54 protein-coding genes (2 of these 54 only partly in view) are annotated in these 56607 nt (G+C 72.3%); 31 read left to right on the top strand and 23 right to left on the bottom strand.

Annotated features, from left to right (window positions below):
- The 5 genes from ACWDY5_RS08400 to ACWDY5_RS08380 form a co-directional block, all read right to left on the bottom strand.
- Positions 1–1914, bottom strand: the 5' portion of a protein-coding gene (locus tag ACWDY5_RS08400; RefSeq protein ID WP_449721713.1) for a HelD family protein. The gene continues 327 nt to the left of window position 1, outside the view; the window shows 1914 of its 2241 coding nt (coding positions 1–1914); its start codon is at positions 1912–1914; its stop codon lies beyond the left edge, outside the window.
- Positions 1915–2094: 180 nt separating this feature from the next.
- The gene (locus ACWDY5_RS08395; RefSeq protein WP_449721595.1) at positions 2095–3984 is read right to left on the bottom strand and encodes a M48 family metalloprotease; all 1890 of its coding nucleotides are present in this window, start codon (positions 3982–3984) and stop codon (positions 2095–2097) included.
- Complete coding sequence (locus ACWDY5_RS08390) at positions 3981–4619, bottom strand: RNA polymerase sigma factor (RefSeq protein ID WP_449721594.1); 639 nt, start codon at positions 4617–4619, stop codon at positions 3981–3983. The genes ACWDY5_RS08395 and ACWDY5_RS08390 overlap by 4 nt, the downstream gene beginning before the upstream one ends.
- A 131-nt stretch (positions 4620–4750) precedes the next feature.
- Complete coding sequence (locus ACWDY5_RS08385; protein ID WP_449721593.1) at positions 4751–5491, bottom strand: SDR family NAD(P)-dependent oxidoreductase; 741 nt, start codon at positions 5489–5491, stop codon at positions 4751–4753.
- A gap of 63 nt (positions 5492–5554) precedes the next feature.
- Entirely contained in the window at positions 5555–6538 is a 984-nt protein-coding gene (locus tag ACWDY5_RS08380) for a sigma-70 family RNA polymerase sigma factor (protein WP_449721592.1), read from the bottom strand.
- A 177-nt stretch (positions 6539–6715) separates the two neighbouring features.
- On the opposite strand from ACWDY5_RS08380, the gene ACWDY5_RS08375 reads away from it, so the two are divergent.
- Positions 6716–7117 carry a DoxX family protein gene (locus tag ACWDY5_RS08375; protein WP_449721591.1) on the top strand — a complete coding sequence of 134 codons (402 nt, stop codon included), beginning with the start codon at positions 6716–6718 and terminating at the stop codon, positions 7115–7117.
- Between the two features lie 62 nt (positions 7118–7179).
- Positions 7180–7581 carry a VOC family protein gene (locus ACWDY5_RS08370; RefSeq protein ID WP_252482828.1) on the top strand — a complete coding sequence of 134 codons (402 nt, stop codon included), beginning with the start codon at positions 7180–7182 and terminating at the stop codon, positions 7579–7581.
- Between the two features lie 201 nt (positions 7582–7782).
- Here the strand turns inward: ACWDY5_RS08370 and ACWDY5_RS08365 are convergent, their stop codons facing one another.
- Positions 7783–9066, bottom strand: a complete 1284-nt coding sequence (locus ACWDY5_RS08365) for a nitric oxide synthase oxygenase (RefSeq protein WP_449721590.1) — start codon at positions 9064–9066, stop codon at positions 7783–7785.
- Between the two features lie 131 nt (positions 9067–9197).
- Here ACWDY5_RS08365 and ACWDY5_RS08360 point away from each other — a divergent pair, with 131 nt between their 5' ends.
- On the top strand, positions 9198–10883 hold the full coding sequence (locus tag ACWDY5_RS08360) for a hypothetical protein (RefSeq protein ID WP_449721589.1): 1686 nt from the start codon (positions 9198–9200) through the stop codon (positions 10881–10883).
- 480 nt (positions 10884–11363) lie between these two features.
- Here ACWDY5_RS08360 and ACWDY5_RS08355 read toward each other — a convergent pair whose 3' ends face one another.
- The 6 genes from ACWDY5_RS08355 to ACWDY5_RS08330 form a co-directional block, all read right to left on the bottom strand.
- Entirely contained in the window at positions 11364–12962 is a 1599-nt protein-coding gene (locus ACWDY5_RS08355; protein ID WP_449721588.1) for an MFS transporter, read from the bottom strand.
- 74 nt (positions 12963–13036) lie between these two features.
- Complete coding sequence (locus ACWDY5_RS08350) at positions 13037–14215, bottom strand: alpha/beta hydrolase (RefSeq protein WP_449721587.1); 1179 nt, start codon at positions 14213–14215, stop codon at positions 13037–13039.
- A 43-nt stretch (positions 14216–14258) separates the two neighbouring features.
- Entirely contained in the window at positions 14259–14645 is a 387-nt protein-coding gene (locus tag ACWDY5_RS08345; RefSeq protein WP_449721586.1) for an RlpA-like double-psi beta-barrel domain-containing protein, read from the bottom strand.
- A 61-nt stretch (positions 14646–14706) separates the two neighbouring features.
- Positions 14707–15615, bottom strand: a complete 909-nt coding sequence (locus ACWDY5_RS08340; RefSeq protein WP_449721585.1) for a LysR family transcriptional regulator — start codon at positions 15613–15615, stop codon at positions 14707–14709.
- Between the two features lie 24 nt (positions 15616–15639).
- The gene (locus ACWDY5_RS08335; RefSeq protein WP_449721584.1) at positions 15640–16554 is read right to left on the bottom strand and encodes a hypothetical protein; all 915 of its coding nucleotides are present in this window, start codon (positions 16552–16554) and stop codon (positions 15640–15642) included.
- A gap of 88 nt (positions 16555–16642) precedes the next feature.
- Entirely contained in the window at positions 16643–17311 is a 669-nt protein-coding gene (locus ACWDY5_RS08330; RefSeq protein WP_449721583.1) for a biliverdin-producing heme oxygenase, read from the bottom strand.
- A 255-nt stretch (positions 17312–17566) separates the two neighbouring features.
- On the opposite strand from ACWDY5_RS08330, the gene ACWDY5_RS08325 reads away from it, so the two are divergent.
- The gene (locus ACWDY5_RS08325) at positions 17567–18160 is read left to right on the top strand and encodes a dihydrofolate reductase family protein (RefSeq protein WP_449721582.1); all 594 of its coding nucleotides are present in this window, start codon (positions 17567–17569) and stop codon (positions 18158–18160) included.
- A 1-nt stretch (position 18161) separates the two neighbouring features.
- On the opposite strand, the gene ACWDY5_RS08320 is transcribed toward ACWDY5_RS08325, so the two are convergent.
- Complete coding sequence (locus ACWDY5_RS08320; protein ID WP_449721581.1) at positions 18162–18794, bottom strand: TetR/AcrR family transcriptional regulator; 633 nt, start codon at positions 18792–18794, stop codon at positions 18162–18164.
- A 148-nt stretch (positions 18795–18942) separates the two neighbouring features.
- On the opposite strand from ACWDY5_RS08320, the gene thrS reads away from it, so the two are divergent.
- The 6 genes from thrS to ACWDY5_RS08290 all read left to right on the top strand — a co-directional run bounded on the left by thrS (position 18943) and on the right by ACWDY5_RS08290 (position 26877).
- Positions 18943–20964 carry a threonine--tRNA ligase gene (gene thrS / locus ACWDY5_RS08315; protein WP_449721712.1) on the top strand — a complete coding sequence of 674 codons (2022 nt, stop codon included), beginning with the start codon at positions 18943–18945 and terminating at the stop codon, positions 20962–20964.
- A 44-nt stretch (positions 20965–21008) separates the two neighbouring features.
- Positions 21009–23501, top strand: coding sequence for a PEP/pyruvate-binding domain-containing protein (locus tag ACWDY5_RS08310; protein WP_449721580.1), 2493 nt, complete (start codon positions 21009–21011; stop codon positions 23499–23501).
- 174 nt (positions 23502–23675) lie between these two features.
- Positions 23676–24227: an HIT family protein gene (locus ACWDY5_RS08305; RefSeq protein ID WP_449721579.1), complete on the top strand. Its 552-nt coding sequence runs from the start codon at positions 23676–23678 to the stop codon at positions 24225–24227.
- Between the two features lie 93 nt (positions 24228–24320).
- Positions 24321–24929: a phosphatidylinositol phosphate synthase gene (gene pgsA, locus ACWDY5_RS08300; RefSeq protein ID WP_449721578.1), complete on the top strand. Its 609-nt coding sequence runs from the start codon at positions 24321–24323 to the stop codon at positions 24927–24929.
- Positions 24926–25777, top strand: a complete 852-nt coding sequence (locus ACWDY5_RS08295) for a phosphatidylinositol mannoside acyltransferase (RefSeq protein WP_449721577.1) — start codon at positions 24926–24928, stop codon at positions 25775–25777. The genes pgsA and ACWDY5_RS08295 overlap by 4 nt, the downstream gene beginning before the upstream one ends.
- Entirely contained in the window at positions 25774–26877 is a 1104-nt protein-coding gene (locus tag ACWDY5_RS08290) for a glycosyltransferase family 4 protein (RefSeq protein WP_449721576.1), read from the top strand. The genes ACWDY5_RS08295 and ACWDY5_RS08290 overlap by 4 nt, the downstream gene beginning before the upstream one ends.
- A gap of 257 nt (positions 26878–27134) precedes the next feature.
- Here the strand turns inward: ACWDY5_RS08290 and ACWDY5_RS08285 are convergent, their stop codons facing one another.
- Positions 27135–29219, bottom strand: a complete 2085-nt coding sequence (locus tag ACWDY5_RS08285) for an elongation factor G-like protein EF-G2 (protein ID WP_449721575.1) — start codon at positions 29217–29219, stop codon at positions 27135–27137.
- A 130-nt stretch (positions 29220–29349) separates the two neighbouring features.
- On the opposite strand from ACWDY5_RS08285, the gene ACWDY5_RS08280 reads away from it, so the two are divergent.
- Both ACWDY5_RS08280 and pdxS read left to right on the top strand, forming a co-directional pair.
- The gene (locus ACWDY5_RS08280) at positions 29350–29865 is read left to right on the top strand and encodes a hypothetical protein (RefSeq protein WP_449721574.1); all 516 of its coding nucleotides are present in this window, start codon (positions 29350–29352) and stop codon (positions 29863–29865) included.
- 148 nt (positions 29866–30013) lie between these two features.
- A complete protein-coding gene (pdxS, locus tag ACWDY5_RS08275; RefSeq protein WP_449721573.1) occupies positions 30014–30913 on the top strand; it encodes a pyridoxal 5'-phosphate synthase lyase subunit PdxS in 900 nt (299 codons plus the stop codon).
- Positions 30914–30962: 49 nt separating this feature from the next.
- On the opposite strand, the gene ACWDY5_RS08270 is transcribed toward pdxS, so the two are convergent.
- On the bottom strand, positions 30963–31529 hold the full coding sequence (locus ACWDY5_RS08270; protein WP_283660188.1) for a helix-turn-helix domain-containing protein: 567 nt from the start codon (positions 31527–31529) through the stop codon (positions 30963–30965).
- 114 nt (positions 31530–31643) lie between these two features.
- Here ACWDY5_RS08270 and ACWDY5_RS08265 point away from each other — a divergent pair, with 114 nt between their 5' ends.
- Entirely contained in the window at positions 31644–32288 is a 645-nt protein-coding gene (locus ACWDY5_RS08265) for an AzlC family ABC transporter permease (RefSeq protein ID WP_449721572.1), read from the top strand.
- The gene (locus ACWDY5_RS08260; protein ID WP_449721571.1) at positions 32285–32593 is read left to right on the top strand and encodes an AzlD domain-containing protein; all 309 of its coding nucleotides are present in this window, start codon (positions 32285–32287) and stop codon (positions 32591–32593) included. The genes ACWDY5_RS08265 and ACWDY5_RS08260 overlap by 4 nt, the downstream gene beginning before the upstream one ends.
- On the opposite strand, the gene ACWDY5_RS08255 is transcribed toward ACWDY5_RS08260, so the two are convergent.
- The 3 genes from ACWDY5_RS08255 to ACWDY5_RS08245 form a co-directional block, all read right to left on the bottom strand.
- Positions 32590–33351, bottom strand: coding sequence for a DUF4190 domain-containing protein (locus ACWDY5_RS08255; protein ID WP_449721570.1), 762 nt, complete (start codon positions 33349–33351; stop codon positions 32590–32592). The genes ACWDY5_RS08260 and ACWDY5_RS08255 overlap by 4 nt on opposite strands.
- Positions 33352–33400: 49 nt before the next feature.
- Positions 33401–33865 carry a DUF4190 domain-containing protein gene (locus ACWDY5_RS08250; protein ID WP_449721569.1) on the bottom strand — a complete coding sequence of 155 codons (465 nt, stop codon included), beginning with the start codon at positions 33863–33865 and terminating at the stop codon, positions 33401–33403.
- A 70-nt stretch (positions 33866–33935) separates the two neighbouring features.
- Positions 33936–34409, bottom strand: coding sequence for an Lrp/AsnC family transcriptional regulator (locus ACWDY5_RS08245; RefSeq protein WP_449721568.1), 474 nt, complete (start codon positions 34407–34409; stop codon positions 33936–33938).
- A gap of 75 nt (positions 34410–34484) precedes the next feature.
- Between ACWDY5_RS08245 and ACWDY5_RS08240 the strand changes: the two genes are divergently transcribed.
- The 7 genes from ACWDY5_RS08240 to ACWDY5_RS08210 all read left to right on the top strand — a co-directional run bounded on the left by ACWDY5_RS08240 (position 34485) and on the right by ACWDY5_RS08210 (position 40726).
- Complete coding sequence (locus ACWDY5_RS08240) at positions 34485–35678, top strand: trans-sulfuration enzyme family protein (protein WP_449721567.1); 1194 nt, start codon at positions 34485–34487, stop codon at positions 35676–35678.
- A 219-nt stretch (positions 35679–35897) separates the two neighbouring features.
- The gene (locus tag ACWDY5_RS08235) at positions 35898–37262 is read left to right on the top strand and encodes an amino acid permease (protein ID WP_449721711.1); all 1365 of its coding nucleotides are present in this window, start codon (positions 35898–35900) and stop codon (positions 37260–37262) included.
- Positions 37263–37307: 45 nt separating this feature from the next.
- Positions 37308–37928 (top strand): pyridoxal 5'-phosphate synthase glutaminase subunit PdxT, encoded by a 621-nt coding sequence (gene pdxT / locus ACWDY5_RS08230; RefSeq protein ID WP_283660180.1) that lies wholly within the window; start codon positions 37308–37310, stop codon positions 37926–37928.
- Between the two features lie 47 nt (positions 37929–37975).
- On the top strand, positions 37976–38728 hold the full coding sequence (locus ACWDY5_RS08225; RefSeq protein ID WP_449721566.1) for a YebC/PmpR family DNA-binding transcriptional regulator: 753 nt from the start codon (positions 37976–37978) through the stop codon (positions 38726–38728).
- 426 nt (positions 38729–39154) lie between these two features.
- Positions 39155–39661 carry a DUF4262 domain-containing protein gene (locus tag ACWDY5_RS08220; protein ID WP_449721565.1) on the top strand — a complete coding sequence of 169 codons (507 nt, stop codon included), beginning with the start codon at positions 39155–39157 and terminating at the stop codon, positions 39659–39661.
- Between the two features lie 64 nt (positions 39662–39725).
- Positions 39726–40244: a DUF4262 domain-containing protein gene (locus tag ACWDY5_RS08215; RefSeq protein ID WP_449721564.1), complete on the top strand. Its 519-nt coding sequence runs from the start codon at positions 39726–39728 to the stop codon at positions 40242–40244.
- Positions 40241–40726, top strand: a complete 486-nt coding sequence (locus ACWDY5_RS08210; protein WP_449721563.1) for a GNAT family N-acetyltransferase — start codon at positions 40241–40243, stop codon at positions 40724–40726. The genes ACWDY5_RS08215 and ACWDY5_RS08210 overlap by 4 nt, the downstream gene beginning before the upstream one ends.
- A 308-nt stretch (positions 40727–41034) precedes the next feature.
- On the opposite strand, the gene ACWDY5_RS08205 is transcribed toward ACWDY5_RS08210, so the two are convergent.
- The 5 genes from ACWDY5_RS08205 to ACWDY5_RS08185 form a co-directional block, all read right to left on the bottom strand.
- Positions 41035–41436, bottom strand: a complete 402-nt coding sequence (locus ACWDY5_RS08205) for a pyridoxamine 5'-phosphate oxidase family protein (protein ID WP_449721562.1) — start codon at positions 41434–41436, stop codon at positions 41035–41037.
- 721 nt (positions 41437–42157) lie between these two features.
- On the bottom strand, positions 42158–43036 hold the full coding sequence (locus ACWDY5_RS08200; RefSeq protein ID WP_449721561.1) for a carbohydrate kinase family protein: 879 nt from the start codon (positions 43034–43036) through the stop codon (positions 42158–42160).
- A 119-nt stretch (positions 43037–43155) separates the two neighbouring features.
- Positions 43156–43467: a hypothetical protein gene (locus ACWDY5_RS08195; protein WP_449721560.1), complete on the bottom strand. Its 312-nt coding sequence runs from the start codon at positions 43465–43467 to the stop codon at positions 43156–43158.
- Entirely contained in the window at positions 43464–44516 is a 1053-nt protein-coding gene (locus ACWDY5_RS08190; protein ID WP_449721559.1) for a serpin family protein, read from the bottom strand. Before ACWDY5_RS08190 ends, ACWDY5_RS08195 begins: the two co-directional genes overlap by 4 nt.
- Positions 44517–44553: 37 nt before the next feature.
- Positions 44554–46179: an FAD-binding oxidoreductase gene (locus ACWDY5_RS08185; protein WP_449721558.1), complete on the bottom strand. Its 1626-nt coding sequence runs from the start codon at positions 46177–46179 to the stop codon at positions 44554–44556.
- Between the two features lie 160 nt (positions 46180–46339).
- Between ACWDY5_RS08185 and ruvC the strand changes: the two genes are divergently transcribed.
- The 10 genes from ruvC to ACWDY5_RS08135 form a co-directional block, all read left to right on the top strand.
- The gene (gene ruvC / locus ACWDY5_RS08180) at positions 46340–46930 is read left to right on the top strand and encodes a crossover junction endodeoxyribonuclease RuvC (protein ID WP_449721557.1); all 591 of its coding nucleotides are present in this window, start codon (positions 46340–46342) and stop codon (positions 46928–46930) included.
- A gap of 4 nt (positions 46931–46934) precedes the next feature.
- A complete protein-coding gene (ruvA, locus tag ACWDY5_RS08175; RefSeq protein ID WP_449721556.1) occupies positions 46935–47531 on the top strand; it encodes a Holliday junction branch migration protein RuvA in 597 nt (198 codons plus the stop codon).
- Positions 47532–47558: 27 nt separating this feature from the next.
- Positions 47559–48590: a Holliday junction branch migration DNA helicase RuvB gene (gene ruvB / locus ACWDY5_RS08170; RefSeq protein ID WP_449721710.1), complete on the top strand. Its 1032-nt coding sequence runs from the start codon at positions 47559–47561 to the stop codon at positions 48588–48590.
- 129 nt (positions 48591–48719) lie between these two features.
- Entirely contained in the window at positions 48720–49070 is a 351-nt protein-coding gene (gene yajC, locus ACWDY5_RS08165; protein ID WP_449721555.1) for a preprotein translocase subunit YajC, read from the top strand.
- Positions 49071–49240: 170 nt separating this feature from the next.
- A complete protein-coding gene (gene secD, locus ACWDY5_RS08160; RefSeq protein WP_449721554.1) occupies positions 49241–50944 on the top strand; it encodes a protein translocase subunit SecD in 1704 nt (567 codons plus the stop codon).
- Between the two features lies 1 nt (position 50945).
- Positions 50946–52208, top strand: a complete 1263-nt coding sequence (secF, locus tag ACWDY5_RS08155) for a protein translocase subunit SecF (RefSeq protein ID WP_449721553.1) — start codon at positions 50946–50948, stop codon at positions 52206–52208.
- 53 nt (positions 52209–52261) lie between these two features.
- Complete coding sequence (locus ACWDY5_RS08150) at positions 52262–52822, top strand: adenine phosphoribosyltransferase (RefSeq protein ID WP_449721709.1); 561 nt, start codon at positions 52262–52264, stop codon at positions 52820–52822.
- 192 nt (positions 52823–53014) lie between these two features.
- Positions 53015–53188, top strand: a complete 174-nt coding sequence (locus tag ACWDY5_RS08145; protein WP_449721552.1) for a hypothetical protein — start codon at positions 53015–53017, stop codon at positions 53186–53188.
- A 121-nt stretch (positions 53189–53309) separates the two neighbouring features.
- The gene (locus ACWDY5_RS08140) at positions 53310–54227 is read left to right on the top strand and encodes an FKBP-type peptidyl-prolyl cis-trans isomerase (RefSeq protein ID WP_449721551.1); all 918 of its coding nucleotides are present in this window, start codon (positions 53310–53312) and stop codon (positions 54225–54227) included.
- Between the two features lie 211 nt (positions 54228–54438).
- On the top strand, positions 54439–56607 hold the 5' portion of the coding sequence (locus ACWDY5_RS08135; protein ID WP_449721550.1) for a RelA/SpoT family protein. Its footprint extends 126 nt past the window's final position; only the first 2169 of its 2295 coding nucleotides appear in the window; its start codon is at positions 54439–54441; its stop codon lies off the right edge, out of view.

The raw sequence follows: 56607 nt of genomic DNA, 5'->3' as shown, positions 1-56607 counted from the left end.
CTCGGCCAGCTCCGCCTGCACCAGCTCGGCCAGCCGCTTGCCCAGCTCACCGCGGTCGACCTGGCGGCTCCACGGGGCGTGCCCGCTGTCCCGGACCGAGCTGGGCGGGGTGAGCCCGGCGGGCAGCTCGGCCAGCACCTCGGCGGCCACGTCCATGATCTCGCGCGGGGTGCGGTAGTTGACGGTCAGCTGGGTGAGCTTCCAGCGCTCCTTGACGTACGGCCCGAGCACTTCCTGCCAGGAGTTCGCCCCGGCCAGGTCGCCGGTCTGGGCGATGTCGCCGACCAGGGTCATCGACCGGCTGGGGCTGCGCCGCATGAGCAGCCGCCAGGCCATCGGCGAGAGCTCCTGGGCCTCGTCCACGATGACGTGCCCGAAGGTCCAGGTGCGGTCGGTGGCGGCCCGCTCGGCGGCGGTGCGGGTGTCCACCTCGTCGTAGCGGTCGGCGAGCTGTTCGGCGCTGAGCAGGTTGTAGCCCATCAGCATCTCGGGGTCGGCCGCGTCGTCGAGGTCGAGGATGTCCAGCACGCCCTGGGCGTAGGCGCGGCGCTGTTCCTGGCGCCTGCGCTCGGCGGCCTTCTCCGCGCGGTCGTCCACGCCGAGCAGCTCCATCGCCTCGTCCAGCAGCGGCACGTCCGCCGGGGTCCACGGCGCGTCCGGCTCGCGCAGCAGCAGCTTCCGCTCGGCCTCGGTGAGCTTGGGCGCGGCGCGTTCCAGGCGGTCGGGGTCGCTGAAGAGGTCGCGCAGCAGCTGTTCGGGGGTGAGCACCGGCCACAGCTGGTCCATGGCCGCGCGCACCTCTTCTTCGGCGCGCAGCTCGGCCCGGATGTCGGCCAGGTCGCCGGAGTCCAGGAACTCCCGGCCGAGCTTGCCGGCCACCTTGCTGGTCAGCCGTTCCAGCAGCTCGCGTTCGACCAGCGGGCGGGCCAGGTTGTGCAGTCGCCGGGAGCGGCGGCCGCGGCCGACGATGCCCCGGCACTCCGAGGGCTTGAGCACCAGCGGCTGCCGCTCGAACATGATCTCGATCGGCTCCTCCGGGGCTTCCTGGCGGTCCCGGACCGCGGCCTTGAGCACGTCCAGGAAACCCAGGCCGCCCTTGATCGCGGCGGCCTCGGGGGACTCCTGGCCGGTGGCGACCACGCCCGGGTACAGCTCGCCGAGGGTGGCCATCAGCACGCTGGTCTCGCCGAGGGAGGGCAGCACCTCGCCGATGTAGTGCAGGAAGGTCTGGTTGGGGCCGACGATGAGCACACCGCGGCGGGTGAGCATGTCGCGGTGGGTGTAGAGCAGGTAGGCGGCGCGGTGCAGCGCGACCGCGGTCTTGCCGGTGCCGGGCCCGCCCTGCACCACCAGCACGCCGGAGAGCTCAGCCCGGATGATCCGGTCCTGTTCGGCCTGGATGGTCTGGACGATGTCCTTCATCCGCCCGGTGCGGCTGGCGTTGAGCGCGGCCAGCAGCACGGTCTCGCCGGTGAGGCCGTCGCCGTGCCGGGACTGGCGGCCCTTGGCCTCGGCGGTGATGTCGAGGACCTCGTCGTCGATGTCGACGACCTTGCGCATCCTGGTCTTGATGTGCCGCCGCCGGTGCACATCGAGGGGGTTGGCGCCGGTGGCCAGGTAGAACGGGCGGGCCGCGGGGGCGCGCCAGTCCATCAGCAGCGGCTCGTATTCGTTGTCCTCGTCGAAGATGCCGATCAGGCCGATGTGCCTGGCCTCGCCGTTGTCGAAGTCCAGCCTGCCGAAGCACAGCCCGGCCTCCACCGCGCTGTACTGGGCGAGCTGCCGGTTGTAGTGCGCGGCCGAGACATCGCGCTCGGTGCCCGCGGACAGGTTGCCACCGGGGGCCTCTCGCAGGGTCTTGGTCAGTTCGTTCTTCGCGCGGGCGCGCAGCCCGTCCAGCCGCCCGTACAGCATGGAGACGTGCTCCTGCTCGCGATCCAGCTCCGCCGTCCGCAAATCCTCGTCGGTTGACAAGCGGGCGTCCCCTCTACTAAACTCGTGCCAGACACGTTTTCTTGTGTCAATTTCTTATGCGCTCAGGGCTAGCAAATATAGCTGGTCCTGTTGTCTCGCGCCAACGCCCAGCTCAGACTTTCAGCGACCGGTGCGTCGTGGTGTGACCGGCCGCAGGTCGCTGGGGTTGATCCGGATCGTGGGCATGACGATGGTCGGCAGCCGGTAGCTGGGCAGCCCCGGGTAGACCGGGGTGTAGATCGGGGTCCGGTTGAGGAACGGGTTGTAGGTCAGGCCCGGCGGCCGCACCGGCTTGGGCTCCTCCTTGAACACGAACAGCGCCAGCAGCACCGCGGCGCCGACGATCCCGGCGCTCCACAGGCTCAGGTTGCGGGTCCGCTTGCCGGCCGCCCTGATCTCCGGGTCGGCGATGCCCAGCCGCAGCTCCGTGGTCCCGCCGACCGGCTTGGCGGCCGGGTGGGGTGTGCGGCTGTCCACGCCGAGCGCGGCCAGGTGCAGGCGCAGCCGGGCCACCTCGCGCGGGTGGTCCATGGCCCGCTGCACCAGGTCGGTGAGCTCGAAGCCCGGGTCGCCGACGATGAGCTTGGGCGTGCCGGTCCAGGGCGCGGTCCAGCTGGCCGCGCCCGCCCCGACCAGTGCCGCGCCGAGCAGGCTGACCAGCGCCGCGCGCAGCAGGTCGGGTCCGCGCTCGGCCTCCACTCCGGCTCGCGTGGCAACCCGTTCGGCCAGGTCCTGGGTCTGACCGGCCTCCAGGAGGTCCAGGGCGGTGTCGATGCTCAGCTCCGCGGGTTCGCGCCGGGGACCGCTGAGCTCGGCCACGGCCGGGCGCAGCCAGGCGAGGTGCCGGTCCACGTGGCTGCCCGAGGCCAGCCGCACCCATTCCCGCCACGGCATCGGCTTGACGTCCTGCGCGCGCATCGCCGCGGCGACCCGGCGCGCGGCCACCCCGGGGTCCGCGCCGAGCAGGTTCAGCCCCGGCCGCGGCTCGCGGGGCGCGTTGGCGTGTGACGGCAGGGTGGCCAGGTAGTCCAGGCGCTGCGCCAGCGGCGGGTGGGTGTCCAGGATGGTGCGCGCGGTCTCCGGCGGCGCGTTGCGGTGCTGGGCCAGCACATCGCGGTAGTCGGGGTCGTTGAGCATGGCCTCGAACGCGCTGAACGGGTCGTCCGGCACCGCTCCCGCGGCGGCCAGGGGATCGAGGAAGCGGGTGCGGAAGTCGGTCCAGGCGGCCATCAGCACCAGGGTGGAGCGCAGCGCCTCGCCGGTGACCTCGGGCCCGGCGACGGCGGCGGCGGCCCGGTCGGCCTCGATCTCCTGGCGGCGCAGCACGGCGAAGGCGATCCGCGCGTAGCACCAAGCGTAGGCGCGGATGGCGAAGATGATCAGGCTGGCGTACATGCGGGCCAGCGCGTTGAGGGAGACCGCGCGGCTCATCTCCTCCTGCGCGGTGTCCAGGGCGAGCGCGCCGCGGTAGACCACCGCGCCGAACCGGTTGTGCCGGCCCGCGAAGTGGCCGAGCTCGTGGCAGAGCACGGCTTTCAGCTCTTCCAGGGGCAGCCCGGTGAGCAGCGGCAACCCGAGGTAGAGGCGGCGTTCGCCGACGAGCAGGCCGAGCATCCGGGTGTCCTCGGTGACCGCGGCGTTGGCCTCGGCGGTCAGCCGGATCTCATCCGGCACCGGCGCCCCGGCCCGCTCGGCCAGCTCCTCCACCGTCCGCCACAGCACCGGGGCCTGGGCGCGGGTGAGCAGCACCGAGCCCTGCTCGAGGTGGCCGGTGGAGCTGGTGGCCAGCACGCCGCGGATCACGCCCAGCAGCACCGGGACCCCGCCCGCGGCGACCAGCACGGGCAGGTGGTAGTTGATGCTGGTGTTGGTGGCCAGGGTCATGTTGTGCAGGCTGAGCACGACCAGGCCGAGGTAGCCGAGCACCAGGCAGGCGGCGAGCACGTAGAACCCGGCGAGCAGCCCGACGGCGAGCAGCCCGCGCACGGTCGCCAGCACCCGGGAGATCACGGCAGCCCCAGCCGCCCGGCGACCCGCGCCAGGGCCTCGGCGTCCTCCTCGACCCCGGCCCGCAGCACGCTCTCGGTGCGCCGCAAGGCTTCCGTGACCACGTCATCGGCAGGCTGGTCGGGCAGGGCGACCCGGCGGACCCGCCCGGTCAGCGCCTCCCGGTCGCGCACCCCGGTGAGCCCGAGCAGGTTGTCCAGCAGCACCTTGGCCTTGCCGATCATCGCGGTCACCGCCCCTTCGCCGGTGCCGAGCTCGGCCGCGATCTGGGCCGCGGTGCGGCCTTCCACCCAGTGCAGGTAGGCCACCACCCGTTGCTTGCGCGGCAACCGGGCCAGCCCGTCCAGGACCAGGCGGACCTGGGCGGCCTCCTCGGTGGAGCAGCGCGCGGGCAGCGCGACCACCAGTTCCAGGGGCCGGTGCCGCCGCCACCGCCGGGCCGCCGCCCACAGCCGCCGCTTGACCACCCGGTACACCCATTCCTCCGGCCCCCGGTGCGCCAGCTCGGGCCACTGCCGCATCGCCTCGGCGTAGGCCTCCTGGACCGCGTCCTCGGCGTCCTGGCGGTTGTCGGTGAGCATGAGGGCGCGCGCGAGCATGCCTGGGCAGGTCTGGGCGAAGAAGACCGGGAACTCCACCGATCCATGGGATCACGGGCGCGCGGTAAATACCGTCCGCCAGATGACGTAGGCGAGGCCGGTCAGGTCACGGTCTGATTCCGTTGCCGGGCCAGGAGAAAAGCCCCCTGGCGCGGCGACGGCCGTTCGGGCTAGGCGGTGAACCCGCCGTCGGCGTTGACGGTGGACCCGGTGACGTACTGGGCCGCCGGGGTGGCCAGGAACGCCACCACCGCGGCGATCTCCGCCGGGGTGGCGAAGCGCCCCAGCGCGGTGAAGGCGTTGATGGCCTCGACAAAACCGGGGTCGGTCGGGGCCGCGTCGGTCTGCGTCGGGCCGGGGCTGACCAGGTTCACCGTGATGCCGCGCGGACCCAGCTCCCTGGCCAGCGCCTTGGTCAGGCCGGTCATCGCGCTCTTGCTCATCGAGTACAGCGCGAAGCCGGGGAAGACGGCCCGGTCGGCCACGTTGCTGCCGATGGTGATGATCCGCCCGCCTTCGCCCAGGTGCGGGGCGGCGGCCTGGGCGGCCAGCAGCGGGCCGCGCACGTTGACCGCCAGGGTCCGGTTCACCGCTTCCGCGCTGAGCTCTGCCAGGGGCGCGAACTCGAACGCGGCGGCGTTGTTGACCAGGATGTCCAGCCCGCCGAAGGTTTCCACCGTCGCCGCCACGGCGCTGGTGACCGCCACCGGGTCGGCGCTGTCCGCCTGCACGGCCAGGCCACGCCCGCCGCGATCTTTGATCTCGTCCACGACCTTGGCCGCGGCCTCGGCGTTGGTGTTGTACGTGATGGCCACGTCCGCGCCGCGTTCGGCGAGGGCGCGGGCGATGGCGGCGCCGATGCCCCGGCTGCCGCCGGTGACCAGGGCGGTCCGGCTGGTGAGTTCGTTCATGACTCGTAGCCTGCTGGACCGGGCCGCCCTGATCTGGCGGTCATCGGACGCGGAGCTGTTGCCCTACACCGGAATCTGGGCGGGCAGTCCGAACTTCTCGAACAGCGACAGGTCGAAGAAGCTGGAGACGTGGGTGATCCCGTTGGGCCCCAAGGTGAGCACCGGCAGGTTGAACGGCTTGTAGACCTCGCCCTCGCGCATGTAGAGGCCGAAGGCGGGCTGGCCGTTGGCGCTGACCGGGATCAGCTTCATGTCGCCGGGACCCTCGGCCGGGCAGGCGGTGTCGATGAGCCTGCCGATGTTGGCCGCGCCCTGGTACCAGCCGGTGAACGGCGGCATCTCCCACACCGCGTCGGCGGTGAACAGGGACACGATCTCGTTGATGTCCTTGGCCTCGAAGGCCCGCACGTACCGCTCCAGCAGCTCCCGCTGGTCCGCCTTGAGGGGTTCGGCGACCGCGTCCTGCTTCGGGCGCACCGAGTCCAGCTGGGCGCGGGCGCGTTGCAGGGTGCTGTTCACCGCGGCCACCGAGATGTCCACCGCCTCGGCGACCTCGGCGGCCTTCCACTGCAACACATCCCGCAGGATCAGCACCGCGCGCTGCCGCGGCGGCAGGTGCTGCAGCGCGGCCACGAAGGCCAGCCGGATGCTCTCCCGGTCGGTGACGATGGTCGCCGGGTCCCCGGAGTCCAGGCCGACCGCGCTGTCCGGGATCGGTTCCAGCCACGGCACTTCCGCCTGCTCCACCAACGGGTCCTCGGCCTGCGAGCCGGGCTGGCCCAGCCCGGTCGGCAGCGGCCGCTTGGCCCGGCTCTCCAGGGCGGTCAGGCAGGTGTTGGTGGCGATCCGGTGCAGCCAGGTGCGCAGCGAGGACTGGCCCTCGAACTTCTCGTAGGCCCGCCAGGCGCGCAGGTAGGTCTCCTGCACCAGGTCCTCGGCGTCGTGCACCGAGCCGAGCATCCGGTAGCAGTGCGCGAGCAGCTCCCGCCGGTACTGGTTGGCCTGCCCGAGGAACTCGTCCTCAAGCGGCTTCTCCGTGGAGACCACGACCGTTGTTCCTCTCCCCAGTTGGTGCGCGACAAGGCGGCCCCAGTCTGCTTCATGGCCTCTGACCTGTACAGACACCCCCGTCAGAAAAAAGTTCGGCGGGCGCCGATGAGTTTGCGCAGCGGCCCCGGTCAGTACGGGTGAGACCACAGCGAGGAACGAACTGGGGAGCCAGAGATGACCACCATCGCCAGCACCGCCGCCGTCACCGCCAAGCCCGCCTCCCGCGCCGGGAACATCGCGCTCTGGGTGCTCCAGGGCCTGCTCGCCGCCTTCTTCCTGGTTGCCGCCGCGATCCCGAAGCTGGTCGGCGAGGCCACCGCGGTCGGCATCTTCGAGACCCTCGGCGGCGACTGGTTCCGCCTGTTCATCGGCATCGTCGAGCTGGCCGGGGCGATCGGCCTGGTCATCCCGCGACTGGCCGCCGCGGCCGGGCTGGGCCTGGTGCTGCTGATGGCCGGCGCGACCTACTACCAGGTGGTTGTCTTCGGCACCCCGGTCTTCGCCATCACCACGGTCACCCTCGGCGTGCTCGCCGGGGTCATCGCCTGGGCGCGCCGCCCGCGCCGTTCCGCTTGATTTGTCAGACCTTTCGCGCAGAATCCACCACGCCCACCCCGAGACATCAGGAGAATCCCGTCATGCGCATGATCTTCATCAACCTGCCGGTCAAGGACGTCGCCGCCGCCCGCGACTTCTACACCAAGCTCGGGTTCACCGCGAACGAGCAGTTCAGCGACGAGAACACGGCCTGCATGAACATCGAGGAGAACATCTCGGTGATGCTGCTGGGCGAGGCCAAGTTCAAGGAGTTCATCAACGGCGAGATCAGCGACCCGAACACCACCGAGGTGCTCAACGCGCTGTCCGCGGACAGCCGCGAGGAGGTCGAGCAGTTCGTCTCCACCGCGCTGGCCAACGGGGGTTCGGAGTGGAAGCCGTTCCAGGACCTCGGTTTCATGTACGGCGGCAGCTTCCGCGACCTGGACGGCCACGTCTGGGAGCTCGCCTACATGGACATGTCCGCCCTGCCGCAGGACTGAACCACCCGGCTGACCCGACGGCCGCCCGCACACCCCAGGTGAGCGGGCGGCCGTCGAGGTGTCAGCGCAGCGGACCCTAACCCGCCACCCGCGCCGGGGACAACGCGCGGTGATCGGGTGACCACTGTCCGTATCAGTCGATCTTCGCCATTCGGCCGCCCGCGCGGAGCCGGGCGGGGCAGTCCGGGCCGCCGAACGGGCTCAGCCGCCGACCGCGACCTTGCCGCGCAGCCAACTCCACACATCCGGAGCAGTACCCGCGGTATGCGGCCTGCTCGCGAAGTGCTCGGGGCTGCCGAGCTGCCCGCGCCGGGCGGCTTCTTCGTCCAGGGTGAACTCCGGGCGCAGGTGCTCGGTGTCGTAGTAGCGGTGGAACACCGGGGTGAGCGAGCCGGACATCGGGGGGACGATCCAGCTCCAGTCCGCGGGGCAGGTACGACCAGCCTTCTCCTCCTTGGCCACGTGCGCCAGGAAGCGCTGGGACTCGGTGTGGTGGTCGCTGATGGCGACCCCGGCGACCTGGTAGGAGTGCAGCACCGCCCGGTTGATCTCCACCAGCGCCCGGTCCCGCCACAGCGTGGCCTCCGAGCTGGTGTCCAGGCCCATCCGCTCGGCGATCTCGGGCAGCGCGTCGTAACGGCCGGTGTCGCCGAGGTTGCGCGCGCCGATCTCGGTGCCCATGTACCAGCCGTTGAACGGGGCAGCGGGGTAGCAGACGCCGCCGATGGACAGCGTCATGTTGCTGATCGCCGGGACCGCGTGCCAGCGCAGGCCCAGCTCGCCGAACCAGGGCAGGTCCGGGTGGGTCAGCGGCACCTCCTCGCGCACATCCGCCGGCAGGTCGAACAGCCGGGGCCCTTCCGCGGCGGTCTCCACCACCAGCGGCAGCAGGTCGAACGGGCCGCGCGGCAGTGGCCGCTGCCAGCCCATCCGGTCCACCTGGGCGGTGAACCCGGTGTAGCGGGGGTCGCCGAGCACGGTGCCGTCGCCGACCGGGTAGCCGGCGTAGCGCAGCAGCTGCTCGTTCCAGATCCGCGGCGCGGGGCGGCCGGGCAGGTCGGGGGCGAAGATGGTGATGGCCGGGCGGAGCCGTCCGCCGTTGTAGGCCAGGCGCAGGTGCTCGAAGCACTGCGCGGCGACCTCCTCGGCCCGGTGCACCGCGCGCAGGTCCCGGACCTTCATGCTGCGCCAGTACAGGCGGCCGATGCAGCGGGCGCTGTTGCGCCAGGCCACCCGCGCGCCGAAGGCCAGCTCCGCGCTGGTGTGCTGATAGCCGCCGGTCATCTCGATCTCCGCGCGCACCCACTGGATCCGGGTCCGCACGTCCCCGGCGTCGGGGTGCTCGGCGTGGAAGAGCTCCAGGAACTCCACGGCCTGCTCCGGGTCCACGCTGGGCGCGGCCGGGGCCGCGGGCGCCTCGGCGGCCAGCTGCGGGGGACGCGACCAGGGCGCGCCGGGACCGGGGGAACTGGCGGAGGAGAACATCGCCGCCAAACCTAGCCGCCGCCACTCACTCCTTCGGGGAGCGGGGTCGCGGAGTCGGGCAGCGGCAGTTCTGCGGCGATGAACGGTGCGTGACGGTTGCGCGCCTGGCACCGGTGTGTCATGCAGGTCCGGTGAGCGATGACACTCCGCCCGGGGGCAGCAACAACGACCTGAGCGGCTCGGTGGGCGGCGATGCCTGGCAGATCAGGGACGTGCACGGCGACATCCACCTCGGCCCCGGCCCCGCCCCCCTCCGCACCCCGCGCCAGCTGCCCGGCATTCCCGGCCACCTGGTCGGCCGGGACCGCGAACTGGCCACCCTGACCGCGTTGCGCGCCGACGGAGCCCGGGTCGCGGTGGTCTCCGGCGTGCAGGACGCCCCCGGCCTCGGCCGCTCCGCACTGGCCCTGCACTGGGCGCACCAGTCCGCCGCCGACTTCCCGGACGGCTGCCTCTACGCCGACCTGCGCGGCTCGGTCGACGCGCTGCCGGTCCGCCCGGACCACGTGGTGCACCGCTTCCTGGAGGCCTTCGGCGTCGACCGCATCCCCGCCGACCCCGACTCCCGCCTGGGCCTCTACCGCGAGCTGCTGGCCAACCGGCGCATCCTGGTGGTCCTCGACGACGCCAGGGACGCCGACCAGGTCCGCCCCCTGCTGCCCACCGGCGCCGCCGCCTTCGCCGTGGTCACCACCCGCCGCGCGCTACCCGCCCTGTACGCCACCCACGGCGCCCGCCCCCTCGTCCTCGACGTGCTCACCCCACAAGCCGCCCGCGACCTGCTGACCCCCTACCTGGGTACCGCCCGCTTAGCCACCGAACCCGTCGACGACCTCACCCTGCTCTGCGGCCGCCTCCCCGCCGCCCTGCACCTGCTCGGCCCCTACACCGCCACCATGCCGGTGGCCACCCTCACCGCGGGACTGCGGGAACGCCTCGGCCTGGCCCAGATCCCCGACCTGGCAGGCAAACTCGCCGCCGTCCAGGCCTGGCAACACGAACTGTCCACTCCGGACAGTCAACCCCGGTTTTCCTTGCCCAAGGCGCACAACCCGGCCCTGCTCCCCATCGCCGCCGCCGCGGTCGCGGTCACCACCATCGGGAACTGGACCGACACCCTCGGCACCGCCACCCTGGTCGCGGTCCTCTACCTGGCGGCCAGGTTCACCCTGATGTTCCTCGGCCTCACCTGGCTACGACACCCCAACGACCGCGCCCACCTGGGCCTCGGCCTGCTCGCCGGCAGCACCCTGGGCTCTGCCGCCGATGCCCTGACCTCCATCCACGCTCGCGGCGACATCCTGGCCTGGCTCCAGTTCCTGGCCGTGGCAGCCCTCATCGCCCTCCTCCTGCTCCGCCTGACCCCCTTCCCGAAACCCGTCCGCCCCACCCTCATCCCACCCACCCGCGGCCCCGCCTACGGCGTCCTCACCGCCCTGGCCGTCCAGTTCATCCTGCTGTTCGTCGCCATCCCCAACGGCTACTCCACCGCCAGCCTCACCACCCGCGCCGGCGCCCTGGGCGCCCTGCTCCCCTGGGCGGCCCTCGGCGCGCTGTGCCTCCTGGTCACCCTGACCAACCTCCCCAACCCCCGCCTCCGCGCCTTCACCCCCGCAGCCCTGCTCGCCCACACCGTGCCGGAACTCTTCCTGTACCTGGGCTCCATGCTGATGGGCGACAACTTCACCTACGTCGGCAGCTCAGTAGCCGTCATCGGACCCAGCCCAGTCCTGTACACCCTCCTCCAAACGGCCGCCCTGGCTGCTCTGGTTGGCTGCACCTTGGCTATGCTCAGAACACCGGCTCGATCCCGCTGAATCGGGTTTCCGCTGGTCAGCGTGCCGGTGGATTTGCTCGCGGTCACTCGAAAGGGTGGTTGGAGGGGGTTCGCGGCTCGCAAGGTCAAGACGGGAAGCAACCTTTTTGGCCGGAAAAGCGTTCCGCAGAGAAAGCGGAGGCGCGGCGGGGGAACAGCGGCCCGGCAGCCAAGCGCTCGGGCAGCCCGGGGCATGAGAACAGCCCCGGCCCGGGGTCCGGGTCCGGGAAGCCGAGGTGCAGGGTCCGGGCAAGGCCGGGCCAGGCCAGGCCGAGTCGCGGTCGCGGCCTCGGCGCGGGGAATCGCGGCCCGAGGGTGAGCGGGCAGCGCCTGGGAGCCTGGGCGAGTGGGCTGCGCTTGGGCCAGGGCGAGTGGGCGGCGGTGAGTGGGCGGCGTTGGCGGGGGGAGCGAGCGCCCGCGCGCAGCGCCCCGGCTGGCCGAAGCTCGGCCGCGGCTGCCGGGGTCGCGTGATCGCGGCGGGTCAGCTCGCGGGGCGTGAATTCTCCGCCGCCGAGGTGGCTGGTTTCTCGGCGGCTGTCGTGGCGTCCGGGCTGCGCGTGGACTCGGTGCGCGGAGCCGTCCCGGCGCTGGCGGCGGTCCCGGGGCTCGTCGCGGTTCCAGGGCTGATGGCGGCCTCGGCGCTGGTGCCGTTTGCGGAGCTGGTCGCGGTCTCGGCGCTGGAGCCATTCGTGGGGCTGGGCGCGGTCGCAGGATTGGTCGCGGTCTCGGGGCTGGTCGCGGGCGCCGGGCTGGTTGCGGGCGCGGGGCTGGTTGCGGTTTCGGCGGTGGTGGTGGCTTGGCGGCGGGCGGCTTCGCGGAGGACGTGTTCGTCGGTGCGGGCGTCGTAGCGGCGGAAGGCGGGCAGGGCGGCGGCCAGGGCGGTGACCGCGGCGGTGCAGGCCAGGCCGCCGCTGATGATGGCGGTGGGGACGCCGGTCCACTGGGCCATCAGGCCGGCTCGGGCGTTGCCGAGCATGGGGCCCGCGGAGTACGACAGGAGCTCGATGCCGGCCAGGCGGCCGCGGAGCTCGTCGGGGATGGACTGGTTCCAGATCACCGCGCGGAACAGGCCGCTGATCATGTCGGCGACGCCTGCCAGGGCCAGGCAGAGCAGGACCAGCCACAGGCTGGTGGTCAGGCCGGCCACGGCCATGGCGGCGCCCCAGCCCGCGGCGGCGATGATCACGGCCAGGCCGTGCCGGTGGACTCGCTGGGTCCAGCCGGAGGTGAGGGCGGCGAGCAGGGCGCCGACCGCGCCGGCGGAGTACATCAGGCCCAGCGCCCAGGGGGCTTGCAGGCGGTCGGCCAGGAACGGGAACAGGGCCTGGGGCATGGCCATCGCCATCGCGACGATGTCGACCAGGTAGGTGCCCGCGAGGTCGGGGCGGGTGGCGGCGTAGCGGATGCCGGTGACGATGCTGCGCAGGCCCGCGGCCTCCGCCTTCTCCGCCGGCGGGGCGGGGCGCATGCGCAGGAGCAGCAGCAGGGACAGCGAGAAGGTGAGCAGGTCCAGGAAGTAGGCCCACTGGAAACCGGCGAACTGGACCAGCAACCCGCCGAAGGCCGGGCCGGCGATCGCGCCGAAGTTCCAGCGCAGCGAGTTCAGCGCGCCGGCCGAGGCCATCATCGAATGCGGCAGGTAGCGCGGCACCAGGCCGTCCAGGCTGGGGCGTTGCAGGGCGTCGAGGGAGGCCACGCCCGCGGCGACCAGGTACAGCACCCAGGGCTGCGGGTTGGGCAGCATCGCGTTGAGCAGCAGGACGCCGGTGCACACCATCAGGCCGGCCTCGCACCACACCACCATCTTGCGGCGGTCCAGCGCGTCGGCAAGGGCGCCGCCGTAGAGGCCGCACAGGATCATCGGGACGAACTGCGCGAGGGCGACCAGGCCCACCGCGGCCGGGGAGCCGGTCAGCTCCTTCATCTGGATGGGGACCGCGACGAAGGTGACGTAGCTGCCGAACATGGTGATCGCGCCCGAGAACGTCAGATAGCGGTAGTCCCTCGACACGCGCAGCGGTGAGAAGTCCATGCGCAGTGCGGCGATGCGGGCGCGCCAGCTGGTGGTGGGTTCGGACACGAGCGGTGATGTTCGCCGGGCGGGGCGGTGCGCGCCACCCAATTACCCGGCACGGGCGGCCCTGCGGCGGGTGGTCACCAGGGCAGGGACAGGCGGGCGCGCAGGAGCAGCTCGACCGTGCGGCCGCGGGCGGGGCGGGGGAGCGCGGACAGGCGGGCGGCCAGTGCGGGCAGGCCCCGGTGGGCGCCCGCGGCGACGGCGGCGGTGGCGGTGAGCGCGGCCAGGGGGTGGGAGTCCAGGGCGCTGTGGCCGATTCCGTTGAGCGGCACCAGGACTCCGCCCGGGGCCAGGTCGGCGATCTGGGCGGCGATCACCCTCGGGGTGCGGATGTCGCGCTCGCCGGAGAGCACCGCGACCGGCCAGCTGAAGCCGGGCAGCTCGGCCGGCAGGTCGAAGGGCTCGCCGGAAAAAGCGGGAAAAGCCTTGGCGCGCTGGGCAAAGGACAGGTTGACGTCCAAGGGGAGGCCGTCCGGGGCCGGGGCGTAGCCGAGCTCGCGGAAGGCCAGCACACCGGCCAGGTCGAACTCCATGAAGTACGGCGTGTTCTCGGTGACCTCCTTGCCGCCCAAGCCGTGCAGCCACCGCCACAGCGCCTGGCCGCGGCCGGCGGCCAGGCGGTCCAGCAGGCGGCGCACCTGGGCCGGGCCGCCGTACTCGTGCACCAGCTGGATCACCGCGCCGGTCTCCTCGGCCGTGACCGTGCCCGCCTCGACGAGCTCGCGGAGCCCCCGGGCGTCGAGGTACCGGCGGCGCAGCTCGGCGCGCTGGACCCGGCTGTCGTGGGCGGTGAGCATCGGCGAGTCCAGCACCATGCCCGCCACCCGGTCCGGATGCCGGACACCGAGGCCCTGCGCCAGATAGGTGCCGTAGGAGCAGCCGTAGACGACCACCCGGTCCAGGCCGTGGTCATCCAGCACGGCGGCCAGGTCGTCCACCACCTGGGTGATGGTCAGCGCCTCGGGCGGCAGGTCGCGGCCGCGGTCGTCGGTGCGGGACAGGCCGATGCCGCGGTGTTCCACCATCAGCACGTCCAGGCCCCTGGCCGCGGCCTCGGCGCGCAGCCGTGCGTACGGCAGCACCGAGGCCAGGCCGGGACCGCCGGGCAGGACCAGGATCGGGGCGGGGGCGGCCGGGGGTGGACTCAGCCGGACGTGGTGCAGGTCGAACCGGGCCGCGCCACCGGGTGTCACCGGCCTGCGCGTGGCGCGCACGCCCGGCATCCGCCGCAGCCGCTCCGCGGTGTCCGTGGTCACCACCCCCTGCCCCGACCCTACCCAGCAGCGGGGCGGCCGCGAGTCAGTTGAGCCGTTCGACCCGCACCGCCAGCACCCCGGCCGACTGCGGGGCCAGCACGCCGAAGGCGGCCCAGGTCAGGTTGACGCAGCGGTCCGGGTGCGCTTCCGCGTTCGGGCTGAAGTCGTTGACCCGCACCTCAACCGACTTCTCCGACCCGGTCCAGGTGACCCGCAGCAGCGTGTTGTGCCCCCAGTCCCGCGCGCCGGTGGTCATGGCCAGCCGGTCGAACTTCTCCCCGTAGGCGGTCATCCGATCGGGTTGGCCTTCCACCCCGTACCAGGAGGCCTTGCACTCCATCGCAGGCGGACCGGACGGGTCGGCGGCCGCGACTCCGGGGTGCAGCGCCAGCAGGGCGACGGGGATGAGGGCGAACAGGCGGCGTGGCATGGGTTTTCCTCCGAGCTGACCGTCCACCGTGGACGGTCGCCCCAGAGTAGTCGATCTTGATTTAGCCGAGTCCCTCGGCGGTGCGGCGCAACTCGGCCAGGGTGTCGGCCACCAGTGGCCGGTGCTCGCTGCCGCGGCGGATCGCGGCGAAGACCCGCCGCACCGGGGCCGGTGCGGCCAGCGGCCGGGTCACCGCGCCGGCCAGGCGCACCCCGTACAGCGCCGTGCGCGGCACCAGCGCGACCCCGGCGCCCGCCCCGGCGAGTGCGGCGGTGGCCCGGAAGTCGGCGGAGTAGTGCGTGATCCGCGGCGTGATCCCGGCGTGCTCGCAGGCCAGCCGCACCACGTCGTAGACCGGGTTGCCGGGGGAGGGGCTGATCCAGTCCTGTCCGGCCAGCTCGGCCAGGGGGATCTCCGCGGCGCGGGCCAGCGGGTGCGCGGCGGGCAGCACCGCGTCGAAGGGCTCGGCGTAGAGGGCGACCCTGGCCACCCGCTCGTCGTCCTCGCGCGGCGCGCCCCGGTACTCCACCGCCACCGCCAGGTCGACCTCGCCGTCCATCAGCATCGGCAGGCTCTCGTGGCCCTCGGCGTCACGCACCCGCACCGCCACCCCCGGCGCGCGCTCGCGCAGCGCGGCGATGGTCGGCGCGACCAGCAGCCCGATCGCGCTGGCGAAGGCGGCCACCACGATCTCGCCGGTGCGGCCGCTGGCGTGCGCGGCCAGCGCCGCCTCGGCGCGTTCCAGCTCGGCCAGGATCGTGTTGGTGTGGCTGAGCAACAGCTTGCCCGCCGCGGTCAGCTGGACCCGCCTGCCCCGGCGTTCCAGCAGTGGCTGGCCGACCTCGGTCTCCAGCGCGGCCAGGTGCTGGGAGACCGCGGACGGCGTCACGTACAACGCGTCCGCGGCCGCCGTCACCGTGCCGTGGTCGGCCAGCGCGCGCAGCATGCGCAGGCGGCGGAGGTCCAGCACGACCTCAGCCCTGCGCGCGGTGGGTCACGCGCAGACCTTCCAGTTCGAGTCCTCCTTGACCAGCGACAGCGACTGCTTCCCGGTGGGCTGGCCCGCGGAGGTGATGTCGATCATGGCCATCCCGGTGGTCGCCATGGCCGTCACCTTGGCCACGGTGACCGTGGCGTCCGGGACGTGCTTGACCACCTTGCCCTCCGCCTTGTTCTTGTTCAGCTTCTCCACCATCGCCGCGCAGGTGAAGGGCGCGTACTCGGACACGGGGGTCTTGCCGCCGGAGCGGAGATCGTTCTGCCATGCCCCGGCGAAGCCGGTGACCACCGTGCGGGCCGCGGCCGCCTCCGGGCCGGAGTCGCCGCCGCCGGTGTCCCCGCCGCTGCCGCCGGTGGGCGCCACGCTGCCGCCCGCGCTCGGCCGCACCGACCCGGTGGTCAGCCTCGGCCGGGAGGTGGCGGTGACGGCGGCGTCGCTGGGCGGCGCGGCCACCGTGTTGGACGGGGTCGGGTCGTCGCCGGAGAAGGCGTAGATGCCGCCGATGATCCCGCCGACCACGACCACCACGGCCGCGACCGCGATGCCGGCGATCAGGCCCTTGTTCGGGCCGCTGGGCGGCGGCGCGCCGAAGCCGCCCTGCTGCTGGTAGCCGCCGAACTGCGGGTTCTGCTGGTACGGGTCCTGGCCGAAACCGCCCTGCGGCTGGCCGGGCTGGCCGGGCTGCTGGCCCCAGCCCTGCTGCTGCGGGTCGGGCTGGCCGTAGCCGGGCGGCGGCTGCTGGCCGAAGCCGGGCTGGCCGCCGGTCTGCGGGTAGCCCGGCTGCGGCTGGCCGCCGGTCTGCGGGTAGCCGCCGGGCTGCTGCGGCTGGCCCCAGCCCTGCTGACCCGGCTGCTGGCCGTGGGGGTCGGGCTGGCCGTAGGGGCCTGGCTGCTGGGGCGGGTAGGTCACCGGGTACTCCTGCGGAAAATGTGGGGGGCGGGAAAGCCACCACAGTCTGACGCAGACCGGTGATCCTTGTGGTCCGAACGGGTCAAAACTACGCGACCAGGTAGGCGGGCAGGTCGCGGCCCAGGTCGTCGAAGACCTCGATGTTGTGCCGGTAGGCCACGACCGCCTCCTCGATCACCCTGCGCTGCTCGGCCGGGTCGAAGGGCAGCAGGTCGAGCATCTCCCGGTAGCCGTCCTTGAACCGCTTCACGTTCTTGATCAACGGGAAGCTGTAGGCCGAGGCGCCTCGGTCGCCGGGCAGCTCGTAGGCGCGGACCACGCAGCGCTGGATGATCTGGCCACCGGAAAGATCGCCCAGGTACCGGGTGTAGTGGTGCGCGATGAACCCGCCCGGCCAGTCGAAGCACACCTGGCGCATCCGGGCCAGGTAGCGCAGGGTGGCCGGGCTCGGCGTGACCCGCTCCCGCCAGTCCAGGCCGAGCAGGTAGGCCAGGTCCTCGGCCAGCGCGGGCACCCGGCTCAGCTCGGGCAGCACGAACCGCCGCCCGATGGGGTCGGCGCGCATGACCTGCGCGGCCTCCTCCAGCACCGAGTAGGCGAAGTACTGCTGCGCCACCATCTCGGCGTACCCGGCGCGGCTGAGCTTGCCGCCCAGCATCGCCGCCACGTACGGGGAGTGCTGCGCCTCCGCGTGGTCGCCGCGGGTGCGCGCCCGCAGCTCGGCGGAAAACCGCGGTGGCTCAACGACTTCGGACATGATCAGCCTCCTCCTGGCCCGGCTTCGAGTGTGCTGGCCGGGCGGCCGGGGGGTCAAGGGTTTCACGACAGGTTGTCAGAATATCCTGACGAGGTGTCAGAACCCTGCCGTGCCCTTTCAGGCTAGGTTAGGCTTACCTAAGTTGACAAGGGCGCGAGTGGGTGTGCTCCAGGTCACTTCGGGTGAGTCGATGAGTTTCCGCTGGACCGGCGGTCTGTCCTGGCGTAACCACAACGAAGACGGCAGGAGCACCCCATGCGCATCGTGGTCAGCGAGTTCATCAGCCTGGACGGCGTCGTGCAGGCCCCCGGCGGCCCGCAGGAGGACACCGACGGCGGCTTCGCCCACGGCGGCTGGTCGCACCCGTTCTTCGACCCGGAGGTGGTCGGCGGCTTCTTCGACGAGGCGCTGCGCACCGCCGACGGCCTGCTCTTCGGCCGCCGCACCTGGCAGGTCATGGCCGGGGCCTGGCCGGAGCGGGCGGGCGACCCCTTCGCCGACCGGATGAACACGCTGCCCAAGCACGTCGTCTCCGGCACCCTCACCGAGGCGGACCTGACCTGGAACACCACCCTGATCCCGGCCGATGACCTGGTGGACAGGGTGCGTGCGCTGCGTGCGGCCGAGGGCGGCGACCTGGTGGTCATGGGCAGCCCGAGCCTGGTGCGCGCGCTGCTGGCCGAGGGCCTGGTGGACGAGCTGCGGCTGGTGCACATGCCGGTGCTGCTCGGCGGCGGCAAGTCGATCTTCCCGGCCGACGGCGGCAAGCGAGCCCTGGAGCTGGTGTCCACGGTCGCCGCCGCCACCGGCGCGCAGGTCAGCGTCTACCGCCCGGTCCAGGAGAGCTGAGCTAGCGGCGGGGGAGCTTGCGCGGCTTCCCGCCGGGGCCCAGCCGCGCGCCCACCCCGCGCAGCACGAACGCCACCGTCTGCTCGGTCGCCTCGGCCAGCGCGGACTCCGCCAGCCCGGCCAGGCTGCGCCCGCTGACACACGCGGTGACCAGCGGCACCAGCGCGTCCAGGTCCGCCTCCGGCAGGTAGCCCTTGGCCATCCCGGCGGCCAGCACCCGGCGCAGCGTGGCCTCCAGCTCGGTCACGTGGTCCAGCACCCGGCTGCGCCCCTGCTCCGACAGCAGCGGCCGCAGCGCGGAGCTGGGCGGCATGTGCCGGGTGGCGAAGACCCGGATGTGCAGCCGGACGTAGGTGGCCAGCTTGTCCACCGGGTTGTCCAGCTCGGCCAGCGCCGCGGTCAGCTCGCGCAGGTAGCCGCCGGTCTCGTGCTCGGCGAAGGCGAGCAGCAGCGACTCCTTGTCCGGGAAGTAGTTGTACATCGCGGTGCGGCCCACCTCGGCGGCCGCGGCCACCTCGGCCAGGGTGAGCGCGTCGTAGCCGCGTTCGCCGGCCAGCCGGGACAGCGCGGCGAAGATCCGCTCCCGGGTCTGCTCCCGGTGCTCGGCCAGCGAGGCGCCGACGATCTTCGGCATGCCTGCCAGGATATGCCCGGCACATCCGTGGCGGGGGACGGCGGATAGCATCGGGGCTCCTCGGGCGCCCGCGCCCGCAGTCGTCTCGATGTCCTAGGAGTCCGTCGTGTCCCAGTTGAGTCCCGCGCCCGCCGTGCTCGCCTCGCGTGTGACGGTGCCAGCCGGGACTACCGCAGGCGCGGCGCTGCGCGAGCTGGAGGCGCCGAACAAGGGGCCGCAGGCCGTCATCGTGGTGCGCGACCCCGAGGGCAACCTGCGCGACCTGTCCTGGGCCCCGGCCGCCGACACCGAGGTCGAGCCGGTCACCGCCGACTCCGCCGACGGGCGCAGCGTGATCCGGCACTCCGCCGCGCACGTGCTCGCCCAGGCGGTGCAGGAGCTCTTCCCCGAGGCCAAGCTGGGCATCGGCCCGCCGGTCAAGGACGGCTTCTACTACGACTTCGACGTCGCCCGCCCGTTCACCCCCGATGACCTGGCCGCGCTGGAGAAGCGCATGAAGCAGATCATCAAGGGCGCGCAGCGGTTCTCCCGCCGGGTCTTCGGCTCCCAGGAGGAGGCCAAGGCCGAGCTGGCGGGCGAGCCGTACAAGCTGGAGCTGGTGGACATCAAGTCCGATGTGGACACCAGCGAGGTGATGGAGGTCGGCGGCGGCGAGCTGACCATCTACGACAACCTCGACCCGCGCAGCGGCGACAAGGTCTGGGCCGACCTGTGCCGCGGCCCGCACGTGCCCACCACCAAGTACATCCCGGCGTTCAAGCTGATGCGCTCGGCCGCGGCCTACTGGCGCGGCAGCGAGAAGAACCCGCAGCTGCAGCGGATCTACGGCACCGCGTGGGAGACCCAGGAGGCCCAGGACGCCTACCTGGAGCTGCTGGCCGAGGCCGAGCGCCGCGACCACCGCAAGCTCGGCGTGGAGCTGGACCTGTTCAGCTTCCCCGACGAGATCGGCTCCGGCCTGGCCGTGTTCCACCCGCGCGGCGGCGTGATCCGCAAGGCGATGGAGGACTACTCGCGGCGCCGCCACGAGGAGGAGGGCTACGAGTTCGTCTACAGCCCGCACATCACCAAGGGCGGGCTGTTCGAGACCTCCGGCCACCTGGACTGGTACCGCGACGGCATGTACCCGGCGATGCACCTGGACGCCGAGTACGACGAGCAGGGCAAGCTCCGCAAGCCCGGCCAGGACTACTACCTCAAGCCGATGAACTGCCCCTTCCACGACCTGATCTTCCGGTCCCGGGGCCGCTCCTACCGCGAGCTGCCGCTGCGCATGTTCGAGTTCGGCTCGGTCTACCGCTACGAGAAGTCCGGCGTGGTGCACGGCCTGACCAGGGTGCGCGGCATGACGCAGGACGACGCGCACATCTTCTGCACCCCGGAGCAGGTGCAGGAGGAGCTGAAGTCGTTGCTGGGCTTCGTGCTCGGCCTGCTCCGCGACTACGGCCTCGACGACTTCTACCTGGAGCTGTCCACCCGCAACGAGGAGAAGTACGTCGGCTCCGACGAGGTGTGGGCACAGGCCACCGAGGCGCTGCGGGTCGCCGCCGAGGACTCCGGCCTGGAACTGGTGCCCGACCCCGGCGGCGCGGCCTTCTACGGGCCGAAGATCTCGGTGCAGGCCAAGGACGCGCTGGGCCGCACCTGGCAGATGTCCACCATCCAGGTCGACTTCAACCTGCCGGAGCGCTTCGAGCTGGAGTACACCGCCGGCGACGGCTCCCGGCAGCGGCCGGTGATGATCCACCGCGCGCTCTTCGGCAGCATCGAACGCTTCTTCGGGGTGCTCACCGAGCACTACGGCGGCGCGTTCCCGGCCTGGCTGGCCCCGGTGCAGGTGGTCGGCATCCCGATCGCCGACGAGCACGTCGAGCACCTGATGCAGGTGAAGAAGGCGTTGCGCGCCAAGGCGATCCGGGTCGAGATCGACGCCGGTGACGACCGCATGCAGAAGAAGATCCGCAACCACACCACGCAGAAGGTGCCGTTCCTGCTACTGGCCGGGGCCAAGGACGTGGAAGCGGGCGCGGTGTCCTTCCGGTTCCGGGACGGCACCCAGATCAACGGGGTGCCGGTGGACACCGCGGTCGAGCTGATCGCCACCTGGGTCGACCGGCGGGAGAACGGCAGCCCCACCGCCGAGACGGTCAGCCCGCTGCTGCCGCAGTAGGCGGTTTCGCCCCGCGCCCATGTGTTGCCTGGCAACATATGGGTATGAGCGTTGGGGTGGTGCTGCCGCTGGGGGCGGAGCAGGCTGACCTGCACACGGTCGGCGGCAAGGGCGAGTCACTGGCCACGCTGGTCAGAGCGGGCGTGCCGGTGCCGCCGGGCTTCCACGTCAGCACGGCGGCCTATCGCGGCTTCGTCGCGGGCGGCCTGGAGGAGACGATCCGGGCCGCCCTGCGCGCCGAGCCGGAGGAGGCCTCGGCGGCCATCGCCGAGGCCTTCGAGCGGGCCGCGTTCCCCGCCGCGACCGCCTCGGCGATCCTGACCGCCTACGCCGAGCTGGGCAGCCCCGCGGTGGCGGTGCGCTCCTCGGCCACCGCGGAGGACCTGCCCGGCCTGTCCTTCGCCGGGCAGCAGGACTCCTTCCTCAACGTCACCGGTGAGGAAGCCCTCCTGGACGCGGTGCGCCGCTGCTGGGCCTCGCTGTGGACCGCCCGCGCCATCGGCTACCGGGCCCGGCACGGCGTCACCGGCGAGCACGCCCTCGCGGTGGTGGTCCAGGAGCTGGTGCCCGCGGAGTCGGCCGGGGTGCTGTTCACCGCCAACCCGCTCACCGGCGCGGCCGAGGAGATCCTGATCAACGCGGCCTGGGGGCTCGGCGAGTCGGTGGTCGGCGGCCAGGTCACCCCGGACAGCTATGTGCTGCGCGGCGACAGGGTGCAGCGGCAGGTCGCGGACAAGACCGTGCGCACGGTGCGGGTCCCCGGCGGCACCAGGGACGAGCCGGTGCCCACCGACCTGCGCTGGCTGCCCGTGCTCACCGACGAGCAGGCCAGGGAGCTGGCCGCGCTGGGCAGGCGGATCCACCAGCTCTACCGCCGCCCCACCGACATCGAGTGGGCCTGGCACGACGGCCGCTTCGCCATCCTGCAAGCCCGCCCCATCACCACCGTCACGCCGGAGACCTGGAACGACTCGCTGCGCGGGGACTACCTGTGGACCAGCGCCAACCTGGGCGAGGCGGTGCCCAGCGTGATGACCCCGGCCACCTGGTCCCTGGCCCAGGCGGTGTCGCTGACCTCGATCGGCGGGCACCCGATGGCGGGCAACATCGGCGGCCGCTTCTACCTCAACCTCAGCCTCAGCCTGGGCATGGCCGACGCGGTGGGCGCGGGCCGCTTCGCCCGCCGCGCCAACGAACACCTCCTGGGCCGCATCGACGACGACCCGCCGCGCCTGCCGGAGTCCCGGCTGAAGCTGATCCGGCTGGCGCTGCGCACCGGCCGCACCGAGCTGCGCGCCGAACGCGAGCTCCGGAAACGCCTGCCCGAGCTGCTGGCCACCGGCAGGCAGCGCTGCCGCGACCTGCGCGCCCGGATCGCCGCCACCGGCACCGTCGCCGACCTCGCCGCGCTGTGGGACAGCGAGCTGGCCGGGCTGCTCGCCGACGCCCGGCTGCTCTCCGCCGCCGCCCGCACCGTCGGCGTGGACCAGTCCCGGGTGCGCGCCCGGCTGGCCCGCCTGGTCGAACCGGCCGAGGCGACCGCGCTGCTCAGCGGCGCGCACGGCGCGGGCGGCGAGCTGGCCAGCCTCGGCCCGGTGCTCGGCCTGGCCGAGCTGCGCGCCGGCCGGATCGACCGGGACACCTTCGCCGACACCTGGGGCCACCGCGGCCCCGACGAGTTCGAGGTCTCCAGCCCGCGCCCCGCCGAGGACCCGGCCTGGATCGACCGGCAGCTGGCCACCCTCGGCACCGGCGAACAGGACCCCTCCACCCTGCTCGCCCGCCAGGCCCAGACCCGGCAGGCCGCCTGGCACCGGCTGCGCACCCGCCACCCCCGCCAGGCCGCCAAGCTGGCCCCGAAGCTGGACAAGGCGGCCAAGACAGCCCGCCGCCGCGAACTGGCCCGCTCGGAGTTCGTCCGCGCCTTCTGGGTCTTCCGCGCCTTCCTGCTGCGCGCGGGCGAGCTGACCGGACACGGCGAGGACCTGTTCTTCCTGCCCGTGGCCGACACCGTGCGGGTGCTGCGCGGCGACACCGGACCCCTCGCCCCGGTCCCGGCCCGCCGCGCCGCCTACCAGCGCTACCGCACCCTGCCGCCCTACCCGACCGTCATCCGCGGCCACTTCGACCCGGAGACCTGGACCGCTGACCCCAACCGGCGCATCGACCGCTACGACGCCCGCGACACCACCACCGGCCCCGCGGCCGAGGGCCTCATCCGCGGCTTCGGCGGCGTCGCAGGCGTGGTGGAGGGCGTGGTCCGGATCCTGCGCGAGGTCGAAGACGGCGAGCGACTGCGGCCCGGCGAGATCCTGGTGACCACGGTGACCAACGTCGGCTGGACCCCGCTGTTCCCGCGCGCCGCCGCCGTGGTCACCGACGTCGGCGCCCCGCTCTCGCACGCCGCGATCGTGGCCCGCGAGCTCGGCATCCCCGCCGTGGTCGGCTGCGGCGACGCCACCACCCGGCTGCGCACCGGCGACCGGGTACGCGTGGACGGCGGCCAGGGCACGGTCACCGTGCTGCCCTCTACGTGATAGGGCCTGCGTGCGGGGCCTCGCCCGCGATAGCCGCGCCGAGGCGGCCCCTGGCGGCACGGCCGGACCACCCGAATACGCCCTGTATGAGGGCGGTCCGGCCGCACCGCCAGGGACCACCTCGATCACGACTCTCCCGGACGAGGCCCCACACGCAGGCCCTAGGATCGATTCATGGGTGAGCCGGAGCTGGACGCGCAGGAGGGCATCGGGATTCCCGACCCGTTGCAGCGGTTGTGGACCCCGCACCGGATGGCCTACATCCGCGGCGAGGGCAAACCGGCCGACGCCGAGCCGACCGGCTGCCCCTTCTGCCAGGTCACCGCCCTCGACGACCCCAACGGCCTGGTCATCGCCCGCGGCGAGCTGGTGTTCGCGGTGCTCAACCTGTACCCGTACAACCCCGGTCACCTGATGGTGCTGCCCTACCGGCACATCCCGGACTACACCGACCTGGACCCGGCCGAGACGGTCGAGTTCGCCGAGTTCACCCAGCGCGCCATGCGGGCCATCCGGCACGCCGCCGCCCCGCACGGGTTCAACATCGGCATGAACCAGGGCACCGTGGCCGGGGCCGGTATCGCCGCGCATCTGCACCAGCACGTGGTGCCGCGCTGGGGCGGGGACGCCAACTTCATGCCCGTGGTCGCGCACACCAAGGTCCTGCCGCAGCTGCTCGGCGAGACCCGCGAACTGCTCGCCGGGGCCTGGCACGAGGTCGGCTGAGCCACCCCGGTGGCCGGGCCAGGCGCGGGTTAGGCTGGCGTCACCAGGTCCTTTGCCCACGCCGGTCACCGGAAAGTCGATGCCGAACAGCCGATGCTGAACATCTTCGCCCGCGCGTCGGTCGCGCGCGTCACCGATCCGGTCGGGTCCTGGCTGCTGCGCCGCGGGCTGACCCCCAACGCGATCACCGTGCTGGGCACCACCGGCACCGTGCTCTCCGCGCTGTGGTTCCTGCCCCGCGGCGAACTGCTGCTGGGCACCGTGGTGGTCACCCTGTTCACCCTGTTCGACCTCATCGACGGCGCGATGGCCCGCGCCCAGGGCAACGGCACCCGCTTCGGCGCGGTCCTGGACGCCAGCTGCGACCGGATCGCCGACGGCGCGCTGTTCGCCGCCATCGCCTGGTGGGCCTTCGTCGAGGCCCAGGACCGGGCCCTCGGCGCGGCGGCGCTGCTGTGCCTGGTCACCGCGCAGGTCATCTCCTACGTCAAAGCCCGCGCCGAAGCCACTGGCCTCTCCGCCGACGGGGGTCTGGTGGAGCGGGCCGAACGGCTCATCCTGGCCCTGGTCGGCACCGGGCTGACCGGGCTGGACGTGCCCTACGCGCTGGACATCGCGCTGTGGCTGCTCGCCGCGCTGTCCGTGCTCACCGTCGGCCAGCGGCTGCACGCGGTGTACCGCAGCGCCAAGGCGGCCCAGTGACCGCTGTCCGCGACCGGCTGATCGACACCGGGTACGCGGCGGGCTGGCTGCTCACCCGCGCCCTGCCCGAACCCCTGGCCCTGCGCCTGTTCACCGCGATCGCGCTGCGCGCCGAACACCGCGCCACCGGCACAGGGCTGCGCCGCAACCTGGCCCGCCTGGTCACCCCGGACCGCCTCGACGACACGGTGCGCGCGGCCCTGCGCTCCTACGCCCGCTACTGGGCCGAGACCTTCCGGCTACCGGCCCAGGACCCGGCCGCGCTGCGCCGCCGGGTGCACGTCACCGGGGTCGAGCACCTGGACGCCGCCCGCGCCGCCGGTCGCGGCGTGCTCCTCGCGCTGACGCACAGCGGGAACTGGGACGTGGCCGGGATCTGGCTATGCGCGCACGCCGGCCGGTTCACCACCGTCGCCGAACGCCTGCGCCCGGAGTCGCTGTACCGCCGTTTCCTGGCCTACCGCGAGTCCCTCGGCTTCGAGATCCTGCCGCTGTCCGGCAGCGCCCCGCCCGGCCGGACGTTGCTGAAACGCTTGCGCGCCAACGGGATCGTCTGCCTGCTCGCCGACCGGGTGGTCACCGGGGCGAGCGTCCCGGTCACCCTCTTCGGCGAACCAGCCCGGTTGCCCTCGGGTCCCGCGCACCTGGCCGTGGCCACCGGGGCCGCGCTCGTCCCGGCCGCCACCTGGTTCACCGACGGCGGCTGGGGCCTGCGCTTCCACCCCGCGCTACCGGTCACCGATATCGCCCGGACCACCCAGCTTCTCGCCGACGCTTTCGCCACCGACCTGGCCGCGCACCCCGCCGACTGGCACATGCCGCACCCGGTGTGGACGGCCCCGAGGTGAGGATCGGCCTGGTCTGCCCGTACTCCTTCGACGTGCCCGGCGGCGTGCAGACCCACGTGCTCGACCTGGCCCGCGAGCTCCGCCACCGCGGCCACCAGGCCCACGTGCTCGCCCCGTCCCGCCGCACCGACCTGCCCGACTACGTCACCCCCGCCGGTGGCGCGCTCGGCATCCCCTACAACGGCTCGGTGGCCCGCCTGGCCTTCGGTCCCAGCGCGTTGCGCCGCGTCCGGCACTGGCTGCGCCGCCACGACCCAGACCTGCTGCACCTGCACGAACCGGCCGCCCCCAGCCTGTCCCTGCTCGCACTGGCCGTCACCGACCGCCCGGTGGTGGCCACCTTCCACACCAGCTCCCCGATCACCCGCACCCCCCTCGAACCGCTGCTGAGACCGTTGTTGCGCAAGATCACCACCCGGATCGCGGTGTCCGAGGCCGCCCGCGCCACCCCCGGCATGACCGAGATCCCCAACGGCGTCAACACCGCCCTGTTCGCCCACGCCAGCCCACTCCCGCTGCCCACTCCCGCGATCGGCTTCCTCGGCCGCTTCGGCGAACCCCGCAAAGGACTCCCGGTCCTGCTCGCCGCCGCCCGCGCCCTGCTGCCCAGCCACCCCGGCCTGAACCTGGTCATCGCCGGCGCGGGCGAGGCCGCCGCACTCCGCCGCGCCGCCGGCCCGGAGCTGTCCGCCCGCCTCACCCTGCTCGGCCAGGTCGACGAGCAGACCAAGGCGCGGCTGCTGCGCGGCGTGGACCTCTACTGCGCGCCCAACCTCGGCGGCGAGAGCTTCGGCATGGTCCTCACCGAGGCCATGGCCGCCGGCGCACCCGTGCTCGCCAGCGACCTGGCCGCCTTCCGCCGGGTGCTGGGCGGCGCGGGGGAGACCTTCCCGGTCGGCGATCACGTTGCCCTGGCAGGGAAACTCGCCGCCCTGCTGGCCGACCCGGCGCGCCGGGCGGAGCTGTCAGCGGCCGGCCGGCTCCGGGCCCGCCGCTACGACTGGGCCGTGGTCGCCGGGCAACTGGCGGAGGTCTACCGGTCCGCGCTCACCGCGCCACGCCTGGTCCCGGCCGGACCGCCCGCTCCCAGGCCTCGGTGATCAGCGCGCACACCCGCTCCGGCTGTTCGACCGAGTGCGGCGCCACCGGTCCTGGGCGGGCGGCGCAGCCAGTACGCCCGGTGCGCGGACAGCACGAACCCGGCCGCGATCGGCGCACCGCCGAAAACCCAGGCGAAGGCCGGCGCTGCCGGATCCGCCCCGGCCTGCCGCGCCAGCGCACCGTCTCACCCGCGTACTCCGCGACCCCCATGACCCGACGCTACCCAGCGTGGCCACACCCGGGCACGAAGCGTTGTTCAGAGCTTGGCCGCGATCGCCTCCGGCAGCGGGTCGTAGCGGGCGAAGCGGCGGGTGAAGGTCGCGGTGCCGGAGGTCAGCGAACGCAGGTCGATGGCGTAGCGCAACAGCTCCACGCACGGCACCTCGGCGCGGATCATGGTCCGGCCCGCGCCCGCGGCCTCGGTGCCCAGCACCCGGCCGCGGCGGCCGGACAGGTCGCCCAGCACGGTGCCCAGGTGGTCATCGGGCAGCAGCACCGCGACCTCGTCCACCGGTTCCAGCATGGCGATCCCGGCCGCGGCGGCCGCCTCCTTCATGGCCAGGGAGGCCGCGGTCTGGAAGGCGGCGTCGCTGGAGTCCACGCTGTGCGCCTTGCCGTCGATGAGGCTGACCCTGATGTCCACCACCGGATAGCCGGACTGCAGGCCCTTGGCCATCTGGGCGCGCACGCCCTTCTCCACGCTCGGGATGAACTGGTGCGGCACCGCGCCGCCGACCACCTTGTCCACGAACTCCAGGCCCGCGCCGCGCGGCAGCGGTTCGACCACCAGGTCGCACACCGCGTACTGGCCGTGCCCGCCGGACTGCTTCACGTGCCGCCCGTGGCCCTGGCCCGCCTTGGCGAAGGTCTCCCGCAGCGGCACCCGCACCGGCTCGGTGTCGACCTCGGCGCCTCCGGCGCGCAGCCGCTGCAGCACCACGTCGGCGTGCGCCTCGCCCATGCACCACAGCACCAGCTGGTGGGTCTCGGCGTTGCGCTCCAGCCGCAGCGTCGGGTCGCTGGCGGCCAGCTTGGCCAGGTTGCGGGCCAGCACGTCCTCATCGCTGCGGGTGCGGGCCAGCACCGCGATCGGCAGCAGCGGCTCCGGCATGTCCCACGGCCGCACCAGCAGCGGGTCCTCCGGCGCGGACACGGTGTCCCCGGTCTCGGCGGAGGTCAGCTTGGTCAGCGCGCACACGTCACCGGCCACGCAGTAGGGCACCTCGCGCAGGGTCGCGCCCAGTGGGGAGTAGACGTGCGCGACCCGCTCGTCGGTGTCGTGGTCCTCGTGGCCGCGCTCGGCCATGCCGTGCCCGGAGATGTGCACCGGCCGTTCCGGGCGCAGCGTGCCGGAGAACACCCGCACCAGCGACACCCGGCCCACGTAGGAGTCCACCGCGGTGCGCACCACCTCCGCGACCAGCGGCCCGTCCGGGTCGGCGGCCAGGCGGGGGCGGGGGATGCCGTCGGTGCCGGTGACCTCGGGCGGCTCGTGCTCGGCGGGGGAGGGGAAGGCGCGGGTGAGCATCTCCAGCAGCTCGGGCACGCCGAGACCGGTGGTCGAGCACACCGGGATAACCGGGTGGAAGGAGCCGCGCGCCACCGCGGTCTCCAGGTCCGCGATCAGCACCCCCTGGTCCAGGTCCTCGCCCTCCAGGTAGCGCTCCATCAGGGTCTCGTCCTCGCTCTCGGCGATGATCCCCTCGATCAGGATGTCCCTGGCCAGCGCGAACTCCTCGGCCATCGACTCGGGCGGGCTGCCGGTGATCAGCCCGACCAGCCCGGTCAGTGACCCACCCTCGCGAATCGGCAGGTACAGCGGCAGCACCCCGTCGCCGAAGGCCTCCCGGCAGGCCGCGGTCTCGGCGTCGATGTCGGCGCGCTGGTGGTCGCAGCGGGCGATGACCACCGCGCGCGGCATGCCCACCGCGGCGCACTCCTGCCACAGCGCGACCGTGGTCGCGTCCACCCCCTCCGCGGCGCACACCACGAACAGCGCGGCGTCGGCGGCGCGCAGCCCGGCGCGCAGCTCGCCCACGAAGTCGGCGTACCCGGGGGTGTCGATCAGGTTGACCTTGACCTCGCCGTGCATGAACGGGGCCACCGACAGCCCGACCGAGCGCTGCTGGCGCACCGCGGCCGGATCGTGGTCGCACACCGTGGTCCCCTCGGTCACCGAGCCGGTGCGGTTGATCACCCCCGCCGCGGCCAGCAGCGCCTCGGTGAGCGTGGTCTTCCCGGAGCCGGAAGGCCCGACCAGCACGACGTTGCGCACCTTGGTGGGGTCGGCTACAGCGACCTGGCCGCCGGCGTGGCCGTTGTCAGCGTGCTTGCTGCCCATCGGAGCTCCACCTCCCGAACGCGGCCGGCCTGCTCCGGCCGCGCGTTGGATGTGTCCGATCTCACACCCGATGACCTGGTGGCGTCCACCCCCGGGCCGTCGCACCATCCGGGAGTACTAATTGGCGGTGATGAGTGAGCTGCTGACCCCGCTGCCCCGCCCGCGCACCTCACGGCCCAGCCGCGGCGGCGTGCCCGCCACCGGCGCGCACCTGCTGGACTGGGACTGGGCCCGCTACCGCCTGGAAGACGCCCGCAACTACTGGATCGCCACCAGCAGCGCCGCCCGCCGCCCGCACACCCGTCCGGTGTGGGGGGTGTGGCTGCCCGCGGGGTTCTGCTTCGTCACCGGATCGGCCGCGGTGCGCAACCTGGCGGTCAGCCGGGAGATCACCGTGCACCTGGAAAGCGGCGACGAGGTGGTCATCGCCGAGGGGGAGGCCACCGTGCTCAGCGCCCAGGCCGACCTGTCCCGGCTGGCCGAGGAGCTGCACCGCAAGTACCGCTGGGCGCTGCACCTGGCCGACGGCCGCCTGGCCGGGGAGGGCGGGCAGGGCGGGCCCGCCTACCTGGTGCGGCCCAGGGTGGTCTTCGGCTGGGCCCAGAACGGGGAGAGCATGACCAGGTGGCGTTTCGGCCGCCCCTGAGACCCACCAGCGTGACGCGGGTAACTGGCCTGCTCAGATCGCGCGGAATTGGCCACTTCAGGGGGCCGCGTCCGGTCGTAGCATGAGGGTCCAAGTCATCCACCGGAGTGGGTTTTCCCACTTCAGCGCACAGTTGGGCAGGACACCAGTGACCTCCAGTGACATCCAGGCCGTCGGCACCGCGCGGGTCAAGCGCGGTATGGCCGAGATGCTCAAGGGCGGTGTGATCATGGACGTGGTCACCCCGGAGCAGGCCAAGATCGCCGAGGACGCCGGCGCCGTCGCGGTGATGGCCCTGGAGCGGGTCCCCGCCGACATCCGGGTGCAGGGCGGCGTGGCCCGGATGAGCGACCCCGACATGATCGACGGCATCATCGCCGCGGTGTCCATCCCGGTGATGGCCAAGGCCCGGATCGGCCACTTCGCCGAGGCCCAGGTGCTGCAGGCCATCGGCGTGGACTACATCGACGAGTCCGAGGTGCTGACCCCGGCCGACGAGGCCCACCACATCGACAAGTGGGACTTCACCGTGCCCTTCGTCTGTGGTGCGACCAACCTGGGCGAGGCGCTGCGCCGCATCAGCGAGGGCGCGGCCATGATCCGCTCCAAGGGCGAGGCCGGCACCGGCAACGTGGTCGAGGCGACCCGGCACATGCGCCAGATCCGCGCCGACATCAAGCGGCTGACCCTGCTCGACGAGCCGGAGCTCTTCGTCGCGGCCAAGGAGCTGCGCGCGCCGTATGAGCTGGTCAAGGAGATCGCCCAGCTGGGCAAGCTGCCGGTGGTGCTGTTCACCGCCGGCGGCATCGCCACCCCGGCGGACGCGGCGATGATGATGCAGCTGGGCGCCGAGGGCGTCTTCGTCGGCTCCGGCATCTTCAAGTCCGGCGACCCGGCCAAGCGCGCCGAGGCCATCGTCAAGGCCACCACCTTCCACGACGACCCCGACGTCATCGCCAAGGTCTCCCGCGGCCTGGGCGAGGCCATGGTCGGCATCAACATCTCCGAGCTGCCCGACTCCCAGCGCCTGGCCACCCGAGGCTGGTAGTCCCCGCACGCCGGCCGCCCGTCCCCGCGCACCGGGGGCGGGCGGGCGGTCACACGTGTTCCATGACCAGCACGAACGCCGTGCCCGGGGCCAAAGCCTCGTAGACGTGCGGGGCGTCGCCGGGAAAGGCCGCGTAGTCGCCGGGGTCCAGCTCCACCGCGGCCTCCGCGGGCCCGCAGCGCAGCCGCCCGGTGCTGACCACCGCGTGCTCGATCGAACCCGGGATGTGCGGGTCGGCCAGCCGCGCCTGCCCCGGTTCCATGGTGATCACGTAGATGTCCCGTCGCGCCCCCGGCGGGCAGGCCGAGAGCAGCGTGCCCACGAACGCCGCCTGCTCCGAGGCCACGCCAGGCCCCTCACCGGCCCGGATCACCCGCACCGGCACCCGCTGCGGCTCGACCAGGCGGGAGAACGGCACCCCCAGGGCCACGCCCAGCGCCCACAGCGTCTCCACGCTCGGGTTGCCGCTGGCCGACTCCAGCTGGGACAGCGTGGACTTGGCGATCCCGGCGCGTTTGGCCAGCTCGGTGAGGGTCAGCCCGGTGCGGTCGCGTTCCCGGCGCAGGTTGGCGGCGATGGTGGCCAGCGGGGCGCCGCCGGCGCGGGGGTCGGCCATCGTGTTCGCTCCAGCGGTCGTGATATTCGCGTTGACGAACGCACCTTAGTGTGTTCAGTATAGGCGTCGATGCGTTCGATATGGCGAACACTCGATTCCGCGTTGATCCGCGATGTGAGTGCCGCCGCCCTGACCGGCGGCGTGATGGGGATGTCCTTCGGGGCGGTCGCGGTGACCTCCGGACTGTCCGTGTGGCTCACGGTGGCCATGTCCGTGCTGGTCTTCGCCGGCGGCGCCCAGTTCACCGCGGTCGGCGTGGCCGCCGCGGGCGCGGGCCCGGTGGCCACGGTGCTGGCCGGGCTGCTGGTCAACGCCCGGCTGCTGCCCTTCGGCCTGGCCGTGGGCGGGGTGTTCGGGCGGCGCTGGCCCACCCGCCTGCTCGGCAGCTACCTGATGATCGACCAGTCGGTGGCCTTCGCGCTGGCCCAGCGCGACCCCGAACGGGCGCGCGCGGTGTACTGGGCCTCCAGCCTGGCCGCCTTCCTCACCTGGAACACCGGCACCCTGCTCGGCGCGCTGATCGGCGCCGCGGTGGGCGATCCGAAGGACTTCGGCCTGGACGCGGTGTTCCCGGCGGGCATGCTCGCGCTGATCCTGCCGCAGCTCTCGGAGAAGATCCCGCGCCGGGTGGCGTTGCTGGGCGGCGTGATCGCGGTGGGCACCGCGCCGTTCCTGCCACCCGGCCTGCCGGTGCTGCTGGGCCTGCTCGGCCTGGCCGCCGTCCTGCCCGTGCCGAAGTGGAAGCGGAGAACCGCATGACCCTGACCACCGTGCTGCTGCTGGCCGGCGGCACCTACGCCCTGCGCGCCGCGGGCCCGTTCCTGCGCGACCGCCTGGAGATCTCCGAGCGGCTGCAACGCGGACTGGCCATGGCCGCGGTCGCGCTGCTGTCCGCGCTGGTGCTCACCCAGGCCGTGCTGGACGGGCAGGTCTTCGCCGGCTGGGCCCGACCAGCCGGTGTGCTGGTCGGGGCCCTGGCCGCGTGGCGGAAGCTGCCCTTCGTGGTGGTCGTGCTGCTCGCCGCCGGCACCGCCGCCGGTCTGCGCCTGGCCGGAATCCCTTAGCGGCGCGGCATCTTCTGCGTCAGCTTGGTCTTGTTGGCCCCCGCCACCACGCACACCGCGGTCCGGTCGCCAGTACGCCAGGAGGAGGCGGTCGGGTAGAAGTAGAAGATCTCCACCTTGGCCAGCTCGGCCTCCGGCAGCATCGTGGTCATCCGCTCATCGCACTCGGCCGCGATGTCGTCGGTGATGGTCGCCTCGCCCGGATACGTCGAACCGCCCGCCATGTCCCAGCGGTCCATCACCTCGGCCTCGTGCGGGGACCCGCAGGGCTGGGCGGTGACCGAGGAGATCGACTTGCTCTCCTTGATCCCGTCGAAGCAGTCGCCCACCTTCAGGTTGAGCACGGTCAGCCGCCCCGGCTCGGTGACCTGCCCGGCCTCGTCCCGCACCGCCCTGGTGTTGATCGCGACCACGACCGCGAAGGTCAGCAGCAGCAGCCACGCGCTGCCCACCACCAGACCGGCGATGGCCAGCCCCTTGCCATTGTCCCCGCGCTGCTTGATCTGGCGCAGCGAGATGATCCCGAAGATCACCGCCAGGATGTTGGTCAGGATGATCGGCAGGATGCCCAGCACCAGGGCGGCGATGGCGAAGCCGTTGGTGTTGGCGGGCTTGGGCGGCTGCGGATAACCGGGGTTCGGGTAACCCGGGTAGCCGGGCGGCGCCTCTGGCGGAGGCGGCGGCGCCGACGGGTAGAACTGCGCCGGAGAGGGCTGAACAGGCTGGCCCTGCTGCTCCGGCTGCGGCTGATCTGTCACGGCCGGAACTTTCCACCAGTTCCGGCCGTTGAGGCAAACCGGATCCGGCTCACCGCACGAGGAACGGCGCCGAACCGAGGAACAGCAGCGGGATCAGGAACACCAGCAGGAACAGCCCCACCCACACGCAGCCGACGATCAGCCCGGCCAGCGCCATGCCGCGGCCCTCGTCACCGGTGCGCTTGATCTGGTTCAGCGCGATCGCGCCGAAGATGATCCCGAGCAGCGGCAGCACGAAGAACGGGATGATCCCGCAGACCAGCGCGGCGATGGACAGACCGTTGGTCTTGCGCTGCGCCGGGTACGGCTGCTGGTAGCCGGGGTAGCCCTGGTAACCCTGGTAGCTCTGCTGTTGCTGGTAGCCCTGCTGTCCCTGGTAGCCGTACTCGGCCGGATAGCCAGGCTGGGCCGGATAGCCGGGCTGGGCCGGGAACTTGCCCGAGTCATAGGCCTGCGGGGCGGCCGGGTAGTACTGCGCGGGGTCCGGCGTGGCCGGATCTTGTGGTGCGGACACGGCGTGGACGGTATCCTGCGCGCCGCGCCCGCACCCGCAAAACCCCGGGAACTCACCGGATCAGCCCCGCTCAGCCACCCAGCACACCCTCGGCCGGGGGCACCGCGCCCTTGCGCACGTGCTCGAAGACCAGGTGCGTCTGCAGCTGCGCGACCTCCTTGCGGGTGGTGAAGGAGTCCAGCACCAGCCGCTGCAGGTGCGTGGTGTCGGCCACCGCCACGTGCACCAGGAAGTCGTCGGGACCGGCCACGTGCGCCAGCGACACCGTCTCCGGCAGGGCCAGCGCGAAGTCGATGAACGGCTGCACGATCGCCCTGGTGTGCGGGCGCACCCGCACCGCGATCATCGCCTGCACCGGCCTGCCCAGCGCGGCCAGGTCCACCTCGGCCCGGTACCCGGTGAGCACCCCGCGCTCGCGCAGCGCCCGGTGCCGGACCAGACAGGTCGAGGGCGCCAGGTTGACCCTGGCGGCCAGATCCTTGTTCGGCAGCCGAGCGTCGTTCTGCAGCTCCTGCACGATGGCCGCGTCCACCGCATCCAGCACGGACCTCACCCCACTTCGCCGAACAGGATTCGCAATCTACCCAGCGAACCCGCCTCCCGCGCCACGATTCCGGCCATGAGCGGTATCCGCACCCGCGCCGTGCACGCCGGCCGCCAGGAGCTGACCTCCCTCGGCGTGCACGCGCTGCCGATCGACCTGTCCACCACCTACCCCCTGCCCGGCGACGAGCTCGGCGAGCAGGCCCTGCTCGAACTGGCCGCCGGCGCGCCGGCCGCCGCCTCCCCGGTCTACGGCCGCCTGGTCAACCCGACCGTCTCCCGCTTCGAGCGGGCCCTGGCCGAGCTGGAAGGCCTGCCCGACGCGGTCGCCTTCGGCAGCGGCATGGCCGCGCTGGTGGCCACCGTGCAGGCCGCCTGCCTGGTCACCGGCCGCCGCCACGTGGTCGCGCTGCGCCCCCTCTACGGCGGCTCCGACCACCTGCTCAGCAGCGGCATCCTCGGCGTCGAGGTCACCTACACCGACGCCGCCGGGGCCGCCGCGGCGATCCGGCCGGACACCGGACTGGTGATCGCCGAGACCCCGGCCAACCCCACCCTGGACCTGGTCGACCTCGACGCGCTGGTCGCCGCCGCCGGCGGGGTGCCGGTGCTGGTGGACAACACCTTCGCCACCCCGGTGCTGCAGAACCCGGCCGCGCACGGCGCCACCTACGTGCTGCACTCGGCCACCAAGTACCTCGGCGGCCACGGCGACGCCATGGGCGGCATCGTGGCCGCCCCCGCCGAGCAGGCCGCCGCGATCCGCAGCCTGCGGGTGGCCACCGGCGCGCTGCTGCACCCCATGTCGGCCTACCTGCTGCACCGCGGCCTGGCCACCCTGCCGCTGCGGGTGGAGGCCGCCCAGCGCACCGCCGCGGAGCTGGCCGAGCGGCTGAATGAGCATCCCGCGGTGGCCAAGGTCCACTATCCGGGACTGGCCGGTTCCGATCCGCACGGGGTGCTCGGCCGGCAGCTGCGCGGACCCGGCGCGATTCTGGCAATCGAGACATTCGAAGAATCGGATGCCCTGCTCTCCCGGCTCCGCCTCTTCACCCATGCGGTGAGCCTCGGTTCGGTCGATTCCCTGATCGAGCGACCGGCCGCGCTCACCCACCGCCTGGTGGCCGACGAGGACCGCCTGGCCTGCGGCATCAGCCCCCGCCTTGTCCGGCTCTCGATCGGCCTGGAAGACGTGGAGGATCTCTGGGGCGATCTCGTAGAGTCACTTGAGGTTCCCATAAGAATGAACGTGATCCCCATTACGTCGTAGCGATCCCCCTTCCAATGTGCACGGTGAGTAGGGATATCGTCCCCGGTTCAGAGGGCACCGGCGCCCCCGTTACGTGATTCCGCCACGTGGGCGCCGGATATCTATGTAATCGAGGACAGAGAGGGGCGCCGCGTGGCTTCCGCGCCGGAGCTCGACACCAAGCTTGGTCAGCCAGACGACGACGGGTACGTCAAGTCGCTGTCCAACCGCCAGGTCCAGATGATCGCCATCGGCGGCGCCATCGGCGTCGGCCTGTTCCTGGGCGCCGGCGGCAGGCTGGCCTCCTCCGGGCCCGGCCTGGTGCTGGCCTACGCCGCCTGCGGCATCGCCGCGTTCTTCGTGATGCGCGCGCTGGGGGAGCTGGTCATGCACCGGCCCGCCGCGGGCAGTTTCGTGGAGTACGCCCGCGAGTTCGTCGGCCCGTGGGCCGGGTTCACCAGCGGCTGGATGTACTGGGTCAACTGGGCCATGACCGGCATCGCCGAGATCACCGCCGCGGCGATCTACGTGCACCGCTGGCTGCCGGACGTGCCGCAGTGGATCACCGCGCTGGTCGCGCTGGTGGTGCTGCTGGCGGTCAACCTGCTGTCGGTGAAGCTGTTCGGCGAGCTGGAGTTCTGGTTCTCCGTCATCAAGGTGCTGGCGATCATCGTCTTCCTGTTCACCGGCCTCGCGCTGGTGCTGACCTCCGCCGACATCGGCGGGGTGACCGCCAGCGTGTCCAACCTGACCGCGAACCAGGGCTTCCTGCCCAACGGCGTCGGCGTGGTGCTGATGAGCCTGCAGGCGGTGATCTTCGCCTACTCCGCGATCGAGATGGTCGGCATCGCCGCCGGTGAGACCAAGGACCCGAAGAAGGTCCTGCCCAAGGCCATCAACGGCGTGGTCTGGCGGATCGGCATCTTCTACGTCGGCTCGGTGCTGCTGCTGGCCATGGTGCTGCCCTGGACGCTGTACTCCGGCGCGGAGAGCCCGTTCGTCACCGTCTTCTCCCGCCTGGGCATCCCGGCCGCAGGCGATGTGATGAACGCGGTCGTGCTCACCGCCGCGCTGTCCTCCTGCAACTCCGGCCTCTACTCCACCGGCCGCATCCTGCGCTCGCTGGCGCAGAAGGGCGAGGCCCCGGCCTTCACCGGCAAGATGTCCGCCCGGCACGTGCCCTACGGCGGCATCCTGTTCACCGGCGTGGTCTACCTCTTCGGCGTGGTGCTGAACTACCTGGTGCCCAAGGAGGCCTTCGACATCGCCATCGCGGTGGCCAGCCTCGGTGTGATCACCACCTGGATCACCCTGCTGTACTGCCAGATCAAGCTGCGCCGCAAGGCCGACAAGGGCGAGCTGCCGCGCAGCACGTTCCGGATGCCCGGCGCGCCCTACACCGGCTGGCTGAGCATCGCCTTCCTGGCCATGGTGCTGGTGCTGATGGCCTTCACCGAGGGCCCGGAACGCATCGCGTTCTACTCGATGCCGGTCATCGCGGTGGTGCTGTTCGTGGGCTGGAAGCTGGTCAGCAGGCGCAACCGCGCGCTGGCCGGCCCGGCGCAGCAGAGCACCCCGGTTCGGGAGCCGATCGCGGGCGAATAAGCTGGTAGACCCAGCAACGACGGTTCCAGCAGTTCGGAGTGCGCAGTGTCGGCAGCCCAGCCCGTGGTCGGAGTGCTCGCCCTGCAGGGTGACGTGCGAGAGCACCTGGTGGCCCTGGCCGAATGCGATGTGCTCGCCCGCCCGGTCCGCAGGGCAGAGGAGCTGGCGCAGGTGCACGGGCTGGTCATCCCCGGTGGCGAGTCCACCACGATGAGCCGCCTGCTCACCAACTTCGAGCTGCTGGAACCGCTGCGCCTGCGGTTGAAGGAGGGCCTGCCCGCCTTCGGCTCCTGTGCTGGCATGATCATGCTCGCCAGCACGGTGCTCGACGGTCGCGCGGACCAGCACCAGCTCGGCGCCGTGGACATGGTGGTCCGGCGCAACGCCTTCGGCCGCCAGGTCGACTCCTTCGAGGCCGACCTCGCGGTCAAGGGCGTCGAGGGCGACCCGGTGCGCGCGGTGTTCATCCGGGCCCCGTGGGTGGAGTCCGTCGGCGACGAGGTGGAGGTGCTCGCCACCGTGCCGGATGTCCCGGAGTCGGGGGCGGCCGCCGGTAGGATCGTCGCCGTTCGACAGGGACGCGTGCTGGCAACCGCGTTCCACCCGGAACTGACCGGCGACGGGCGGGTGCACCGCCTGTTCGCGGACACCGTGCGCGCGGCCTGAGAAGCTGTGGGGGAACGCGTCCCGGTGCAGAGAGCGACGGAGGAGAGATGAGCGGCCACTCCAAGTGGGCCACCACGAAGCACAAGAAGGCCGCCCTCGACGCCAAGCGCGGCAAGCTGTTCGCGAAGCTGATCAAGAACATCGAGGTCGCCGCGCGGACCGGAGGGGGTGACCCCGAGGGCAACCCGACCCTGTTTGACGCCATCCAGAAGGCGAAGAAGAGCTCGGTCCCCTCGGACAACATCGAGCGCGCCCGCAAGCGCGGCGGCGGCGAAGAGGCCGGCGGCGCCGACTGGCAGACCATCATGTACGAGGGCTACGGCCCCAGCGGCGTGGCGGTACTGGTCGAGTGCCTCACCGACAACCGCAACCGCGCCGCCAGCGAGGTCCGCGTCGCCATGACCCGCAACGGCGGCAACATGGCCGACCCCGGCTCGGTGTCCTACCTGTTCACCCGCAAGGGCGTCATCATCGTCCCGAAGAACGACATGACCGAGGACGACGTCCTGCTGGCCGTCCTGGACGCAGGCGCCGAAGAGGTCAACGACCTGGGCGACAGCTTCGAGATCGTCTCCGAAGCAAGCGACATGGTCGCCGTCCGCACCGCCCTGCAGGCCGCCGGCATCGACTACGACTCAGCCGACGCCAACTTCCTCCCCGCCACCAGCGTCCCCCTGGACGCCGAAGGCGCCCGCAAGGTCTTCCGCCTCATCGACGCCCTGGAAGACTGCGACGACGTCCAAAACGTCTACGCCAACTTCGACGTCAGCGACGACGTAATGGCCGAGGTAGACGCCTAGCCAATATCGCAACAAGAGCACAAAAAATCGCCGCTCCCGTCTCGCGAAAGCGAGGCGGGAGCGGCGAATTGCATTTACGCCCCCAATCAAACGCAGAACCCCCCGCTCAACCCAATCCGCGCCCGTCAGCCCACCCCCAACGGTGGCCGCGACCAGCAGTTCCCCGCCAAAGTTACGGTGGATTGTGTGATTTTGTTTGGGGGGAGGCCATCCCATAAGCTAGCCCAGCGATTGGGCAGGCCTCACCGCCTGCCCCTTCAGCCCAATCAGGGATGGCCTAGGGGCCCCAAACCAAATCACACAATCCACCGCCAACCAGCGTCTCCCCAGCGACTCAGCAACCAACGACCCAGCGACCCAAATTAGGCCAAACGGCCCAACAACCCACCCCACCCGCACCCCCACCCCGCAGGCACAATTACCGCCATGCCGCCCCTGGAAACCGCCGACGACCAGCTCCGCCGCGAACTCCTCGCCAGCGCCGAACAACACGGCGCCGCCGTGGTCCACATCCCCGAGGAAGACGGCGCGGCCAACTTCGCCCTCTCCGTCGGCGCCTGGCGCCGCTTCGGCGCCCCTGAGGCCGTCGTCATCGGCCTGCCGGAGGAAGCGGCCACCCACGTCATCGGCGTCTACGTCGACCGCATCTCCCGCGGCGAGCGCTTCCCGCTGGGCAAGGTCTACAACGACTTCCTGCCCGGCTGCCTGGTCACCTTCGAGAAGGTGCACCTGGGCTACTACCCGGAGTTCTTCGGCTTCGTCTTCCTCTTCCACCCCCAGGGCAACTTCCCGGCGATGCAGATCATCGTCACCACCCCCGAGGGCCACTGGCCGTGGCAGGAGGACGCCCCGGCCGGCTTCTTCGAGTGGCAGCCGGTGCTCACCGACTCGGGATACCCCGAAAGTTGGACCTCCGGCGCGGAAGGCCCCTGACTGTCGCCCCCTCGTGCGAACATATGTTCGAACGAGTCATCGGGAGGACAGGACCATGTGCGACATGTGCAACGGCGCCACCGCGGAAGACATCCGCCGCGACCTGCTGAAACACGTCGCCGAGCACGACTACGCCACGATCGCGGTAGCCGCCGACCACGACCAGCTGACCGGCCTGCGCGTCCCCGGCTGTCACTACACCCTCGGCCTGTGGGCCCTGCGCGAGACCCCAGAGGTCATCGTCATCGGCGCCCCGGACCACCACGGCCGTGACCTGGTCCGCCAGTACGCCGAACGCACCGCGGCGGGGGAGCGCTTCGCCCCCGGCTACCGCTACGACGGCTTCATCGACGGCTACCAGGTCACCTTCGAACAGGTCGCCCAGCAGCACTACCCGGACTGGCTGACCTCCGCGGGAGCCCTCTACCCCGACGCGGACTTTCCCACCCTGCAACTGCTGTGGCCCAAACACGACCACGCCTGGCCCTGGCAGACCGGCTGCTACCGCTTCCGCCGAGCCCAGCCCGTCCTGACCGCCAGCGGCGCCCCCGAAAGCTGGCTCCCCGGCGTGAACGGCCCATGACCAAAACCCACATCGCCCCCCTGCACCGCGACCATGCAGGCGAACTCCTCACCCTGCAATACGCGGCGTTCGTCCCCGAAGCCCAGCGCTACCGAGAACCCTTCATCCCCCCACTGACCGACACCCTGCCCCACCTCCAGGCCCTCATCACCAACCCCTGCACCCCCACCCTGGGCGCCTGGTCCGGCCCCCGCCTCATCGGCGCCATCCGCGGCCTGGTCACCGGCGACCGGATGGAGATCGCCCGCCTGGCCGTAGCCCCCGACCGCCAAGGCGAAGGCGTCGGCACCAGCCTACTCACCACCCTGGAACAAGCCACCCCGCCCACGGTCCGCACCCTCTGGCTCGCCACCGGCACCGCCAGCACCGAAACCATCTCCCTGTACGAACGCCACGGCTACACCCGAGTAGCCGAACGCCCAGACACCGCAGGCATCCCGCTCACCATCCTGGAAAAACCCCGCAACCAAACCCCCACGTAACCCGGCCCGCCCGGCCGCCCCCCCGCGTGGCCCAGGCGACCCCCAGCGTGCCCCGGCGACCCCCCGCGTGGCCCCGGCGAACCCCGCCCGCCCAGGCGCCCCCGCCCCGGACAAACCCCACGCGCCCTAGCGGCACCGTCAGCCGCCCGGCAACGCACCCGGCGCATCCCGGCGTATCCCCGCAAGCCGCTAAAACCCCCTGCGACCCGCTCTAACACCCCTCCGGCGAACCCGCGCCCCCGTGAAGCCCCTCGCGAACCCCAGCGAAGCCCGCGAACCCCAGCGAACCCCGCCACCAAGCCCCTGTCCTAGCGATTCCCGAGCACCCGCTCCACCACGATCTCCAACACCACCCGCTCCGGACTCTCCTTGGGCTGCCGATACCGCCGCGCATACCGCGCCACCGCCTCCGCCACCGACTCGGCGTCATCCCGCAGCACGGCCCGCCCCTCCAGCGTCGACCAGTGCGCCCCCTCGAACTGGCACACCGCCACCGCCAGCCCCGCCACCCCAGCGCCAGCCGCCAGCCGCGCCTTCACCGAGTGCCGACGGGTGATCACCCGGGCAAGCCCACGCTCGAAGTCCACGGTCACCCCGACCGGCACCACGTGCGGCCGCCCATCCGGCCGTACCGACGTGAGCGAGGCAAGCCGCCGCTCCGTCCAGAACTCCACGAACCCCTGGCCCCGGCCCACCAGATCAACACTCACCCACCGAGCCTATGCGCGCCGCCCAGCCCGCCCCGCCGCACCCCGGACCGCCCCGCGCGCCCCGCCCAGCCGCCCCGAAGCATCCCCTGCCCGGCCATGCCAGGCGGCCGTGCCGTGCCCGTCGCTCCGAGCCCAGCCACCCGCGCGCTGCCACCCGAGCCCAGCCACCCGCGCGCTGCCACCCGAGCCCAGCCACCCGCGCGCTGCCACCCGAGCCCAGCCACCCGCGCGCTGCCGACCCACGCCGCTCTGAACCCAGCCGCGACGCTCCGAGCCGACCCACGACGCTCCGTGTCCTGCCGTCCGGGCTCCCTGACCAGGGCGAACCCCGGGCCGACCCGATCCGTGCTCGTTCAGGCTCGCCCGCGCTGGGCCGCTGTTTCCCCCGCCCGCGCCTCCGCTTCCTCTGCGGAACGCTTTTCGAGCCGAAAAGGTTGCTTTCCGTCTTGATCTTCGGCTTCGTTGAGCGTGACCGGGCCTGACCGATCGCCGCACACCGAGACTAACCCGCCGCGATCCGCAAGCCTCGCCTGCCCGCGGCCAGCCCCACTGCGAACCGCTCGCGAGCCCGCCGCCACCCGCGCCCGCCGCCCGACTGCTCCGCACCGGCCGCCCGCCCGGCCAACCGCCGCCCGCCCGCGAGCCGCCCCCCGCGGACCCGCCGCCTGCGCGCCCGCCGCCTGCGGACCCGCCGCCTGCGCACCCGCCCGCGAGCCTCCGCTCAGCAGACCTTGCCCTCCGTCGAGTCCTTCCGGCACCGCAGCAACGCCGTCGCCGCCGCCACTCCCGCCTCCGTCGCCAGCCGGGGCTCCGCCGGGGACTCGATCATGCTCGCCACCGCCGCCGCGAAGAACACATCGCCCGCGCCCGTGGTGTCCACCGCCTCGATCGCCGTCGCCCCGACCGCGCCCGAGGTGCCGTTGTGCCAGAACTGGGCGCCCGCGGGGCCCTGGGTTTCCGCGCGCAGGGACTCGGGCCTGGTGCGGTCGCGTAAGGGTCGGGGGGCGACGGCTCGTTCCAGGAACAGTCTTTCCCTGGTGGAGAAGGTCAGGACGGAGGCGCGGGAGAGGAGGCGGTGGACCAGGCCGCCGGGGTAGGCGTCTGGGTCGTCCTTGACGGTCCAGGCCAGGTGTTGTTCTGGGCGGAGCAGGTCCAGGATCTCCACCGTGACCGGGCGGGGGCCGACGAGGAGGCAGACCCAGTCGCTGTCGGCGATGACCGCGCGCTGGGTCTCGGTCAGGGAGTCCGGGACCGGTTCGCCCGGGTCGTAGACGGTGACGATCTGTTCGTCGGGGGCGTAGAACAGGAAGTTCGACGGGGTCCGGTCGCCGCTCTGGTCCACGCCGGAGACGTCCACGCCCCAGGCGGCGAGCCGTTCGGTGTAGGCCGCGCCGAAGGTGTCCTGGCCTACCCAGGTGACCGCGCGGACGTCGTGGCCCGCGTTGGTCAGGCCCTCGGCGGCGTAGGTGATGCCGCCCAGGTGGGGCCACGGGTGGGACAGGCGGCGGCGGACCAGGGTGGTGCCGGTCGCGGCCAGGAACGGGTCGGTCTGCATGGCGTGGTCGACACTGGCGTAGCCGATCACCGCTACTCGCGGCACGTGTACTCCCGGCGGGCTCCGTGACGGTGGACGTTTCAACGTAGCGTGCCGCCGTTTCCGGGGTTCACCGATTCCCCCGGACTTCGCTTTTCCTGATGCCGCCTTGCCCGAGCGCGCGGTCAGCTCCGCCCGAACCGCCACCAGCGCCGGGCCGGGCGGTCGTAGTGCGCACGCGCGGCGGCCAGCGCGGACTCGTAGGAGTGCTCGGCCAGGCTGAAGACGAACACGGTGTCCTCGCGCACCAGGTACTGCACCGGCCCGCCGTAGCCGCCGGAGGTGTAGACCAGCAGCCACTCCTCATACGGCGAGAAGTGCCAGCCGGCGAAGGTGTCCGCGGTGTCGGTGGACCAGCCCAGCGGTGCGGACCTGGTGGCGTGCCGGGCCAGTGCCACGCAGGCCCGCCGTTTGACCTCCGGGTCGATCTCGGTCACGGTCGCACCACTCTGGCCAGGAAGTAGGGCGCGCCGGTGCCCTGGTGCCGCACCAGGAACAGGAACGGCCGGTCCACCCGGATCTCCAGTGGCGGCGGCGGTTCCAGCTCCAGGGACACCGCCCCGACCAGCATCGCGGTCACCGCCGCGCCTTCCAGGCCGTTCTCGTCGACTTCCAGGACCGCCTGGTGCAGCGCCGCGGTCACCGCGACCCGTGCCGCGGTGAGCCCGCCCAGGTCGGCGTCCTCGCTGAACACCGTGCGCACGCCCAGTTCTTCCAGCGGCGCGGCCAGCTCCACCCGCGACTCGACCCGGAACCGGGGCAGGTACAGCTCGATCTGCCGGAACTCTCCTGGCCCGGTCAGCTCCGCCAGCAGCGCCGCGTCCAGGGGCGTCTCGTCCAGGTCGCCGTCGGGCAGCAGCACCACGGCTTCGACGCCGCCGTCGGCGGGCAGCGCCACCGACTGCCAGCCGCCGGCGGCCACGTGCTTGGACTTGCCGGCCCGGCTCATCGTCGGCACCGCGACCGTCCCGTCCGGCGCGTGGAAGGGCAGGTCCTCGGTCGCCCCGTCCCGGAACGGCAGGTTCCAGCCGACCTTGAGGTAGAGCGCGTTCACCAGCGCCACCACGGTCTCCGGCGTGATCGCCCCCTGCGGCACCGCCTCCGGGATCAACCCCCTGGTCGTCTCGGCGACATCGGCGTTGATCACCCCGCGGGCGGACTCCGGATCGGCCCGCAGGGCCAGCTCGCGCACCGCGGCCCCCGGCCAGCCGCCCAGGGTGTCGGTGAACTCCGGCCGCACCGTGACCTCGCGGTCCACCCACAGCGTGTTGGCCACCGCGAGCTCCCCGGCCCACAGCTGCCCGGCCTCGCCGAACCGGGCGGCCAGCTCGGCTGGATCTCCCACCAGCGCGACGATTTCCGCCCGGCCGGGCCCCCGCGCGGCCTCGGCGAGCAGGCCGAGCGCGGTGGCCACGGAGTAGGGGGAGGAGCAGGCGTTGGCGGATCCGGTCAGCGCCCGATGCAGGGCCAGCGTGAACTCGTGCACCTCGCCCACGCTAGCCGGGACCGGGGGCGGCCGCGGGTCACGGCAGGCGGATGGACAGGGTGTGGTGGAAGACGTTCCTCGGGTCCCACTTCGCCTTGACCTGCTGCAAACGCGGGTAGTTGCCCTTGTAGAACAGCTCGTGCCACGGCACGCCGGAGGTGTTCCACGCCGGATCGGCCATGTCGATGTCCGGGTAGTTGATGTAGCAGCCGTCGTTGGCCGCGTTGGGCGCCGGGACGCCGCCGGTGTCGGCGTAGAGCTCGCGGAAGTACTCGCGGAGGCGGCGGATCTCGGTCTCCTCGTCCTTGGGGTCGGGCCAGTAGGTGATGAAGGTGGCCTTGAGGATGGAGTCCCGCTGCGCCATCGCGGTGGCCGAGGGGGCGACGGTGTTGACCTTGCCGCCGAAGGACAACAGCCACAGCAGCGGCGGGGGCGTGGTGCCCTCGGGGACCTTCACCGCGGTGATGTGCCGGTAGGAGATCCGGGCCTGCTCGTCGGTGTAGCGCTTGCGCAGGTAGGCCGACTTCTGCTTGTACCGCCCCGACTCCTGGTTGGTGCCCGAGGACAGCGCGCTGGTCAGCCAGGTCTGGCGTTCCGGCGGGGTGACGAACACGCCCTTGTCCACCCCGGCGGTGACCGCGGCGAAGTACTCGGCCAGCAACTTCTCCGCGTTCGGCACCCCGGCGTCGATCTGGCCGGCGATGATGAAGCCCTGCGGGTTGGGGCCCTCCACCGGCGGCGGCACCAGGAACGCCGACCACAGGCCGGTGAACGGGGAGTCCGGGGCGCTGTGGCGTTCCAGGAACTCGCCGTAGTTGCGCATCAGCCGGACGAAGCGGTCCTCGTCGATGTCCTTCCAGCCGCAGATCGCCACGCTGGTCACCACCTCCGCCGGCGGGCGCGGCAGCAGCTTGGTCGGATCGTCGCCCTTGGCCTTCGGATCGCGCATCCAGTAGCGGGTGACCACGCCGAAGTTGCCGCCGCCGCCACCGGTGTGCGCCCACCACAGCTCGCGGTTGGGGTCGCCGGGCTCCCGGGTGGCCACCACCGCGCGGGCGGTGCCGTCCTTGTCCACCACCACGACCTCGACCGCGTACAGGTAGTCCACGGTCACGCCCAGCCGCCGGGACTGCGGGCCGTAGCCGCCGCCCTGGATGTGCCCGCCCACGCCGACCTCGCCGCACTCCCCGCCGGGCAGCGTGACACCCCAGCCCAGGTACAGCGTCTTGTACACCTCGCGCAGGGTCGCGCCGGCCTCGATGGCGAAGGCGCCGCGGCGCTGGTCGAAGTACACGTCGTTGAACTGCGACAGGTCGATGATGACCTGCGCGCCCTCGCCGACGGAGTTCTCGCAGGAGTGGCCGCCGCCGCGCACGGTGATCCGCTTGCCCGCGCGCACCGCCTCCTGCACCGCGCGCACCACCTGCTCGGTGGAGCCGACCAGCTGGAAGGCCTCCGGCGCCGGGCGGAACCGGGTGTTCACGCCCTTGATCTGCAAGTCCCGGTAGCGCGGGTCGCCGGGACGCACGGTCACCGGGCCCAGCGGCGGATGACCGGCCCCGGCCGCCGCCTCGGGCGCTGCCGAGGCCACGCCGGAGGTGACCGCCAGCCCGCCGAGGGCCGCGGTCCCGGCCAGGAAGCCGCGCCTGCTGACATCATTCATTCCAGAACCCCCAAGAGATTCAATGCGATCGCATTGCGAAACCGACGGTACCCACTCCGGCGGGTGACTGTCCACGTTTTCGCGTGTCACCCACCCGGGTAAGTCGCCCGCCCTCTAGGGTTCGAACGAGTGTTCGCCAGTTGATCGGGAGTTGGTCTGCGTGCGCGTGCTGGGAGTGGACCCCGGCCTGACCCGCTGCGGCATCGCCGTGGTCGACGGCGGCACCGGCCGCAGCGTCCGCGCGATCGCCGTGGACGTGGTCCGCACCCCGGTCGACGCCCCCCTCGCGGTGCGGCTGCTGCAGATCGCCGACGCCGCCGAGCTGTGGCTGGAGCGCTACCGGCCGGACGTCATCGCGGTGGAACGGGTCTTCAGCCAGCACAACGTGCGCACCGCCATGGGCACCGCCCAGGCAGGCGGGGTGATCGCGCTGTGCGCGGCCCGGCGCGACCTGCCGGTGGCCTTCCACACCCCCAGCGAGATGAAGGCCGCGCTCACCGGCTCCGGCCGCGCGGACAAGGCCCAGGTCACCGCCATGGTCACCAAGGTGCTCGGGCTGGCCGAGGCGCCCAAGCCCGCCGACGCCGCCGACGCCCTGGGCCTGGCCATCTGCCACATCTGGCGCGCGCCCATGCAGTCCAGGCTGGCCGAGGCCCAGGCCAGGGCCGCCCAGCTCGCCCAGGCGCACAAGGCCCGGCTCGCCGCCGCGGCCAGGACGGCGGCCAAGCCCGCCCGGACAAGGAACAAGTGATCACGTGATTTCCTCGGTACGCGGCCAGGTGCTCTCCATCAGCCTCGACCACGTCGTCATCGAGGTCGGCGGCGTCGGCCTGGCCGTGCGCACCACCCCCGCCACCCTGGCCACCCTGCGCCGCGGCGAAGAAGCCCGGCTGTCCACCACGCTGGTCGTGCGCGAGGACTCCCTCACCCTCTTCGGCTTCGCCACCGACGAGGCCCGCGAGCTCTTCGGCCTGCTGCAGACCGTCACCGGCGTCGGCCCCAAGCTCGCGCTGGCCGTGCTGGCCGTGCTGGAGCCGGACAAGCTGTGCGCCGCGCTGGCCGAGGGCAACATCACCGTGCTCACCCAGGTCCCCGGCGTCGGCCGCAAGGGCGCCGAACGCCTGGTCATCGAGCTGCGGGACAAGGTCGGCGCGCTGATCCCCAGCGGCAGCCCCGAACTGCCCGGCCTGGACCACGACCACGTCCGCGCCCAGGTGGTGGAGGCGCTGCTGGGACTGGGCTTCCCGGCCAAACAGGCCGAGGGCGCGGTGGAGGCGGTGCTCGCCGACGGCGGCGGGGACACCGCGACCGTGCTGCGCAAGGCCCTGGCCGGACTCGGGCGCAAGAAGTAGGGGAGCGCGGTGTACGAAGACGACGCGGTGTTCGTGGGCGAGGCCGAGGAGGACACCCCCCTCTCGCCCTACGCCGGCACCGGCGAACGCGAGGACGAGACCGGGCTGCGGCCCAGGAACCTGACCGAGTTCGTCGGCCAGGGCCGGGTCCGCGAACAGCTCGAACTGGTCCTCGGCGGCGCCATGCGGCGCGGCTCCCCACCCGACCACGTGCTGCTCTCCGGCCCGCCCGGACTCGGCAAGACCAGCCTCGCCATGATCATCGCCGCCGAGCTGGGCGCCGCGCTGCGGATCACCTCCGGCCCCGCCCTGGAACGCGCCGGCGACCTGGCCGCGATGCTGTCCAACCTGGCCGAGGGCGACGTGCTGTTCATCGACGAGATCCACCGCATCGCCCGCCCCGCCGAGGAGATGCTCTACCTGGCCATGGAGGACTTCCGGGTCGACGTGGTGGTCGGCAAGGGCCCCGGCGCCACCAGCATCCCCCTGGACATCGCCCCGTTCACCCTGGTCGGCGCCACCACCCGGTCCGGCTCGCTGACCGGCCCGCTGCGCGACCGCTTCGGCTTCACCGCGCACATGGAGTTCTACGTCCCCGGCGAGCTGGAGCTCATCCTCAAACGCTCCGCGACCATCCTCGGCGTCGACCTGCGCCCCGACGGCGCGGTGGAGATCGCCGGGCGCTCCCGCGGCACCCCGCGCATCGCCAACCGGCTGCTGCGCCGGGTCCGCGACTACGCCGAGGTCCGCGCCGACGGGGCCGTGACCAGGGACATCGCCATGGCCGCGCTCCAGGTCTACGACGTCGACGAGCTCGGCCTGGACCGCCTGGATCGTGCCGTTCTGGGTGCTTTGGTGCGGTCGTTTGGAGGCGGCCCGGTCGGGGTGTCTACCCTGGCCGTGGCGGTGGGTGAGGAGCCGACCACCGTCGAGGAGGTCTGCGAGCCGTACCTGGTGCGGGCCGGCATGCTCGCGCGAACACCGCGCGGGCGGGTCGCTACCGTGTCCGCGTGGCGCCACCTCGGGCTCGAACCCCCGCCCCAGGCTCCCGGCGAGTGACACCTGGCACACTCGTACCCGCATACCCGAACAAAACCGGATGTCAGGCCACCAGGGCCGGCCTCCGCCGAACGGAGAATGATGGACCCGTCATTTATCTTCCCGCTCCTCATTGTCGGGCTCGGGGTCATGATGTTCCTGAGCGTCCGCAAGCAGAAGAGGGCCATCCAGGAACAGCAGTCGCTGCAGAGCTCGCTCGCGCCTGGTGACCGGGTCATGACTACCTCCGGTCTGTACGCGACGGTGGTCGACGCCGAGGACGACACCACCATCAAGCTGGAGATCGCCCCCGGGGTGACCACCGAGTGGGTGCGCGCCGCGGTGCGCGAGAAGGTCAAGGACCTGCACGAGGAGGAGATCGAGGTCGACGAGGAGGAGCTCCCCGCGACTCCCGCCGCCGAGAAGGTCTCGGCCGACAAGGCCAACGAGAGCAAGGCCGAGGTCGCCCCGCCCCTTGAGCAGGGCAAGAACAACCGGTAAGACGCTAACGCCAGGATTTCCTGGCGCGCTAGGCTCTGGCGCCCCCGCGTGCAGCGTGGCGGGGGCGCACCGCCCTGCCTCGCCCGATGCGGACAGAGCGGTCCACATCCACTGACCATCGGCAACGGGTCCACCGCACGGCCCCGTTGGCTTGAGGAGACCGACGTACCGTGGCACCTCCGGCTGGGCATGTACGCCCGTGGCGAAACCTCGCCGCCTTCGGACTGATCGTTGTCGTGCTGTACTCGCTGGTGTTCTTCACCGGTGACGGGCAGGCCAAGCCGAAGCTGGGCATCGACCTGCAGGGCGGCACGCGGGTCACGCTGACCGCGCGGTCGGAGTCCGGCGCCCCGCCTTCCGCGGAGTCGCTCAACCTCGCCCGCGAGATCATCGACCGCCGCGTCAACGGCTCCGGCATCTCCGGCGCCGAGGTCGTGCAGGACGGCACCAACCTGGTCATCACGGTCCCCGGCAACAACCCGGACGAGGCCCGCAGCCTGGGCCGCACCGCGGTGCTCGGCTTCCGCGCGGTCATCGGCGCGGTCCCGGCGACCAACCAGCCCGCGCCCGGCACCCAGACCAGCGGCTCGAACCCGCCGCCGACCTCCGCGCCCGGCGCGGGCACCGGCACGCCGACCTCCGCGCCGAAGCCGCAGGGCCGGATCGCCCCCGCCCAGCAGCCCGCCGGTTCCGCCCAGCCGAGCAGCTCCTCCGCCGCGCCACCCAGCAGCGCGCCGAGCCAGCCCAAGGCCGGTCCCGAAGCCATCAAGCAGGCCAAGCAGCTCCGCCAGAACGAGGCGCTGCTGACCGACCAGCAGGCCCAGCAGATCGCCCTGGCCACCCTGGACTGCAAGGCCGCCGACCCGCTCACCGGCCTGGACGACCCGAAGCTGCCCCTGGTCACCTGTGACGAGAAGGGCACCGAGAAGCTGATCCTGAGCCCGGTGTTCCTCGACGGCAAGCAGATCTCCGACGCCAGCGCGCAGGCCAACTCCCAGGGCCCCGGCTTCGTGGTCACCCTGAACTTCCACGGCGACGGCGTGAAGACCTGGGCCGAGTTCACCTCCAAGAACGTCGGCAAGCGCGCCGCCTTCGTGCTCGACACCAAGGTCGTCTCCGCGCCCTCGATCAACGAGGCCATCGTCGGCGGCAGCACCCAGATCACCGGCCAGTTCACCCAGAACGAGGCCCAGCAGCTGGCCAACGCGCTCAAGTACGGCTCGCTGCCGCTGAACTTCGAGCAGTCGGAGTTCGAGACCGTCTCGGCCACCCTCGGCCTGGCCTCGCTGCAGGCCGGTCTCATCGCCGGCGCCATCGGCCTGGCCCTGGTGCTGCTGTACTGCCTGTTCTACTACCGGGCGCTGGGCATCCTCACCGCGCTCTCCCTGGTGCTCACCGGCCTGGTCGTCTTCGCGGTGCTGGTGCTGCTGGGCCGCTGGGTCGGCTTCACCCTGGACCTGGCCGGCGTCGCCGGGTTCATCATCGCCATCGGCATCACCGCCGACTCCTTCATCGTCTTCTTCGAAAGACTCAAGGACGAGGTGCGCGAGGGCCGCAGCTTCCGCTCCGCGGTGCCCCGCTCCTGGGTCCGCGCCCGCCGCACCATCCTCTCCGCCGACGCGGTCAGCTTCCTGGCCGCCGCGGTGCTCTACGTCCTGGCCGTCGGCCAGGTCAAGGGCTTCGCCTTCACCCTGGGCATGTCCACCGTGCTCGACCTGGTGATCGTGTTCCTGGTGACCCACCCGCTGGTCGCGCTGGCCTCGCACTCCAAGTTCCTCTCCCGCCCCGGCCTGTCCGGGCTCGGCGAGGCACAGCGGTTCAACGCGACCTACCGCAAGGCCGCCCCGGCCGGCGCAGCCGTGAAGGAGGCCTGAGATGGCTGAACAGAACGAGAGCGGAGCCGTGGTAGCCCCCGACCTGGAAAGCACCCAGCGGCCGAAGAAGAAGGAAGCCTTCTTCACCCGGCTCTACCTGGGCAACGGCGCGCTGGACATCGTCGGCAAGCGCAAGGTCTGGTACATCGCCACCACGCTGCTGTTCCTGATCTGCCTGGGCTCGATGGTGTTCAAGGGCTTCGAGCTGGGCATCGACTTCAAGGGCGGCACCAAGCTGTCCATGCCGACCTCCAGCGTCAGCGGCCCGGCCATCACCGACCAGCAGGTCAAGGACGTCTACCAGCAGACCCTGGGCAAGGAAGCCGCCTCGGTGCAGACCGCGGGCACCGGCACCAGCCAGACCATCCAGATCCGCTCCGAGGCGCTCAACGCCGAGCAGGTCACCAAGCTGCGCGACGCGCTGTTCACCCAGCTCAAGCCCAAGGACGTGAACGGGCAGAGCGTGCCGACGGTGATCAGCGACAGCGCCGTCTCCGGCTCCTGGGGCGGGGAGATCACCAACCAGGCGATCATCGCGCTGATCGTGTTCCTGGTGCTGGTCACGCTGTTCCTGATCTTCTACTTCGAGAAGTGGATGGCCGCGGCCGCGCTGGCCGCGCTGGCCTTCGACCTCATCGTCACCTCCGGCGTGTACTCCCTGGTCGGCTTCGAGGTCACCCCGGCCACCGTGATCGGCCTGCTCACCATCCTCGGCTTCTCGCTGTATGACACGGTGGTCGTCTTCGACAAGGTCAAGGAGAACACCCGCGGCCTGCTCGGCCTGACCCGGCGCACCTACGCCGAGGCCACCAACCTGGCGGTCAACCAGACCCTGGTGCGCTCGCTGAACACCTCGCTGATCGCGGTGCTGCCGGTGTTCGCGCTGCTGGCCATCGGCGTCGGCCTGCTCGGTGTGGGCACGCTCAAGGACCTCGCGCTGGTGCAGATGACCGGCATGATCTCGGGTGTCTTCTCCTCGATCTTCCTGGCCTCGCCGCTGCTGGTGACGCTGAAGCTGACCGAGCCGAAGTACCAGCAGCAGGCCCAGCGGGTCGCCGCGCGCCGGGCCAACCTGGCCCGCAAGGCCGAGGCGGCCGCGGTCGGCGAGACCTTCGAGCCGACCGACGAGGACAGCCTGGACGCCGAGCTGCGCCGCGAGCAGGCGATCAGCGCGGCCTCCGCCGTGCCCGGCCGCACCGCCAAGGCCAGCGACGCCCGCCGCGCCGCGCCCAAGGCCCGCCCGACCGGCAAGCGTGGCCGGTGACCGGAGCACAGCAGCCTGACCTCGCCGACGCCGTCAGCGGTGTCGGCGAGGCCATGGCCCAGGCCCAGCAGGCCGTGGTCAAGCAGCTGACCCTGGCCGGTGACCTCGAGGGCGCGCTGGACCTGATCAGGGACGTCCCCGACTTCCCGCGGCCCGGCGTGCTCTTCCGCGACCTCACCCCGATGCTGGCCGATCCGAAGGCACTCGGCGCGCTGGTCTACGGCCTGGCCGCGGCCTGCCCGCAGGCCGAGGTGGTGGCCGGCATCGAGGCCCGCGGGTTCCTGCTGGCCGCGCCGGTGGCCTACGGCTGCGGCGTCGGCGTGGTCCCGGTCCGCAAAGCCGGGAAACTGCCCTCGGTCGCGGCCAAGGTCAGCTACCAGCTGGAGTACGGCACCGCCGAGCTGGAGCTCGCCGAAGGCGCCATCCGGCCCGGCCAGCGGGTCGCGGTCATCGACGACGTGCTCGCCACCGGCGGCACCGCCGCGGCCACCTGTCAGCTGATCGAGCAGGCCGGGGGAGTGGTCGCCGGGATCGTGGTGGTCCTGGAGATCGCCGCCCTCAACGGCCGCGCCGCCCTGGAGGGCTACCAGGTCACCGCGCTGCGCACGGTCTGAACCACCCCGCACGACACCCCCAGCGGCGTCAGGGCTTCCCTGGCGCCGCTGGTGTGTGTCCGTGCCGTGACAGCCCGGAATGAGTGCACCTATAGACAATCCCAAGATCCCTCGTTCGGGCTAATCTGGAGACCTGTGGCACACCGAGCCGAGCCGCCACCGCCCGGCCACCACACCAACGGGGGATTCACTATGAACTCAACCGTCGTACGTCGAGTCGGCAGCGTGTTCACCGCCGCGATCGCCACCACCGCCCTGCTGTTCGTCCTCGGCGCGACCGAGAGCAAGGCAGGAGCCAGCGGCTGGTGCAAGGACGGCGTAAGCCAGGCCCTCACCGGCCTGGCCACCGACATCTGCCGGCGCTGACCACGCGGACGCCGACCGCCACCCGGCGTCCGCACACCCGAACAGCCCCGTCGCGCACCAGCGCGGCGGGGCTGCTCTCTTCGGTGGTGCCCCCGCCGCGGCGCCCTGGTTACGGTGCCTCGTGGCTCACTCACTGACGCGCAGAACACTGGTGCTGCTGGCCGTCGGCCTCACCACCGCCCTCGGGCTCGGCACCGCCACCGCGGCCGCCGGCCCCACGCACGGCCGTCCCTTCGTCGCGGGCGCCTTCGGCCACGAACCGGTCCTTCAGATCCCCTCCGCGGTCACCCCGTCCGCCACCCTGGACGTGCGCACCGCCATCCCCGGCCGCGGCCCGGCCGCAGCCAGGGGCGAGCTCCTCTTCGCGCACTACCTGCTCAAGGTGTGGCGCAACAACAAGCTCGTCGAGCACTCCTACGGCGGCGCCGCGCCCTTCGACGTGCCCCTCGGCGCCGGCAAGCTGATCAAGGGCTGGGATGAGGGCCTGCTCGGCGTGCGCGCGGGCAGCCGGGTGGTGCTGACCGTGCCGCCGGACTGGGGCTACGGCCCGCGCGGCGGCATCCCCGAGGCGGGCATCCTCAAGGACGACACCCTGGTCTTCGTCGTCGACGTCTACGGCACCTACCAGAGCGCCGCCTCCGCCGCGGGCAGGCCCGGCCGCCCCTACGACACCCGGCGGCTGCCCTCGGTCGAACGCGTCGACGGGCGCCAGCCCGCCATCACCATCCCCTCGGCGCAGCCGCCGCGGTGGCCGGAGTCCCGCACCCTGGTCGACGGCCGCGGCGCCCGGGTGTGGCCGGGGCAGACCGCGATCGTCCAGCACACCACCGTGGCCTGGCGCACCGGCGAGGTCGTGGACTCCTCCTGGCGCAAGGGCAAGCCCGCCGCCTTCACCCTGCGTCCCGGCAAGACCGCCGACGGCCTGATCGCCGGACTCGCCGGGGTCCGCGCCGGCAGCCGGGTGCTCCTGGTCGTGCCACCCGCCCAGGGCCAGACCGACACCCTGGTGCACGTGGTGGACGTGCTGGCCGCCCACTGACCGGGTGCGGTTCCGGTCACCGGCGCGCACACACGGTGACCGGGACCGCACACACGGCGAAAAATGATCGGTCCAGCGGTAACCCGGACGCTGTTCGTCGTGTCACTCTTCACGTTCGTCGAACACCCGCGCGTGCCGCTCGAGCTGTGGCGTTATCCTCGGTTACCGGGGTCGGTGGCCTCGGCACCCGAGGCAATCCGGGAGCGTGCACTTGAGCCAAGACGTCGAAGCCTCCGTAGTGGCGCAGCCGGCGCTCCCCGCGCCGCCGCCCTCAGCCACCCGGCGGGTGCGCGCACGGCTGGCCCGGCGGATCACCGCGCAGCGCGCCGCCCCGGTCAAACAGGTCCTCGAGCCCCTCGCGGCGGTGCACCGCGAACTGCACCCCAAGGCCGACCTCGCGCTGCTCCAGCACGCCTACGACGTCGCCGAGGACAAGCACCGGGAACAGCGCCGCAAGTCCGGCGACCCCTACATCACGCACCCGCTCGCGGTGGCCACCATCCTGGCCGAGCTCGGCATGGACACCATCACCCTGGTCGCCGCGCTGCTGCACGACACCGTCGAGGACACCGACTACTCCCTGGACGCCCTCAGCAAGGAGTTCGGCGACGAGGTCGCGCACCTGGTCGACGGCGTCACCAAGCTGGACAAGGTCAAGCTGGGCGCCGCCGCCGAGGCCGAGACCATCCGCAAGATGGTCATCGCCATGGCCCGCGACCCCCGGGTGCTGGTGATCAAGCTCGCCGACCGGCTGCACAACATGCGCACCATGCGCTTCCTGGCCCCGGAGAAGCAGGCCCGCAAGGCCCGCGAGACCCTGGAGGTGCTCGCCCCGCTGGCCCACCGCCTGGGCATGGCCACGGTCAAGTGGGAGCTGGAGGACCTGGCCTTCGCCATCCTGCAGCCCAAGAAGTACGACGAGATTGTCCGCCTGGTCGCCAACCGCGCGCCCAGCCGGGACAAGCACCTGCGCAAGGTCACCGACGAGCTCTCCGGGCACCTGGAGTCCGCGCGCATCCTGGCCAGGGTGGAAGGCCGCCCCAAGCACTACTACTCCATCCACCAGAAGATGATCGTCCGCGGCCGCGACTTCGACGACATCCACGACCTGGTCGGCGTGCGCATCCTGGTCGACGAGGTGCGCGACTGCTACGCCGCGATGGGCGTGGTGCACGCGCTCTGGCAGCCCATGCCCGGCCGGTTCAAGGACTACGTCGCCCAGCCCCGCTTCGGCGTCTACCAGTCCCTGCACACCACCGTGATCGGCCCCGACGGCAAACCCCTCGAGGTGCAGATCCGCACCTACGAGATGCACCGCACCGCCGAGTACGGCATCGCCGCGCACTGGCGCTACAAGGAGACCCGCGGCACCCACAAGGGCGTCGAGGTCGACGAGATGGCCTGGATGCGGCAGCTGCTGGACTGGCAGCGCGAGGCCGCCGACCCGGGCGAGTTCCTGGAGTCGCTGCGCTACGACCTCGCGGTCAAGGAGATCTTCGTCTTCACCCCCAAGGGCGACGTGGTCACCCTGCCCGCCGGCTCCACCCCGGTGGACTTCGCCTACGCGGTGCACACCGAGGTCGGGCACCGCTGCATCGGCGCCCGCGTCAACGGCCGCCTGGTCGCCCTCGAGCGCAAGCTGGAGAACGGCGAGGTCGTGGAGATCTTCACCTCCAAGGCCGAAGGGGCCGGGCCCAGCCGCGACTGGCTGCAGTTCGCGGCCAGCCCGCGCGCCAAGACCAAGATCAAGCAGTGGTTCGCCAAGGAACGCCGCGAAGAGGCCATCGAGGCCGGCAAGGACCAGATCGCCAAGGAGGTCCGCCGGGTCGGCCTGCCCATGCAGCGCCTGGTCTCCGCCGACTCGGTCACCGCGCTGGCCCGCGAGCTCCGCTACCTCGACGTCAGCTCCCTCTACGCCGCCGTCGGCGAGGGCCACGTCTCCGCCCGCCACCTGGTGCAGCGCCTGGTCGCCCTGCTCGGCGGGGTCGAGCACGCCGAGGAGGAGCTGGCCGACCGGGCCACCCCCTCCACCGTGCAGCGCCGCCGCGGCGTGGACGCCGGCGTGGTGGTCAAGGGCACCAGCGACGTGTGGGTCAAGCTCGCCCGCTGCTGCACCCCGGTGCCGGGCGATGAGATCCTCGGCTTCGTCACCCGCGGCGGCGGGGTCAGCGTGCACCGCACCGACTGCACCAACAGCGAGGAGCTCCAGGCCAGCCCGGAACGCCTCCTGGAGGTCGAATGGGCCCCCTCGGCGTCCTCGGTGTTCCTGGTCGCCATCCAGGTCGAGGCCCTGGACCGGCACCGGCTGCTCTCCGACATCACCAAGGTGCTCGCCGACGAACGGGTCAACATCCTCTCCGCCTCGGTGACCACCTCCCGG

The organism is Crossiella sp. NPDC003009, assembly GCF_053591555.1.
This window is presented reverse-complemented; position numbering and strand designations above follow the sequence as displayed.

Excerpts from the sequence above, each read along its gene's own strand:
- ACWDY5_RS08385 (WP_449721593.1), bottom strand. The coding sequence starts at position 5,491 with ATGAACGAACTCACCAGCCGGACCGCCCTGGTCACCGGCGGCAGCCGG.
- ACWDY5_RS08375 (WP_449721591.1), top strand. The coding sequence starts at position 6,716 with ATGACCACCATCGCCAGCACCGCCGCCGTCACCGCCAAGCCCGCCTCC.
- ACWDY5_RS08370 (WP_252482828.1), top strand. The coding sequence starts at position 7,180 with ATGCGCATGATCTTCATCAACCTGCCGGTCAAGGACGTCGCCGCCGCC.
- ACWDY5_RS08365 (WP_449721590.1), bottom strand. The coding sequence starts at position 9,066 with ATGTTCTCCTCCGCCAGTTCCCCCGGTCCCGGCGCGCCCTGGTCGCGT.
- ACWDY5_RS08345 (WP_449721586.1), bottom strand. The coding sequence starts at position 14,645 with ATGCCACGCCGCCTGTTCGCCCTCATCCCCGTCGCCCTGCTGGCGCTG.
- ACWDY5_RS08330 (WP_449721583.1), bottom strand. The coding sequence starts at position 17,311 with ATGTCCGAAGTCGTTGAGCCACCGCGGTTTTCCGCCGAGCTGCGGGCG.
- ACWDY5_RS08325 (WP_449721582.1), top strand. The coding sequence starts at position 17,567 with ATGCGCATCGTGGTCAGCGAGTTCATCAGCCTGGACGGCGTCGTGCAG.
- ACWDY5_RS08320 (WP_449721581.1), bottom strand. The coding sequence starts at position 18,794 with ATGCCGAAGATCGTCGGCGCCTCGCTGGCCGAGCACCGGGAGCAGACC.
- ACWDY5_RS08310 (WP_449721580.1), top strand. The coding sequence starts at position 21,009 with ATGAGCGTTGGGGTGGTGCTGCCGCTGGGGGCGGAGCAGGCTGACCTG.
- ACWDY5_RS08305 (WP_449721579.1), top strand. The coding sequence starts at position 23,676 with ATGGGTGAGCCGGAGCTGGACGCGCAGGAGGGCATCGGGATTCCCGAC.
- pgsA (WP_449721578.1), top strand. The coding sequence starts at position 24,321 with ATGCTGAACATCTTCGCCCGCGCGTCGGTCGCGCGCGTCACCGATCCG.
- ACWDY5_RS08285 (WP_449721575.1), bottom strand. The coding sequence starts at position 29,219 with ATGGGCAGCAAGCACGCTGACAACGGCCACGCCGGCGGCCAGGTCGCT.
- ACWDY5_RS08280 (WP_449721574.1), top strand. The coding sequence starts at position 29,350 with ATGAGTGAGCTGCTGACCCCGCTGCCCCGCCCGCGCACCTCACGGCCC.
- ACWDY5_RS08270 (WP_283660188.1), bottom strand. The coding sequence starts at position 31,529 with ATGGCCGACCCCCGCGCCGGCGGCGCCCCGCTGGCCACCATCGCCGCC.
- ACWDY5_RS08260 (WP_449721571.1), top strand. The coding sequence starts at position 32,285 with ATGACCCTGACCACCGTGCTGCTGCTGGCCGGCGGCACCTACGCCCTG.
- ACWDY5_RS08240 (WP_449721567.1), top strand. The coding sequence starts at position 34,485 with ATGAGCGGTATCCGCACCCGCGCCGTGCACGCCGGCCGCCAGGAGCTG.
- ACWDY5_RS08235 (WP_449721711.1), top strand. The coding sequence starts at position 35,898 with ATGATCGCCATCGGCGGCGCCATCGGCGTCGGCCTGTTCCTGGGCGCC.
- ACWDY5_RS08225 (WP_449721566.1), top strand. The coding sequence starts at position 37,976 with ATGAGCGGCCACTCCAAGTGGGCCACCACGAAGCACAAGAAGGCCGCC.
- ACWDY5_RS08220 (WP_449721565.1), top strand. The coding sequence starts at position 39,155 with ATGCCGCCCCTGGAAACCGCCGACGACCAGCTCCGCCGCGAACTCCTC.
- ACWDY5_RS08215 (WP_449721564.1), top strand. The coding sequence starts at position 39,726 with ATGTGCAACGGCGCCACCGCGGAAGACATCCGCCGCGACCTGCTGAAA.
- ACWDY5_RS08210 (WP_449721563.1), top strand. The coding sequence starts at position 40,241 with ATGACCAAAACCCACATCGCCCCCCTGCACCGCGACCATGCAGGCGAA.
- ACWDY5_RS08185 (WP_449721558.1), bottom strand. The coding sequence starts at position 46,179 with ATGAATGATGTCAGCAGGCGCGGCTTCCTGGCCGGGACCGCGGCCCTC.
- yajC (WP_449721555.1), top strand. The coding sequence starts at position 48,720 with ATGATGTTCCTGAGCGTCCGCAAGCAGAAGAGGGCCATCCAGGAACAG.
- secF (WP_449721553.1), top strand. The coding sequence starts at position 50,946 with ATGGCTGAACAGAACGAGAGCGGAGCCGTGGTAGCCCCCGACCTGGAA.
- ACWDY5_RS08150 (WP_449721709.1), top strand. The coding sequence starts at position 52,262 with ATGGCCCAGGCCCAGCAGGCCGTGGTCAAGCAGCTGACCCTGGCCGGT.
- ACWDY5_RS08145 (WP_449721552.1), top strand. The coding sequence starts at position 53,015 with ATGAACTCAACCGTCGTACGTCGAGTCGGCAGCGTGTTCACCGCCGCG.